The organism is Streptomyces sp. CB09001 (genome assembly GCF_003369795.1).
GTDB lineage: Bacteria > Actinomycetota > Actinomycetes > Streptomycetales > Streptomycetaceae > Streptomyces.
Map to the genome: position 1 here is coordinate 7,468,806 of NZ_CP026730.1, position 57,671 is coordinate 7,526,476.

The following is a 57,671-nucleotide window of genomic DNA, read 5'->3' on the forward strand; positions in this document are numbered from 1 at the left end:
GGGAGGCGGTGGCGGCGACGGTGCGACCGAGTCGGCCACCCGCTCCTCCGCGAGCGGCGGGACGCAGATCACGATCAAGGACTTCAAGTTCCAGCCCGCCTCCCTGACCGTCTCTCCCGGAGCGAAGGTCACCGTCGTCAACAAGGACTCGACCACGCACACCGTGACGGCGTCCAAGGGCGGATCCTTCGACACCGGAGACATCGCCCCCGGCAAGAGCGCCACCTTCACGGCACCGTCCACGGCGGGCGACTTCCCCTACACCTGCACGATCCACCCGTTCATGAAGGGCACGCTCACCGTCGAGTGAGCCCGGCCGGCGGCCCGGCCGGCCGCGAGAACGGAGACCTGCCATGTCATCACAGCCCACCGCTCCACCCCCGCGCCGAGGCGGCGCCGGCCAGGTCGTACGGGGTGCCGTGCGGGTGCTCGCCGCGGCCGGTCTCGCCGTGGACGCGTACCTGCACGCGCACCTCGCCGACCGCTACGACGCCATCGCGTCGAGTGTCGGCCAGGGCACCCTCTTCCGCCTCGAGGCGGCCCTCGCGGCACTGGCCGCCCTGCTCGTCCTCCTCTGGCGCCGCTTCCCCGGAGACCTCTTCGCCGCGTCGGTGGCGGTCGGCGGACTCGCCCTGCTGCTCGTGTACCGCTACGTGGACGTCGGCGAACTGGGGCCGATCCCGGACATGTACGAGCCGATCTGGTACGGCCAGAAGGAGGCCACCGCAGTCGCCCAGGCCGTCGCCGCGCTCGCCACGCTGTACCTGCTGCTCGTCCGCCCCCGAAGCGGTCGCGGCAACTGAGCCCGCGGGCACACCGCCGGACACCCGCCCGCGGGGGGTGTTGAGGACGAGCTTTCGGGCCGGACCGGAAGTCGGCTGCCCGTGCGCGGGAACCCTGTGCCCGTTGACGTGCTCGTACGCGTTGCCGCTCGGGCGGGCATCGGCCCCGGCCGTCCGGCGGGACGACCGGGGGCGCCGCGGCCTCGCCGGTCAGGCGTAGTGCCGGTACACCGCCCGTGCCACGCAGGCCGGCTTCTCGCTGCCCTCGACCTCCACGGTGAAGGTCAGCGCCATCTGCACCCCGTTGCCCTTGACCGCGTCGACCGAGTCGACCGCGCCGTGCAGGCGGATCTTCGCGCCGACCGGCACGGGGCTCGGGAAGCGCACCTTCTCCAGGCCGTAGTTGACGCTCATGGAGATGCCGGAGATCTCCAGCAGGTCGCCGAACATCGGGATGATCAGGGACAGGGTGAGGTAGCCGTGGGCGATGGGGCCGCCGAAGGGGCCGTGCTGGGCCTTCTCCGGGTCGGTGTGGATCCACTGGTGGTCGTCGGTGGCGTCGGCGAAGGTGTTCACGCGATCCTGCGTGATCTCGAGCCAGTCGGTACGGCCGAGGTCGCGGCCGGCGAGGGAGACGATGCCTTCGAGGCCCTGGGCGGTGGTGGTCACGGGGTGCTGCCTTTCCACGGGGTCGGGTTGGTGGGTTCGGGGGAGGGGGCCGGACGGGCCTCGCGCACTGCCGATTTGATGATCTTGCCGGAGGCCGTCCGGGGCAGTTCCGCGGCGAAGGCGACGGTCTTCGGGATCTTGTACTTGGCGAGCCGGCCCCGCAGATGCGCGAGGATCCCGGGCCCGTCGGCGAGGCGGCCGGCCGCCAGGACGACGACGGCGTGACCGACCTCGCCCCAGACCTCGTCCGGCACGCCGACGACGGCGCACTCGCGCACCGCCGGGTGACCCATCAGGGCGTCCTCCACTTCGGCCGGGTACACGTTCTCCCCGCCGGAGACGAACATGTCCTTGACCCGGTCGACGATGTAGGCGTAGCCGTCCTCGTCCGTGCGGGCGACGTCGCCCGTGCGCAGCCATCCGTCGTCGGTGAAGGCCGCGGCGGTGTCCTCGGGGCGGCCCCAGTAGCCGGACATCACGTGGGGTCCCTGGACGAGGACCTCGCCGCGCTGCCCGGGCTCTGCGGAACTGCCGTCGGCGAGGGCGACCCGGGTGTCGGTGAAGAAGTGCGGGACGCCCGCCGAACCCGCCTTGGCCGAAGTCTGTTCCCGGTCCAGGAAGAGCACGCCGGGGGATGCCTCGGTCATGCCGTATCCCTGGCTGAAGGCCAGGCCGCGGGCGAGGTACCGCTCGATGGTGCGTGCCGGGACGGGTGACCCGCCGCAGGTCACGGTGCGCAGGCTGGACAGGTCGGTCGTCCGCCAGCGCGGATGGGCGGCCATCGCGTCGTACATCGTCGGCACACCGAACATGTACGTCACGCGCCTGCGCTCGACGACCTCCAGCACCGTCCCCGGGTCGAAGGCCTCCAGCAGCACGACCCGGCCCCCCTTGAGCAGGGTCGGCAGGCAGGTCATGTTGAGCCCGGCGGTGTGGAACAGCGGGGCGACGACCAGGGTGACCTCGTCACCGGTCAGGTCGGTGTCGACGAGGACGTTGACGCTGTTCCAGGTGATGTTGGCGTGCGAGAGCACCGCGCCCTTGGGGCGGCCCGTCGTCCCGGAGGTGTACATGATGAGGCAGGGATCGTCCGGGGCGACCGGCTCGTCCAGTGGACCGGCGTCACTGCCCGCCAGCAGGTCCTCGTAGCCGCGGGCCTCACCGTCCGGCGTGCCGAGGGTGATGCGGTGCCGGACTCCGCCGTCCGCGGCGGCCGCGGCGGCCGTCCCGGCCTGCGCGGCGCCGTGGACCAGCACCGTACTGCCCGAGTCCCGGAGGCTGTATGCCAACTCGGGTGCTGTCAGGCGGGTGTTGAGCGGCACGAACACGGCACCGAGGGCACCCGCCGCGAACAGGGTCTCCAGGAAGGCCGGGTGGTTGGGGCCCAGGTGGGCGACCCGGTCGCCGCGGGCGACGCCGAGGGCGCGCAGCCCGTGCGCCAGACGCAGGACCCGTTCGTGCAGCAGGCGGTAGGTGATCTCGGCGTCCCGGTGGACCAGGGCCGTGCGCCCGGGGGTCTTGCGTGCCCGGCGGGCGGGCCAGGAGCCGATGCCTTGGTTCAACACGGCGTCCTCCCTCAGTCCTTGACCAGGCCGAGCAGGCGGGCGGCGTTGTCCTTGAGGATCCTGGGCCGGACCTCGGGTTTGATGTCGAGCCTCTCGAAGTCGGCCAGCCAGCGGTCCGGGGTGATGACCGGGTAGTCGGAGCCGAACAGCACCTTGTCCTTGAGCAGCGTGTTGGCGTACCGCACCAGCTGCGGAGGGAAGTACTTCGGGGACCAGCCCGACAGGTCGATGTGGACGTAGGGCTTGTGCGTGGCGACGGCGAGGGCCTCGTCCTGCCAGGGGAAGGACGGGTGCGCCAGGATGATCCGCAGTTCGGGGAAGTCCACGGCCACGTCGTCGACGAGCATGGGGTTGGAGTACTTCAGCCGGATGCCGCCGCCCCCGGGCACTCCGGCGCCGATCCCGGTCTGCCCGGTGTGGAACAGTGCGGGCACACCGAGTTCCTCGATGACCTCGTAGAGCGGGTAGGCCATCCGGTCGTTCGGGGCGAACGCCTGGATGCTGGGGTGGAACTTGAAGCCGCGTACCCCGTACTCCTCGACCAGGCGGCGTGCCTCGCGTACGCCCGCGCGGCCCTTGTGCGGGTCGACACTGGCGAACGGGACGAGCACGTCGGCGTGGGCGGCGCAGTTCTCGGCGACCTCCCCGTTGGCGATGCGCGGATGGCCGGTGGCGTGTTCGGCGTCCACGGTGAACACCACGGCGGCCATGTGCCGTTCCCGGTAGTACGCGGCCATCTCGTCGATGGACGGCTGCCGGTGGCCGTGCGCCTTGAAGTACTCCTCGGAGGCCCCGAAGAGCTCGGGACTCAGGGCGCCGTGACCGGTGCGGGAGATCTCCGCGTGGGTGTGGACGTCGATGGCGGTCAGGGCGTCGACATCGATGACCGGATCGCTCATGTCAGGCCTCCGGTGCCTTGGGAGCGGGGATGCCGAACGTCTCGGGGGCGGCGCCGACGCCGTCGTGCCAGCGCTCGCCGATCGCGTCGGCGCTCCAGCCGCCGTCGGCGAAGGCGACCGCCGCCTCCTTGGGGTGGGCCCACAGGGCCAGCCGGTCGCCGCCGATGCCGATGGCCTGCCCGGTGACGTCCTTGGCGGTGTCCGAGGCGAGGAAGGTGATCAGACCGGCCACGTCCTCGACGGTGCCCAGTCCCTCGTCCTTGCGCAGCCAGTCCGGCAGGGGCGCGCCGGTGCGCTCGGCCTCCTCGATGACCGGGGCGAAGGCCGGGATGGTCTTGGTCATCTCGGTGGCGGCGACGGGGACGACCGCGTTGACGGTGATGCCCGCCCGGGCCAGCTCGAGTGCCCAGGTCCGGGCCATCGCCACGATGCCGGCCTTGGCGGCGGCGTAGTTGGTCTGGCCGAAGTTGCCGCGCTGGCCGGCGGGGGAGGAGATCAGGATCAGCCGTCCGCCCTCACCCTGCTCGCGCATCCGCACCGCCGCGGCCCGGGCGCAGGTGAAGGTGCCGCGCAGGTGGACCTTGACCACGGAGTCGAAGTCGTCGTCCGTCATCTTCCACAGCACCCGGTCGCGGAGGATGCCGGCGTTGGTGACGAGGACGTCCAGCCGGCCGAACTCGCGCACCGCCGCCTCGGTGAGCTGTTCGGCGGCCTCGCCGTCGCCCACGGCGGCCACGACGCCGGTGGCCCTGCCGCCGGCCGCGGTGATGGCGCCGACCGCCTCGTCGACCACCTCGGCGTCGACGTCGTTGACCACGACGGCGGCGCCCGCGGCGGCCAGGGCCCGGGCGTAGGCGAGTCCCAGTCCGCGTCCGCTCCCGGTGACGACGGCGACCTTGCCCTGCAGATCCATGACAGTGCCTCTTCCTGATGGCGGTGGGATTCCTGTGGAGCGGTGCGGCAGACCGGCCCGGCACCCACGATTGATCGACAGGAATCCTGTCGGTTGGCTTCAGTGTTCTCTTTTAACAGGAATCCTGTCAATGGCTTAGGGTGGTCCACCGTGAGACACGGATCGGCAGTCGGTGGAGGCACAGGATGACGCGCACGCGAACGCCGGACCGGCCCGCGGAGGAGGCCGGATCCGAGACCGGAGCGGGGCCGTCGCTGCTCTACCTGCTCAAGCGGACCGAGCTCGTGGTCCGCGCGCGCCTGGAGGACGTGCTCAAGCCCGCCGGTGTCACCGCGCTGCAGTACACGGCGCTGACCGTGCTGGAACGCCACGACGGCATCTCCGCCGCGCAGTTGGCCCGCGACTCGTTCGTGACGGCGCAGTCCATGGCGGACATGGTGCGCGCGCTGGAGAACCGGGGTCTGGTGCGACGCGAGCCGAACCCGTCGAACCGGCGGGAGAAGGTGATCCTGCTCGCGGACGCCGGACGACGGCTGCTCGCGGACTACGCCGAACCGGCCCGGCTCCTGGAGCGGCGCATGGTGGCGGAGCTCGGCCCCGCCGACGTCCAGCGCTTCCGTGACGCCCTGAAGAGCGCGCACCGCGCGCTGTCCTGACCGAGCCGGGTGACTCGCGGCGCGGGTGACGTGTGGCCGGGCCCGGGTCCGGCTGCCCGGTTCAGGACTTCGAGTGCGTCACCTCGTCCAGCCGCCGGGCCGCCGCCGCCTGCTCGAACGGGGTGTCCCCGTGCGCCCTGCGGTCGCCCAGTGAGGCGTACAGGTCGGCTATGGCCGCGGAGTCGTGATGGGAGACCAGTTCTGCCAGAGCGGGTGAGACCGTGCCGAGGATCTGCCGGAACCGCAGCTCGGCCAGGGGGCCCAGGCGGTCGTAGATCTCCAGGAAGACCTGCTGGGCACGCGGCCGGTCCCAGTCGGACGGCAGCAGCTCGGCCGGCAGGTCCGGGTCGGTCTCGGGGAACCGCCGCCAGGCCACCCGGAGTTCGGTGCGGGTGCGCAGTGCCTCGGCCGGACTGATCAGGCCCGCCGCGAGGCTTTGCAGCACCGGCTCGTAGCGTTCGGTGAAGGCGCGGTACTCCTTGCTCAGCGACGTCAGGTCGAACGCCGAGACCGGGTCGCCCCGGCGAGTGCCGGGCACCGCCGCGCAGCGCAGTACGGTCGCCGTCTCGATGCCGAGTTCCCGCAGCAGTGCCTGCGCGTCGGCGCCGAGGTCGTGGGGTGACACCCATACGCCGTCGTACAGCGCGGCGAACCGCAGCAGCCGCAGCCGGGAGCGGAGCGCGGTGCGAAGACCGCGGGCCTGCTCGGGGACGGAAAACGCGACGACCGTCCACTGTCCGTCCCACTCGGGCGCGGTCGTGCCGAAGGTCAGCATCCGGTGCGTGCGTTCGACGATCACCTCGGAGGTGCGCGCCGGGATCCCGTACGCCGTGGTGCGTCCGCTGCGGGAGGTGTCCAGGAGCCCGCGGGTCGCCAGCCGGCGCATCGCGGCTCTGGCGCCGTCGGACGTCACGTCGAAGTCGGCGAGCAGTCTCACCAGGGCTGTGGCGGGGATGTGTTCGTCGCGCCAGTACCAGAAGTCGCCCAGCAGGGACGTCAGCAGGAGCTGGGGCTCCGCCCCGTTCTGAGCCCGGGGCAGCTCGGCCTTCGGCAGGTCCTTCCCCATGGCACCTCGGTTCCCTCAGGGGTCTTCGCGTCGCGTCGAAGTATCGCACGACTCTTGTCATAGGCGACACCTCGTGCGACGCTCGGCATCGATACCGACAATGACGCGGATCTCCTCCCATGCAAGGGAACACCTTCATGCGTAACTTTCGAGGCCACCGTCGGTGGCGAACATGTTGCACCCTCACGACCGCGCTCGTCTCCGCCGTGGCACTCGCCGGCTGCGCCGCGGACGAGGAGGACGGCGTCTCCAAGCCCTCCATTCCCGAGGTGACCGCGCTCCACGACGCACTGCCGCAGTCGGTCAGGGACTCGGGTGTCCTGCGGTTCGCGGGTGACTCGCACCCGCCCTTCCGCTCGGTGGGCGCCGACGGCTCCGTGACGGGCATCGACCAGGACCTGCAGGAAGCACTCGGGCAGGTACTCGGAGTACGCACCGAGATCAAGATCGTGAACAACCTCCCCGCCGCGCTCCAGGGCATGCTCAGCGGACGCTACAACGGCTTCAACGGGCCCGTGCAGGCCACCGTCGAACGCGAGCGCCAGTTCGACACCATCACCTGGATGACCAGCCGCACCTCCTACGTCGTGCCCAGGACCGGCAAGACCCGGATCTCCTCCGCCGCCGACCTGTGCGGAAAGCAGGTCGCCGTGGTGAAGTCGAGCGTCGTCGAGAGTCAGCTGGCCAAGCTGTCCGCGTACTGCACCGACCAGGGCAAGCAGGCCACCAGGTCGATCGGACTCGACGACACCAACGCCACCCTCCTCGCCGCCCAGTCCGGCCGCGCCGACGCCGCCGGGATGACCCAGGCCGCCGCCATCGACGTCACCGGGTCCCAGTCGGAGAAGTACGACTACGTCACCCAGACCGAGGAGCAGGGCGCCACCACCGACAACCTCGCCCTCCTCGTGCCCAAGGAGAGCAAGCTCGGCCCGGTGATCCAGAAGGCCTTCCAGAAGCTCGTCGACGACGGTGAGTACCGACGCGTCATGGAGCACTGGGGACTGAAGGACGTGATGGTCGACAAACCCGTCCTCAACATCGCCAGCAAAGAGAGCTGAACCGTGGCCGGACCCATCCCACTGACGGAGAGCAGGATCCCCACCGACCCGAAGACCGACGACGTCGCCCTGTCCAGGCGGCGCGTGCGGCCCTGGCGGGTGGTGGCCGGCGCGGTACTCGCGCTCGTCGCCGTGCTCCTCGTCCACTTCCTGGTGACCAATCCGCGCCTGGAGTGGGGCGTCGTCGCGGAGTACCTCTTCGAACCCTCGGTGCTCTCCGGGCTCGGCACCACGGTGTGGCTCGCCGTCGCGGCCACCGTCGTCGGCGCCGTCGTCGGCGCGGTGCTCGCCGCGGCGCAGATGTCCCAGTTTCCGCCGGTCCGTTGGGCGGCCACGCTCTACATCGGCGTGTTCCGCGGCATCCCGCCCCTGGTGCAGCTCATCTTCTGGTTCAACCTCGCCTACCTCCTGCCGCGCATCTCCCTCGGCATCCCCTTCGGCCCGGAGTTCGCCTCCTGGGACGCCAACGAGGTGATCACGCCGGTCACGGCCGCCGTCATCGGCCTGTCGCTGGTCGAGTCCGCGTACATGGCGGAGATCATCCGCGGTGGACTGCTGGGCGTGGAGCAGGGACAGCGCGACGCGGCCCGGGCGATGGGCTTCACCCCTGTCCAGACCTTCTTCCGGGTGGTGATCCCGCAGGCGATGCGCGTGATCATCCCGCCGGCCGGCAGCCAGTTCATCAGCGTGCTCAAGGGGACGGCGCTGGTCTCGGTGATCGCCATGTCCGACCTGCTGCACTCGGTCCAGGTCGTCTACAACCGCACCTACGAGATCGTCCCCATGCTCATCGTGGCCTGTCTCTGGTACCTCGCCGTGGTCACCCTGTTCACCGTCGGACAGCGCTGGCTGGAACGGCACTTCTCCAGGGGCCACACCGCCGGCGGCCCGACCCGCCGCCCGAAGAAGACCACAGACGGAGCGTCCGCATGACCACTGGACCCGCCCTGCGCGTGCGGGGCATACGCAAGAACTTCGGCGACCACGCCGCCCTCGACGGAGTCGACCTCGACGTCGCCGACGGAGAGGTCGTCACGATCATCGGGCCCTCCGGCTCCGGCAAGTCCACCCTCATCCGGTGCGTGCACCAGCTGGAGACCATCGACTCCGGCGCGATCTACCTGGACGGCGAACTGCTCGGCCACGAACACCACCGCGGCGCCCTGCGCCCCCTCAACGCCCGCCGGGTCGCCGCCCAGCGCGGCCGGATGAGCATGGTCTTCCAGCAGTTCCACCTCATCCCGCACTTCACCGTGCTCCGCAACATCACCGAGGCCCCGGTCCGCGTCCACGGCAGGTCCCGCGAGGAGGCCGAGGCCGAGGGACGCGATCTGCTCGCACGCGTCGGGCTCGCCGACCGCGCCGCCCACTACCCGCGTCAGCTCTCCGGAGGCCAGCAGCAGCGGGTGGCGATCGCGCGGGCCGTCGCGGCCCGGCCGCGCGTGATGCTCTTCGACGAACCCACCAGCGCCCTCGATCCCGAACTCGTCGACGAAGTACTCGCCGTCATGCGGAAGCTGGCCACCGAGGGCATGACGATGGTCGTGGTGACCCACGAGATCGCCTTCGCCCGCGAGGTCGCCGACCGCTGCGTCTTCATGGAGGCGGGCCGCATCGTCGAGAGCGGAACGCCCGACGAGATGCTCACCAACCCCCGTACCGCGCGCCTGCGTTCGTTCCTCGCCCGGCACCGCGACAGCAACGACTCACCTCAGGAGCCCGTCTCGTGATCACCGTCGCCTCGGTCGGGGACCTCATCCTCGACGAGCCCGATCCCGCCTCGTTCCTGGCCCCCTCGGCACCCCTGCTGAGCGCCGCGGACGTCACCGTCGGGCACGTCGAGGTCCCGCACTCGACCACCACCGTCCAGCAGAGCACCGACGTCCCCGCGCCCCCGGCCGACCCCGCCGCCCTCACGGCGCTCGCCCAGGCCGGCTTCGACATCGTCACGCTCGCCGGGAACCACATCTACGACGCGGGCGACACCGGGGTCGCCGACACCGTCGCGCACGCCCGTCGGGCCGGCCTGGCCACCGTCGGCGCCGGAGCCAACCTCGACGAGGCGAGCACCCCCGCCCTGGTCGAGCGCGGCGGGCTGCGGATCGGTGTCCTCTCCTACAACTGCGTGGGCCCGCGCGAGTCCTGGGCCACTTCGCGCAAGGCGGGGTGCGCCTACGTCCACGTCCTCACCCACTACGAACTCGACCACGCCAGCCCCGGCGGCCCGCCGAAGACCTACACCTTCGCCGACCCGGACAGCCTGACCCGCCTCCAGACCGACGTGGCGGCCCTGCGCGAGCGTGCCGACGTCGTCCTCGTCGGTCTCCACAAGGGCGTCGGCCACACCCCCGCCGCCGTCGCCATGTACGAGTCACCGGTGGCCCGCGCCGCCATCGACGCCGGCGCCGACGCCGTCTTCGGCCACCACGCCCACATCATGCGCGGCATCGAGACCTACCGGGGCCGCCCGATCTTCCACGGCCTCGGCAACTTCGTCACGGTCACCCGTGCGCTGACACCGGACGCGAGCAGCCGCTCCAGCGCGGAACTGACCGCATGGGCCCGCCGCCGCAAGGAGCTGTACGGCTTCGCGCCGGATCCCGACATGCCCGCCTACCCCTTCCACCCGGAGAGCCGCAACACCGCGATCGCCGTGTGCCGTTTCGACGGCGAGGGACTCGTCGAGGCGGGCTTCGAACCCTGCCGGATCGACGACCGGGGGCGCCCGGTGCCCTGCGGCGACACCGACGAGGGCCGACGGGTCACCGACTACATCGAGCACATCACCCGCGCCGCGGGCCTGAACGGCCGGTTCGTCCGCGAGGACGGCCGCGTCACGATCGAGCTGAACACCGAGAGGGCATCATGAGCGACCAGCCACTGGCCGGACGGACCGTCATCGACCTGACCACCGCGCTGGCCGGCCCCTACGCCACCCTGCTCCTGGCCGGGCTCGGAGCCACCGTCATCAAGGTCGAGAACCCGGCCACCGGCGGTGACTCCTCGCGCAACAACGCCCCCTACGTCGGCGGCGACGGCCTCTCCGTGTCCCGGCGGAGCCCCGACGACATGTCGGTCTCGATGCTCGCCCGCGGCCGCAACAAGCTCAGCGTCACCCTCAACCTCAAGGACGCGCGCTCCCGGCGGGTGTTCGAGGACCTCGTACGCGACGCCGACATCCTCGTGGAGAACTACAGTCCCGGCGTCACCGGCCGCCTCGGCATCGACTACGCCGCCGTCCACGAGCTCAACCCGCGGCTCGTCTACACGTCCATCACCGGCTTCGGCAGCCAGGGCGGCCCCGGCTCCGGCAAGGCGATGGACTCCATCATCCAGGCGCTGTCCGGCGTCATGCTCACCGCGGGCGAACCGGAGGAGGGACCGGTGCGCTTCGGACTGCCCGTCGGCGACATGCTCGCCCCGCTGTTCGCGGTCATCGGCACCCTGTCGGCGCTCATGCAGGCCGACCAGAGCGGCGAGGGACAGCACGTCGACGTCTCCATGCTCGGGGCACTCACCTCTCTGGTGGCGTGCGAGCCCTTCGACGCCTTCGCGGCGGTCGGCATGCCGCAGCGCACCGGCGCGATGGTCCCGCGCCTCGCCCCCTTCGGCATCCTGCCCACCGCCGACGGCCACATAGCCCTGTCCGCGCCCACCGACGCCTTCGCCCACGGTGCCCTGCGCGCCGTCGGCCGGCCCGACCTGATCGACGACGCCCGCTTCCACAGCCGCGACCAGCGGGTCCGCCACGCCGACGAGATCCACGCCCTGATCCGGGAGTGGAGCAGCGCCCGCCCCACGGCCGAGGCGCTCGACGCGTTCACCGAGCACGGCGTGCCGGCCGCCGAGGTGCGCGACCCCAGGGACGCCGTACGGGACCCGCTCGTGCGGCAGCGCGAGGAGGTCGTCCCCGTCACCCACCCGACGCACGGCCCCGTCGAAGGCCTGGCCACCACCGGCGTCCCCATCAGGTTCTCCGCCGCCCGCGCCGGCTTCGACCGGCCCGCGCCGGCGCTCGGCGAGCACAACGACACGGTGTACCGCGAGCGGCTCGGCTACAGCCCCGAGGAACTCGCCGAGCTGGCCGCCGAGTCGGTGATCTGATCCCGCCGCACCCGGGTCGCCGCTCCACCGCACACCCGCACCACCTGGAGGAACTCCCCATGTCCGCTGCCCTCGCGCGGCTCACCTCCCACGGCACCGACCGCCGCGCGGCCGCCGACGAGTTCAGAGCACGCCACCACGGCGGGGTGATCGGCTACGTCGGCGCCGACGTCCCCGTCGAGTACATCACCGCCGCCGGACTGCTGCCCCTGCGCCTGTCCGGGAGCCCCGGCACCCCGAGCACGGCCGGCGACCGCTACCTCGGCACCGGCCTGGACCCGGCGGCCCGCTCCGTCCTCACCCGCCTGCTCGCAGGCGACTTCGGCCCGCTGGACGGCATCGTCGTCTCCCACGACTGCGAGGCGTCCCTGCGGTTGTTCTACGCACTGCGCGAGCTGCGCCGGGTGGACCCCGCCCTGGCCCTGCCGCCGGTGCACCTGGTCGACGTACTGCACCTGCCGCACCGCACGACCACGCGCTACGTGCGCGCCAAGCTCGCCCAGTTGCGCGCCACCGTCGAGACCTGGGCCGGCCGGCCGATCGACGACCGTGCACTCGCCGACGCCATCACCGCCCACGACCGGCTCCGGGAGCTGCTCACCCGGGTCGCCGCCCTGCGCCGGTCGCGGCCGCCCCGCCTCACCGGTACTCAGACGCTCACCGTCGTGGCCGCGACCACCGCACTGCCCGTCGGGCGTGCCACCGCACTCCTCGAAGAACTGCTCACCGAGGCGGACCACCTGCCCGAGCACGAAGGACTCAGAGTGTTCCTCACCGGAAGCCCGCACGACACGGGACACGTCTACACCGCCCTGGAGGACGGCGGCCTGTTCGTCGTCGGCGAGGACCACGACTGGGGGGACCTGCTCTTCCTGCGCCGGACCGCCGCCCCCACCGAGGCCGCGCTCGCCGAGCGCTACCAGTACAACGGGCCCGCGGCCCCCCGCGCCTCGATCCGCGCCCGCGCCGGACACACCCGGCGTGCCGCGCGGGAGTGCGGTGCGCAGGCACTCGTCTGCTACGCCCGGGTGCGCGACGACGCCCCGGGCTGGGACTACCCGGCCCAGCGGGAGGCGACCGGACTGCCGGCCGTGCTGCTGAACCGGCAGCCGTACGGCGCGCTCGGCGCCGAGGCGGCCGAGGAGCTGGCGGGGCTGAGGAGGACGATGCGACCGACCGGGTCGCGTGCCCGGGCGGAGGTCGCCCGATGAGCGCCGCCCGACTGGCCTCCGCGTCGGCGGCGACCGCCCACCAGCGGCAGTGGTTCGCCGACCTCGGGAAGGAAGTCGCGGACGGCGGGCACCTCGCGCTGGTCAACGCCGACGCCCCCCAGGAGATCTTCCGCGCCATGGGCATCCCGTACGTCGTCAACCAGTGGTGGTCCTCGATCGTCACGGCCAAACGACGCGCCCAGGACTACCTCGGTCTCCTGCGCGAGCGGGGCTACCCCGACGACAGCGAGCAGTACAGCTCCATCCCCCTGGCCTCGGCCTTCGACCCGGACCCGGCGAACGCGCCCTGGGGCGGACTGCCCCGGCCCTCCATCGTCCTCGCGGAGACAACGGGCGACGCCTCCCGGAAGATCTTCGACATCTGGGACACCCAGCCCGGCGTCTCCTTCTACCCTCTGGAGAGCGCCGCCGAGAACGACGTCCCCACCCGCTGGTGGGAACTGATGCCACGGGACTGGGAGCGGGCCGTCGGCAGCGACCGCCTGGACCTCATGACCGGCGAACTCGAAGGCCTCATCAGGTTCCTGGAGCAGACCACCGGCCGAGTCTTCTCCGAGACCCGCTTCGCCGAGGTCATGACCCTCGTCAACGAGCAGCAGGAGTGGAACCGCCGCACCCGCGACCTGATCGCCCGGGCACGTCCCTGCCCGCTGCCCGTCAACGACAGCATCCCCAGCGTGATGATCCCGCAGTGGCACCGCGGCACCACCTGGGCGCGCGACGCCGCCCGCGCCTTCCACGACGAGGTCGCCGAGCGCGTGTCCACCGGCATGTCCGTCGGCCCGGAGGAACGGGCCAGGCTCATGTGGATCGGCCGCGGGCTCTGGTTCGACCTCGACTTCTACCGGCGCTTCGAGGAGAGCCACGGCGCGGTGTTCGTCTGGTCCATGTACCTCGCGATCGCCGCCGACGGCTACCTGCGCTACGGCGGCGACCCGCTGCGCGCCCTCGCCGCCCGCTTCGCAGCCTTCTCCGACCAGCTCTACACGCCGCCCTGGTCGGCCGAGTGGTACGTGAAGGAGGCCCGCCTCCACGGCGTCGACGGCGTGGTGCACCTGGTCTCCGAGGACGCCCGGGGCAGCTACTTCACCACCCGTGCCCTCGAGGCCGCCGGCATCCCGGTGCTCGAACTGCACGCCGACAACGTGGACGCCCGCGGCGCCGACGGCGACGCGCTCACCCGCACCGTCGGCGACTGGCTCGACGGGCACGTCCTCGCCGCTGACTGAACCGGCGCCGGCCCTGCGGAGGGTGCTCTCCGGGGCGCCGGCCGCCCGGTTCGTCGGTTCGCTCACCAACACGATCGTCGGCATCGCGCTGCCGACGATCGCCGGGGAGCTGGGCACCTCGGAGCGCGTGGCCGAACTGTCCGCCCAGGTCGCGGACTCCGTTCGGGCCTCCTGCACGGCGGGTCTCGCGCCCGTCCTCCTCGTGGCCGCACCGCTCGCGGCGGCCGCCCTCGCCGCCGTACTCCTGGTCCGCGAGACGCCGCTCGACGCGCGCGGGTAGTCTTCCGGACCCCAAGGGCGCCGCAGGACGAGCGTCCGGCGGGGCCCTTGGGGCCGGGGTCGGCCGGTCAGCCGACGTAGGGGCGGTTGAAGACGGGCGGTCGGTAGTGCACGTAGCGGCCCGGCGTCTCCCCGGCCCGGCGGGCCAACCGGTTCAGGCCGTCCGGGGTGGCCGAGCCGGACCAGTGCCCGGTCCTCAGTCGCTCCGTCATCGCCGTGATCGCCGCGACCTGCTCGCCGGGCGTGAAACCGCAGTGCCCGACGGACCGCACGTAGCTCTGCCGCAGCAGCGCCGCCTTCCCGGCCGCGCGCGCCGCCTCTCCGTACGACTGCTGCTGGGCGACGGTGGAGATCTGGTCGCCGATCGGATTGACCGTGAGCACCGGGACCGCCAGGTCACCGTCGAAGACGATGCCCTTCTCCAGGTACGCCACCGCCGCCGGGTCGGCCCCGATCCTCGGCGCACGGGACAGGATCCCAAGGTCGGCGTGGAGGGCCAGGCCGGCACGGGCATACAGCTCCCGGACCGTGCGCCGCTGCTCCGGGCTCGCCGACGCGAACTGACGGGCGTAGTCGATGCCGGTGTTCCACGAGGGGTTGCCGCCCGCCAGCGTCTCGATGGCCCGCCGGCTGCTCATCGCCTGGCCGATGTACGGCTGCGCGCCGCCGGCGAGCGCCAGGTACATGCCCTCCTGCACGGCGTCCGCGTCGCCGGGATCGGGCATCGGCGTGGCCGCCCCGCCCGCGTCCAGGCCCCAGCCCGGCAACTGCCCGATCGCCGCGGCCAGCGCGATCCGGGCACGGCCCGCAGGGGTCTCCTGGGCCGAGGCCAGCGCCGACCTCCAGGCCGCGGTGGCCCGTCCGGTGTCCGCGGGAATCTCCGTGACCGGCAGCGTACTGCCCGCGAAGAGCAGGTTCTTCAGCGTGAAGACGGTGTCCAGCTTCTGGTTCCACTGCCCTACGGCGCCGCCGAGACCACCGCAGAAGGGGACGGCGGCGTCGAAGACGCCGGGGTGGACCTGCGCGACGCCCGCCGACACGAATCCGCCCATCGAGCGGCCGGAGGCGACGGCCCACCGGGGACGGCCGACGGCCTCCTCGAACCGCCCGAGGGCGGAGGCCTGGTTGTCGATGGCCTCGGCGATGCGCCAGCCGGTGACGTCGCGGGTGGTGCCGCCCACGGCGTAACCCCGCCCGGTGAGTTCCGCCGTCAGCGCCTCCTCGGCGGGGCGGCTCGCGAAGTCGAGGTCGACGATCACCACGCCGTTCCAGCGGTCGGGGACCACGAACCGGTACGGCGTGCCGTCGGCCAGCTCCCCTCCCGTACAGGTCACGTCGGCGGGGCTCCCTCCGGGACACGGCCCGGTGCCGCGCGGCGCGGCAGCCGCCGTCGGGGCGGCGAGCGCCGCCACTCCGACGGCAGCCAGGCACACGGCGACGGCGTCGCGCAGCCTTCGCGCTCCCTTCGTCCTTCTCCTCGTCACGACGCTCACCACGCGATCGGAAGGGTGATCGACGATGCGCGGGACGGCTCGCGGTGCACGGTGTACACGGGGGCCGGGCTCAGCTCGGTGCGGTCACTCTCGCGCACGTCGGCTCCGGTGACGGTCACCCGCAGCCGGTGCCCGGCGGGCACCACCGCGGAAAGGGGGAGCATGTCGAAGTCGACGCGTTCCGCGCGGCCCTCGGGCATGGGGTCGGCATCGTCGGCGTTGCCGCGGTGCCAGGGTGTGCCGAGCACGTCGTAGGGCGCCCGCTGCGTGCCGCGCAGCGCGAGGCGGAGCCGACCGTCGGTGAGGATGCGTACCGTGCCGTCCGGGGCGACGTCGGAGAGGTAGGCGAAGACGTTGCCGTCGGGCGCGGTGGAGGACAGGCGCAGCGAGACTTCGGGGTGGCCGGTGAGTTCGGTGTCGTCCCGCAGCGGAGCCGTGGTGTAGGTCAGCCCCTTCTCGTCCTGGGGGCAGGTCTGCGCGAGCCCCACCGGCTCCGGGCAGCTCACCGAGTAGTCGACCCGGTAGGCGTCACCGGCGCCGTGGCCGCGTGGCCGTGAGCGGTCCAGTGTGCCGTCGTTGACCGAGTCGACGGTGCCGCTGCCGCCGCCGCCCAGGTAGTAGCGAGTCTGGCGGGCAGGCGGGTTCGGCGGCCACTGCCGGGCGTCGCGCCACCGTCCCGTGCCGTCGGACGAACCGGTGTAGTAGTGCAGCGGCGGCTCCTGCATGATGCCGTTGTCGACGCCCTTGAGCCAGTAGTCGAAGAACCGGTGCCGCTCGGCGACGATGTCGAAGCCCTCGTTGCCGCAGTGCGGCCACGGGCCGACGAGAACCTTGTGCGGGTTCGACAAGGTCGCCGCGCTGACCAGACTCTCCTTGCGGAAGTCGTCCTCCCAGCCGTCGAAGCTGTAGACGGGGACGCCGGAGCGCTCGATCGCGTCCCGGTAGGTGGCGACGCTGTACTCGAGCCACGGCCGCGTGCCGACCGAGGCGACCTCGCTGTCCCGGTAGGGGGCCGCCCGCCACATGTCCTTCAGGGAAGTGTTCGCCCGGTGCTCCTCCACCGCCCGACGAAGCAGCGCGCCGTCCCCGTCCGCGTCGACCGGCAGGTTGCGCAGGTCTTCCGCAGGCGTGCGGTTGGGCCCCACACCCCAGTTGGCCCTGATCCCGCCCCGCTGGAAGGCGTCGTACTTGTGGAAGGAGTAGTTGCCCGCGAAGACGGCCTTGAGGTGGGGTGCGCCCACGGTCGCCGCCTGCATCGCCGCGTCGCCCGTGTTGGAGCAGCCGAACACGCCCACCTGGCCGTCGCTCCAGGGCTGTGCGGCCAGCCATTCGGTGACGTCGTAGGCGTCGGACGCCTCCGTGCGGGAGTGATAGCCCGTCATGGTGCCGAAGGAGGCGCCGTTGCCCCGGCGGTCGACGAACGCCACCGTGTAGCCGTACTTGGTGAGTTCGGCCATGCCGCTGGTGACCCCGCGCAGGTCGACCGAGCCGTCCTCGGCGCGCGAGGCCCTGCTCAACTGGTGCTCCCACAGCACCGGGAAGGGACGCTCGACCGCCTTGCCGTTCACGGCAGGACGGTAGAGGTCGACGGCGAGCCGGGTGCCGTCCCGAGTGGGCAGGTACCGCGAGGTGCGCACCCACTCGTCGTAGAGCACGGGGGCGTAGCCGGCGTACTCACCTGGCCGGGACACCCGTTCGGGTGGGCCCGCCACAGCTGGTGCTCCGGCGGCGGCGGTGACCAAGAGCGCCGTGAGCGCGGTCGTCAACCGTTTCAGTCTCACTGTCCGACCTCTCTGTCCAGGTTCCTGAGAACCGGTGCGGGTCTCTGGCGTGGAACACGCGGAACAGGGTGGTCGTCTTCAAAGTCGTCCGTCAATGAGACTGTCGCCTAATTTTCTCGGCGGGGCGGTCGAATCGAGCCTCGCCCCTTCTGGCGATTCCAGCGTTGTTCAGGAAGTTTGATCTGTTTTGATCGACATTTCGACATCCTGACGGTCGTCTTTCTGTCTCCTGTGTGGCGATGGCTGGGCAGGAGAGGGCTCGACGGTGCGGACTGATGGTTGAAGATGAATGTCGTTTTCTATTAACGTCTGGGCATCGCGTGTCGGCCGCGCCCGCGGCTGCAGGGGAGGGGCCCTCATGACCTTGGCAGGCCAGGCGTTCGGATCCGGGAGAGTCGGCGCCGAGCGGGACCGGTGTGTCGGGGCGGGGCAGTGTGTCCTCGCCGCGCCGGGTGTCTTCGACCAGGACGAGGAGGACGGGCTCGTGCGCGTGCTCGCCGAGAGGCCCTCCGCTGCCGAGTCGGACGCCGTGCGTGCGGCCGTGCGGGCCTGCCCGTCCGGAGCGCTCACTCTTCGGTAGCCCCGCGCGGGCCGCCCGCCTTCCGGCCTCCTGCCTTCCGGCCTCCCGCCTCGTCCTCCCGCCTCACTTCACGCGCCGCAGGCGTCGCGCGGCGCCCGGTTCAGCTCAGCAGAACGTCAAGGAGAAGCATGTCCAGACAGATCGATCGCCGTGCCTTCCTCCGTCGCGGCGCGGCGGGCGCCGCGGCTCTCGCGGTGGGACCCGGCCTGTTGGCGGCGTGCTCCACCGACGAGCCCGGCTCCGCGGGAAAGCCCGGAACGGGGTCCTCGCCCCGATCCGGTGGCACGCTCCGCGCCGCCTTCGTCGGCGGCGGTGCCTCCGAGACCCTCGACTTCTTCAACGGCCCCTCCGCACTGGACCTCGTGCGGGCCCGGGCCTGGCACGGCACCCTGGGAAACCTCGATCCCACCGGTCCCGACGGGGTGCGTTACGGCGTGCTCAAGGGGATCGACATCGCCGACGACCTGTCGGCCTACACGCTGCACGTGCGGCCCGGCGTCCGCTTCACCGACGGCTCCCGGCTGACCTCCGCCGACATCCTGCACTCGCTCAGCGCCCTCGCGGCCCGGAGCAAACTGCCCGTCTACCGGCTCGCCGCCGCCAACTTCGACCTCGCGCGCGCCAAGGCTGACGGCGACCTGAAGGTCGTACTGCCCACCCTGCGGCCCATCGCCGACGGCCGGCTGATCCTCTGCCAGGGCAACTTCCTCGTCGTCAAGGACGGCACCAAGGACTTCCGCGAGTCCATGCCCAGCTGCGGCCCCTTCCGGCTGACCGAATTCACGGCCGGCCAGGGCTCGGCGTTCGAGCGCTACGACGACCACTACGGTCACGTCCCCCACCTCGACGGCCTGGAGCTGCGGTCCATCGCGGACTCCACGGCCAGGGCGGGGGCGCTCACCGGCGGCGCGGTCGACTTCGCCCACGACCTCTCGCCCGTCACCGCGCGCACCCTCGCGGACGACGCGAAGGTCGAACTGGCCCCCACGAAGAGCCCCTACCTGGTCGGTCTCTCCTTCCAGCTGAACATGAGCGCCGAGCCCTTCGACGACCCGCGGGTCAGGGAGGCGTTCAAACTCGCGGTCGACCGCGAGGCCATGGTGAAGACCGTCTTCTACGGCAACGCGGAGACCGGCAACGACCTGCCCTCCCTCGGCTTCCCCGACTACGCCGACGGCATCCCCCAGCGCGCCCACGATCCCGAGCGGGCCCGCGCCCTCCTCGAGGAGGCCGGTGCCGACGGGGTGAAGGTCGAACTGACCACCGGCCCCGAGACGCCGGGCATGGTGGAGATGGCCACCCTCTTCGTCGAGGACCTGAAGAAGATCGGCGTGCGGGCGTCCGTCCGTGAGCTGCCCCCGGGCCAGCTCTACGCCGACTTCCCCGCGTACTCGGCACTGCCGCTGGCCGGCTCGTACCAGATGCCCATTCCCGCCCTGTCCACCTACCAGATGAACACGGCGGGCGGATCGCCGTCCGCGTTCGGCTGGAAGAGGTCCGAGACCGACGCCCTCGTGGCCAAGGCGCGCGCCGAGCGCGACCCGGAGCGGGCGAGGGAACTGGGCACGCAGGCCCAGCGCACGCGTTGGGACGAGGGCAACCAGGTGGTGCCGGTCTTCAAGCCGAACCTGAACGCCCAGGCCAAGGGGGTCGACGGGATACCCGACGACCTCTTCGAACAGTTTCCCGGCTTCTCCCGGGCGTCGCTGGCGTGAACCTGCTCGCCTTCGCGGCCCGTCGCCTCGCGGGGGCCGCCGTCCTGCTCGTCCTGCTGTCGGCCGCGGTCTTCGCCGCCACGGCGGTCCTTCCCGGAGACGCCGTCAGCGCGGTCGCCGGCGTGGACGCCTCCGAGGCGCAACGCGCCGAGGTCCGGGCCGGACTCGGGCTGGACCGGCCCGCCGTCGCACGGTACGCCGACTGGGCGGCGGGCGCGGTCCGGGGGGACCTGGGCCGCGGCTTCGTGGGGGAGCGGCCGGTCGCCGACGTCCTTGCCACCCGCCTGCCCAACAGCCTGCTCCTCGCCGGACTGACCCTCGCGGTCACCGCGCCGCTCGCCACGCTGCTCGGCCTGTGGACGGGGCTGCGCGGCGGCGTCGCCGACCGGGTCGTCTCGACGTCCGCCCAGATCCTGGCCGCCATACCGGAGTTCGTCGTCGCCGCACTGCTCGTCGCCGTACTGGCGGTGTGGCTGGAGGTGCTGCCGCGTGTCTCGGTCATCCCCCTGGGAGGCACCCCGCTCGACGTCCCGCACGCGCTGGTGCTGCCCGTACTGACGCTCAGTGCGGTCGGCCTGGCGGTGGCCACCAGACTGCTGCGGGCCTCCGTCGCGGACACCGCGGCCACACCGTACTGCGAAGCCGCACGGCTCAACGGCGTGCGGGGCGTGCGACTCGCGGTACGCCACATCCTGCCCAACGCGGCCGGGCCGGCCGTGCAGGCGCTCACCCTCACCACGGGGGCCCTGGTCGGCTCCGCGGTGGTGGTGGAGAACGTCTTCGACTACCCGGGCATCGGCCGGGAGCTGCAACTGGCCGTCGCGGCACGGGACGTACCGATGGTGCAGGGCATCGCCACCGCCCTGGTCGCGGTGATGCTCGCGGTGCTGCTGCTGGGCGACGTCTGCGCACGTCTGCTGGGAGCACGGGAGGGGCACGGCCGATGACTACGGTGCTGACACCACCGCGGAGGCGGGCACGGACGACCCGCACCGTCGGGCGCCGGCGACCGCCGCTGCTCACCGGGGCCCTCACGCTGTTCGTACTCCTCCTCGCCCTCCTGGGGCCGCTGGTCGCGCCGCACAGCCCCACCGCGCAGCTCGCCGCGCCCTTCCAGCAGCCGGACGGGCAGTTCCTCCTCGGCACCGACGTGCTGGGCAGGGACGTGGCGAGCCGGGTCCTGGGCGGCGGCCGCACCATCGTTCTCACCGCGCTGGCGGGAACGGCCGCGGCCGGCGCCGTCGGAATCGCCGCCGGAGTCCTGGCGGCCATGGTCTCCCGTCGACTGGGCGACCTGACGGTCCGCTGTGTGGACGCCCTCGCCGTGCTCCCCGCCCTCCTGGTCGTCCTCGTGCTGGCCGCCGGTTTCCCCGGCAGCGACGCCGCCCTCGTCGCGGCCGTCGCCCTGGCCACCGCCCCCTTCTCCACCCGGGTGCTGCGAGCCGCTGCGGACACGGTGCTGCACAGCGGGTACGTCGAGGCGGCCCTGGCCCGGGGCGACTCCCGCAGGGCCGTGCTGCGCCACGACGTGCTGCCCAACATCGCCGGACCGGCCCTCATGGACACGGCGCTGCGCCTGGTCGCCTCCCTGCACCTCACCGCCACCGCGGGCTTCCTCGGCCTCGGACGGGGAGGAGCGGCACCCGACTGGGGACGCATGGTGAGCGAGAACGCCCCCGGCGCGACACTGGCCGCCGCGCCCTTCCTCGCGCCCGCCCTGCTGCTCGTACTGCTGTCCGTCTGCGTCGGTCTGCTGGCCGGACGACTGGCGGACACGGTGGGGAAGGGAGCCGCATGACCGGGAACGTGACCGCCCGACCGTCGGGGGCGGACCCGCTCGTCGAGATCAGCGGGCTGACCCTCGGCCCGGCGCAGGGCGGCGCGCCCGTCCTCCACGACGCCTGCCTGACCATGCCGCGCGGACAGGTGCTGGGAGTGGTCGGCAGGTCCGGATCGGGCAAGAGCAGCCTGGCGTACAGCCTGCTCGGGCATGTCCGCCCCGGTCTGGAGGTGCGCTCCGGAACCGTCCGGGTGGCGGACCTCGACCCGTTCGACCGCGCGGACGCCCGTCGACTGCGTGGACGGGTCGTGTCGTTCCTGGGGCAGGACCCCGCCTCCTCGCTCAACCCCGCCCTCCGGATCGGCACGCAGATCGCCGACGCGGTCCGACTGCGCTCGCCCGCGAGGCGTGCGCACGAGGTCCGTGCGCAGGTCGAGGAACTGCTGCTGTCCGTGCGGCTGCCGGCCGACCGGGCCTTCCGGCGACGGCTGCCGCGTCAGGTGTCGGGAGGACAGGCGCAACGGGTCGCCCTCGCCCTCGCCCTGGCGGGTGCGCCCGCCCTCCTGGTCCTCGACGAGCCCACCAGCGGTCTGGACACGGTGCTGGCGGACCGGATGCGCGGCCTGCTGGCCGAGGTTCTGTCCGACGGGGAGCGCGCCGCGTTGCTGGTCAGCCACGACCCGGCGTGGATCGCGTCCGTGGCGCACGAAGTCGTCCGCCTGGAAGGAGGCCGGATCGCCGGTGCCGGGAAGCCCGACGCGCCGGTGCCCGCCCCGCGGTCGTCCGCGAGCTCCGCGAACGGCGGCGGCCCCGGCCCGAGCGGTGTGCCGCGTACCGGCTCCGGCGGTGTGCCGCATACCGGCTCCCGCGGTGTGCCGCGTACCGGCTCCGGCGGAGCGCTGTCCGTGCGCGGGCTGGACGCGGCCCACGGGCGTGTGCCCGTGCTGCACGACATCTCCCTCACCGTCCCGGCAGGTTCCTGCACCGCCGTCGTGGGTCCCTCGGGTTCCGGCAAGACCACCCTCGCCCGGTGCCTCGCGGGGCTGCACCGGCCCGCGCGGGGGAGCGTCGAGTGGCGGGAGGACGGTGCGGAGGGCGGGCACGGCGCCCCGGTGCTGCTCGTCGCGCAGGATGCGCGCGGCGCCCTCAACCCACGGGAGTCCGTGCGCGCCGCGCTCATGCGACCCCTCGGGCGGCACCATTCCGCCGCCGACGCCGCCCGCGAAGCCGCACGCCTGCTCGGCCTGGTCTCACTGGACGCCGACGTGCTGGCCCGCCGGCCGGGGGAGCTGTCGGGAGGCCAGCGCCAACGTGTCACGCTGGCCAGGACGTTGGCCGCGCAGCCACGTGTCCTGGTCTGTGACGAGATCACCTCCGCGCTGGACCGGGAGACGGCGAGCGGGGTCCTGGCCCTGCTGGACTCGCTGCGCCGGACGCTGGGGGTGACGGTCGTGATGGTGACGCACGACCTGACGGCCGCCGCCCACCACGCGGAGCGGGTCGTGGTCCTGGACGCGGGCCGGGTGGCCGAGACCGGTCCCGTGGACCGGGTGCTCACCGCCCCCGAGCACCCCGTCACCAGGGCACTGCTCACCCATGCCGACGGTGCCGTCCTCGCCGTACCGGATCAGCGTCGGTGAAGGACGTCTTACGGCAGGCGGAAGGAGCGCCCCGGTCACCGGGGGCTCCTCCGCGCCGGGCCTCACGGCCGGGGCAACTGCCGCGCCAGTGCCGCCTTGTCGACCTTCCCGACCGCGGTGAGCGGAAGCCGGGGAACCCGCACCACCTCGTCCGGAGCCTTGTACCCGGCCAGCCCGCGCGCCCTCAGATGGGCGGCGAGCGCCCGGATGCCGGGAGTCGCGCCCGTACACACGACGAAGGCGACCGACCGTTCACCCCACCGCTCGTCCGGCACCCCGACCAGCGCCGCCGCCGTGATCGCGGGATGCGTCAGCAGCTGCTCCTCCACCTCCACCGCGGCGACCTTCTCGCCGCCACGGTTGATCTGGTCCTTGAGCCGCCCCACCACCACGAGGTGACCGGACGGCAGTCGCCGCACCACGTCTCCGGAGCGGTAGTAGCCGTCCGGCGTGAACGCGGTGCGGTTGTGCTCCTCGGCGCGGTAGTAGCCACGCAACGTGTACGGACCCCGGGTGAGCAGCTCACCCGCCGTACCGTCCGGCACGGGCCTGCCGTCGGCGTCCACCACGAGCACCTCGTCGTCCGGCGAGACCGGCCGGCCCTGGGTGGCGCAGACCAGGTCCTCGGGGTCGTCGAGGCGGGTGAGGTTGATCAGGCCCTCCGCCATGCCGAAGACCTGTTGCACGGTCACCCCGAGCGCCGGTCCGAGCTTGCGGGCGTGGTCCTCGGGCAGCCGCGCCCCGCCGACCTGCACCACCGAGAGGCTGCCGAGGTCCCAGGAGCCGGACGCGGCCTCGTCCGTCCAGTGGGGGACGAGCGGGGGCGTCAGCGAGGTCAGGGTCACGCCCTCCCGCTCGACGAGGGCGAACGCCGTCTGCGGGCTGGGGTCGGGCGCGACGACGACGGTTCCCCCGGCCATGAGGGTGCCCAGCACACCGGGGCAGGCGAAGGCGAAGTTGAACCCGAGGGGCAGCACCGCGAGGTACACGGTGCGGGCGTCGAGTGCGCAGACCTCCGCGCAGGCGCGCGCGTTGTAGGAGTAGTCGTCGTGGGTGCGCGGGATGAGTTTGGGAAGTCCCGTGGTGCCGCCGGACAGCAGCAGGAGGGCGACATCGGCGGCGTCGGCAGCGTCCTCGCCGGATGCGGCACCGGATGCGGCACCGAATGCGACACCGGACGCGGCACCGGACCCGGGGCCCGACGCGGACGGTGTGTCCGTCCGCAGCGCCTCGAAGGGGACGAAGCCTTCCTCGGTCCCGGGATCGCCGACCACCACGACGTGCCGCAGCGAGCCGCCCGGCCCCTGCTCCGCCCGTACCTCGCGCATCAGTTCGCGGTGGTCGAACCGGGCGTGCCGGTCGGGCACCACGCAGGCCACGGCGCCCGCCACGCGCACCAGGTGGCCGATCTCCAGGCGCCGGTGGCCCGGCATGGCGTGCACCGGAACGGCACCGACGCGCTGCAGCCCGAACCACACGAGCACGAACTCCGCGCAATTGGGGAGCTGGACCACCACGCGGTCGCCCCGCCCGATTCCGAGTCCTCCCAGTCCGCGGGCGACACGGTCGGCCTCGGCGTCCAGCTCCGCGTAGGTCCACCGCCGGTCGCCGTCAACCAGGGCGACATGCCCCGCATGGACCGCCGCAGTCTCCCGCAGCCGGGCGGCGAAGGTCACCCCCTGCCAGTGCCCGGCGGCGCGGTAGTGCGCCGATTCGGCCTCGGACCAGGTCCGTTGAGTCTCGCTCACGGGCTACGCCTCTCATCTTTTGCCGGGCCTCCGGCTCTGGCGCCGAGTCCCGTCATGTGATTACGATGTGAACTATAGAAATGATAATCATTTCTATCTAGCACCGTCCGACCGGAAGGCAGCACCAGTGAGCGATGAAGCAGTCGTCCAGGCGCGGACAGCGGAAGGAGACGTCGGCAGCCGCGACCGCCACGCCCCCGCCGCGGTGCGGGAAGCCGTGGCAGGCGCGCTGGAGATCGCACCGGAGGAGTTGGAGGACGACCGTGACCTCTTCGAACTCGGCCTCGACTCACTGGTCTTGATGTCCCTGGTCGGTACCTGGCGGCGCGAGGGCAGCACGGTCACGTTCCAGGACCTCACGAGCAGGCCGACCCTGCGGGACTGGACGACCCTGCTCGCGCGGGCCGGGAACGACGACACGGTCACCACCGCCCCGCCCGGGCCGCCCGCGCCGGTGACCGGTGCGGATCGGGACTCGGACTCCTTCCCGCTGGCCACGATGCAGCACGCCTACTGGATCGGACGCCAGGACGGACAGCCCCTCGGCGGCGTCGCCGCGCACTTCTACGTCGAACTCGACGGCCACGGCGTCGATCCGGTCCGGCTGGGCACCGCCCTGCGGGCGCTCGTGCTGCGGCACGGCATGCTGAGGGCCGTCTTCGACGAGGACGGCCGTCAGCGCTTCGGTGCCGCCGGGGTGCCGCTCACCGTCCACGACCTGCGCGAACTCGCTCCCGTCGAGGCCGAGTCCGAGCTGGAACGGCTGCGCGAGCGCAACACCCACGCCCGCCCGGACATCGGCGCCGGTGACGTCTTCCGCGCGGCCCTGTGCCTGCTCCCCGACGGCAGGACCCGCCTCCAGATCGACCTGGACATGATGGCCGGTGACGCGCTGAGCCTGCGGGTCCTCCTGTCCGACCTGCGCCGCTTCTACGAGTGTCCCGACGAACCGCCGCGCGAACTCGGGCTCGACTACCGGCGCTACCTCGCGGAGCACGACGCCCGGCGACGGACCGAGCGGGAGCGGGACGCCGCCTGGTGGCGCGGGCGCCTGCCGGATCTGCCGCGGGCTCCGCGGCTGCCGACGACCGTCGACCCGCTGACCCCGGTCACCGCGGACGACGGCACGCTGACCCACTCCCGGCGCCTGCACCACTGGCTCGGCCCCGCAGACAAGGCCGCCCTCCTCGGCGCCGCCCGTCGGCACGCCGTCACCCCCGCCGCCGCGCTCGCCACCGCCTTCGCCGAGGTGATCGCCGCCTGGAGCGACAGCCGGCGCTTCCTCCTCAACCTGCCGCTGTTCGACCGGGAGATGTTCGCACCCGAAGTCGCCAACCTCGTCGGCGACTTCAGCAGCTCGGTGCTGCTCGACGCGGACCTGAGCGCGCCCCTTCCCTTCTCCCGGCAGGCCCGCGGCCTCCAGGAGCGGCTGCAGGCCGGAATCTCCCACGGCGCGTACGGCGGTGTCGAGGTGCTGCGCGACCTCGCCCGCGCCGAGGGAGCACCCGTACTGGCCCCCGTCGTGTACACGAGCGCCATCGGACTGGGGGAGATCTTCGAGCAGGACGTCCAGAAGTCCTTCGGCCACCCCTCCTGGATCATCTCGCAGGGCCCGCAGGTGTATCTGGACGCCCAGGTCACCGAACTCGACGGCGGTCTCCTCCTCAACTGGGACGTGCGGGACGGTGTGTTCGAGGCCGGCGTGCCCGACGCCGCGTTCGACGCCTACCGCCGCCTCGTCACCCGCCTGGTGACCGACCCCGACGCCTGGGACCGGCCCGTGGACGGTCTGCTCGCCCCCGACGTCCTGCCCCGGCGAGCGGTGGCGGCCCTGCCCGCCGCGCCCGTCGCGGACCGCGCCCTGCACACCCGCTTCTTCCGGCTGGCCGAGACCGAGCCGGGCCGCCCCGCGGTGGTCCGCACGACCGGCGACACCCTCACCTACGGCGAACTCGCCCACGCCGCACGGCGGATCGCCACGCTGCTGCACGACCACGGAGTGCGGGAGGGCGACACCGTCGCCGTCACCCTGCCCAAGGGCGACGACCAGATCACCGCGGTCCTCGGCGTGCTGGCCGCGGGCGCGGCCTACGCCCCCGTCGGCGTGGAACAGCCCGCCGTGCGCCGGCGACGCATCCACGCGGTGGCCGGCGTCTCCGCGGTACTCACCGACCGGGACCACGCCCACCTGTGCGAGGACGTCTCCCCGGCTCCGGTGGTGCTCGTGGAGGACGCCCCGGGGCTCCGGCCCGCGCCGGTCGTCCGGCCGGACCCCGGCCTGGCCGCCTACGTGCTGTTCACGTCCGGCTCGACGGGACTGCCCAAGGGCGTCGAGGTGTCGCACCGGGCGGTCGTCAACACCGTCGAGGCGATGGAGGCGCAGCTCGGGCTCGGCCCGGCGGACCGTACGCTCGCCATCTCCGCGCTGGACTTCGACCTCGCCACCTGGGACGTCTTCACCCCGCTGTCCCTCGGCGGCCAGGTGGTGACCGTAGGACAGGAACACCGCCGCGACGCCCACCACTGGGCGCGGCTGGTGCGCACCCACGGGGTGACGCTGGTCCAGTGCGTGCCCGCCCTGCTGGACCTGCTGATGGCCGCGGGGGAGGACGAGGGCCTCGGGGACTCCCTGCGCATGGTGCTGCTCGGCGGCGACTGGATCGGGCTCGACCAGCCCCGCAGACTCCGCGCGCTCGTCCCCGGCTGCCGTTTCGTGGCGCTCGGCGGCATGACGGAGGCCGCCGTCCACTCCACGGTGTTCGAGGTGGCGGAGACCGACCCCGCCTGGAAGTCCGTCCCCTACGGCGTTCCGCTGCGCAACATGCGGGCCCGTGTCGTGGACGGACGGGGACGCGACTGCCCCGATCTCGTCCCGGGCGAGCTGTGGATCGGCGGGCCCGGCGTGGCCAACGGCTACCGCGCGGACCCCGAACGCACGGCGGAACGCTTCGTCGACCACGGCGGCGAACGCTGGTACCGCAGCGGCGACCTGGCCCGCTACCGGCCCGACGGCGTCCTGGAGTTCCTCGGCCGCGCCGACCACCAGGTGAAGATCGGCGGTCACCGCATCGAACTGGGGGAGGTCGAGTCCGCGCTGGAGGACGACCCCGCCGTCCTGCACGCGGTCGCGACCGTCCTCGATACCCCCGTACGCCACCTCGCCGCGGCCGTGTCCGCACCCGCCGGGGCACCGGACCCGGACGAGATCCGCCTGCGGGCGGCGGAACGCCTCCCCGCCCACATGGTCCCCGAGCGCGTCCTCGTCCTGCCCGACCTGCCGCTGACCGCCAACGGCAAGCTCGACCGGACGGCCGTCCGGCAGGCGCTGACCGAGACCGCCGGCCGGCCCGGACCCGCCACGTCGGCACCAGCCGGCCCGGTGGAGACCGCCGTCGCGGCCGAATGGGCCGACCTGCTCGGTGTGGCCGAAGTGGGGCGCGAGAGCGGCTTCTTCCTGCTGGGCGGCGACTCACTCGTCGCGACGCGCCTGATCGGCCGGCTGCGCACCGCGGGCTTCCCGGGCGCCCGCGTGGCCGACCTCTTCGCCCGCCCCGTACTCCGGCACTTCTGCGAAACGCTGCGCCCCGCCACGACCACCGACGAGGCGCCTGCCGCGGGCACCTCTCCCGTCCTCGTGCCCGATTCGGACCACGCGCACGAGCCGTTCCCGCTGACCGACGTCCAGGCCGCCTACCACACCGGCCGCGACCCCCGGTTCACCCTCGGCGGCGTAGGCACCTGGCACTACACGGAGTTCGACGGCACCGACGTCGACCTGGACCGGCTGGAGCGCGCCTGGAACACCCTCGTCGGACGGCACGGCATGCTGCGCGCGGTCGTCGAGGAGGGACACCAACGCGTGCTGCCCGACGTACCGCCGGTGCGCATACCCGTGCACGACGCCCGAGCCGGTGGCGCCGCCGAAGCCCTGGCCGGCCTGCGTGCGCGCCTGTCCCAGCAGGTCCGCGACCCCGCCCGCTGGCCGCTGTTCGCCGTCGAGGCGGTGCGCCACCGGGCGGACGAAGACGCCGACGAGAAGGGCGGCGGGACACGGACCCGGATCGGCATCGGCCTGGACTACCTCGTGCTCGACGCGCTCTCCATCACCACGCTCTACGCCGAACTGAACGCGCTCTACGCCGACCCGGACCACGAACTGCCACCCGTGGACGTGTCGTTCCGCGACTACCTGACCCGCCTCCCGGCCGACCCCGAGTCGACCGCGCGGGCCCGCGCCCACTGGCGGGCCCGCCTGCCGGAGCTGCCGCCGCCGCCCGCCCTGCCCTTCGACCAGGATCCGGCGACGCTCGACGCACCCGTCTTCACCCGGCGCCGGCTCAGCCTGCCCGCCGGGGACTGGGCGGCCGTCAAACGGGACGCCGCCCGGCACGGCCTGACCCCGTCCACCGTCCTGCTCGCCCTGTACGCGGAGGTCCTGGCGGCCTGGAGCGGGACCGACGCCGTGACCGTCACGCTCACCCTCTTCAACCGGCGTGACGTCCACCCCCACATCCACCGGGTACTGGGCGACTTCACCTCCCTGTCCCTCGCCGGCTACCGGCGCGAGGGCGCCGACTGGCCCGCGGCGGCCGCCGAGCTGCAACGCCGTCAGGCCGAGGACCTCGACCACGCCGACGTGCCGATCGACTGGCTGCTGCGGGAGTTCGGCCGGCGCACGGGCACGGTGGACGCCGCCGCGCCCGTGGTGTTCACCAGCGCCATCGGCGTCGGGGACGCGACGCTGGCCGGAACGGGCACGGGACTCCCCCCGAAGGTCTGGGGCATCTCCCAGTCCCCGCAGGTCTGCCTGGACAACCAGGTCACCGAGGAGTCCGGGTCCCTGGTCGTCACCTGGGACGCCGTCGAGGAACCGTTCGCCGAGGGCGTGCTGGACGCGATGTTCTCCGCGTACGAACGGCTGCTGCGGCACCTCGTGGACGGTGACTGGGAGGCACCGCTCCCCGACCTGGTGCCCGCCTCCCAGTACCAACGGCGGGACGCCGCGGCACGGGAGGCCGCCCTGGAACCGGTGACGCCGCGCCCGCTGCACCAGATGTTCTTCACCCACGCGGCGGCCACCCCCGACCGCACCGCCCTCGTCACGACGGCGGGGGAGGAGGTGACCTACGGAACCCTCGCCGCACAGGCGCTGCGCACCGCCGCCGCGCTCGGCGACGCGGGGGTGCGGCCGGGCGACCTGGTCGCGGTCACCCTGCCCAAGGGCCCGGAACAGGTCGCGGCGGTCCTCGGCACCCTCGCGGCCGGCGCCGCCTACGTCCCCCTGAGCCTCCAGCAGCCCGCCGCACGGCTGGAGCGGGTGCGTGCCACGGCCGGTTTCGACGTCGTCCTGGGCGGCTGGCCCGCCACGGACGGCACCGGCCCCCGCACCCTGTCCCCGGCCGACACGCAGGGCGGCGAGCCGCTGTCCACGCCGGTCGGAACGGCTCCCGACGCGCTCGCCTACGTGATCTTCACGTCGGGCTCCACCGGCGAGCCCAAGGGCGTCGAGATCACCCACGCCGCCGCCTGGAACACCATCGCGGACATCAACGCCCGCCACGGCATCCGGGGCGACGACCGCGTCTTCGCCCTGTCGGCACTGGACTTCGACCTGTCCGTGTACGACGTCTTCGGCCTGCTCGCCGCGGGCGGCTCCCTCCTGCTGCCCACCGAGGACCAGCGCCGTGAACCGGCCCGCTGGCCGGACCTGCTGGACCGGTACGGCGTGACCGTCTGGAACACCGTCCCCGCCCTGCTCGACCTGCTGCTCGACGCGGACGGACGGGACGGACGGGACGGGCAGGACGGACGGGACGGACAGGGCGGACGGGAAGGCCGCCGGATCGCGGGGCTGCGGACCGCGCTGGTCTCCGGCGACTGGATCGGCCTCGACCTGCCCGCCCGGCTGCGCGCCCGGACCGCGCGGCCCTGCGCGTTCGTCGCCATGGGCGGAGCCACGGAGGCCGCCATCTGGTCCAACACCCTCACCGTCACGGAACCAGACCCCCGGTGGGTGTCCATCCCCTACGGCCGCCCCCTGACCGGGCAGCACTACCGCGTGGTCGGCCGGGACGGCCGCGACCGTCCCGACTGGGCGCCCGGTGAACTGTGGATCGGCGGCGCTGGACTGGCCCGCGGTTACCTGGCCGACCCGGCCCGCACCGCCGAAAAGTTCGTCGAACGGGACGGGCGGCGCTGGTACCGGACGGGGGACCTGGGCCGGTTCCGGAGCGACGGACTGCTGGAGTTCCTCGGCCGGCTCGACAGCCAGCTGAAGATCGCCGGTCACCGCATCGAGGCGGGCGAGGTCGAGGCCGCGCTGGAGGCGCACCCGGCCGTCGCGCGCGCCGCCGTCCTGGCCGTGGGGGAGCGCACCGCCAGGCGCCTGGTGGCGTTCGCCGTACCGCACGAACCGCCGCCCGCCGAGGACACCGAGCCGGTCGAGAACCCCGAACTCACCGAGGGCCTCCTCGGCCTGCTGGCCGACCGGGTGCCGGGCTACGCCGTCCCGTCCCGCGTCCTGTTCCTGCCCGCCCTGCCCCTCACCGCGAACGGCAAGGTCGACCGGGCCGCCCTGACCGGCCTGGTGGGACCAGAGGCGGTCTCCGCCGCCGAGCCGCCACGGGGCGAGACCGAGACGGCCCTCACCGCACTCTGGCACGCATGCCTGCCGCACGGGTCGCCGGACCGCAACGCCAACTTCTTCACCGTCGGCGGCGACAGCCTCACCGCGCTGCGCCTGCTCACGGCGATCGAGCGCCGCTTCGGAGCCGCCGTGCCCGCCCGCCGCTTCTTCGCCGCGCCGACCATCGCCGCCCTCGCCGCGGACATCACCCGAACACTCGCGGCCCACGGGACCGCCTACGAGACCGGAGAGCTGTGAACATCGCTGAACTGCTGGCCCGATACGCGGACGAAGACGTGGTGCTGTGGGCCCAGGACGGACAACTGCGGTTCCGGGCCCCGCAGGGCCGGCTCACCGAGACGCACCGAGCCGAACTGCGCACCCACAAGGAAGCCATCCTGCACCACCTCGAGGCCGGGGAGCCCGCGCTGCGCGCCGACCCCGACCACCGCCACGAACCGTTCCCGCTGACGGACATCCAGGCCGCCTACCTCATCGGCCGCACCGACGCCTACGCCTACGGGGGCGTCGGCTGCCACGCCTACGTGGAGCTGGCATACCCCGACCTCGACGTCGACCGCGTCACCTCCGTGTGGCGGCAACTGGTCCAGCGGCACGACATGCTCCGGGCCGTCATCCACCAGGACGGCCACCAGCGGGTCCTGCCCGAGGTGCCCGAGCTCTCCGTCGGAGCCGACGACCTGACCGCCCTCCCTGCCGCCACCGCCGAGGAACGGCTGCGGCGCACCCGGGCGCGACTGTCCGCCCGCGAGGCGCCGACCGGCCAGTGGCCCCTCTTCGACGTGCACGTGACCCGGACCGGCCGGCGGGCCGTACTGCACCTGTCCTTCGACATGCTCGTCGTCGACCACGCGAGCCTGCGGATCCTGCTCGCGGAGTTCCGGCGGAGCTACGGCGGCACCGCCCTCGCCGACGCGCCGCGGATCACCTTCCGCGACTACGTCCTGGCCCGCCGCGCCCTCGCCGACACCGACGGCCACGCCCGCGACCGCGCCTACTGGACCGAACGGCTCGACACCCTGCCGCCCGCCCCCGAACTGCCCCTCGCCGAAGCCTGGCAGGCCGCGGTAAGCGACCCGGGAGAAGCGGGCCGCGGGCCGGCCTCCGGCGGCGAGGCGGTGGCGTTCCGCCGACTGGAGGTCCTGCTGCCCGCTGCCGAGCGGGACCGGCTCACCGGGCGTGCCGCGCGGCGCGGGCTGACCGTGTCGACGGCCCTGCTCACCGCCTACGCCGAGACGGTCGGCGCCTGGTCGCGGACCAGCCGCTTCACGCTCAACGTGCCCACCGTCGACCGGCCCGCCCTGCACGAGGACATCGACCGCCTCGTCGGTGACTTCACCTCGCTCGAACTCCTCGCCGTCGACCTCGACACCCCGGCCACCTTCGCCGAACGGGCCGGCGCCGTGGGCGAACAGCTCCTCGAAGACCTGGCACACCCGCTGTTCACCGGCTCGGAGGTGCTCGCCGAACTCTCCCGCAGGGCCGGCGGACCGGTCCTCATGCCGGTCGTCTTCACCAGCGCCCTCGGCGCGGGCGCCACCTCCGAGGGCGTGCCCCCCGAGGTGGAGTACGCCGTGACCCGGACACCGCAGGTGTGGCTCGACTGCCAGGTCATGCACCGCGGAGACACCCTCAGCCTGTCCTGGGACATCCGGGAGGACGCGCTCGCCCACGGGACGGCCGACGCCATGTTCGAGGCGTACACGGCACTCGTGCGGTCGCTGTCCGCCGAGGGCGAGGCAGGTGAGGACGCCTGGGACGCGCCCGTCCGCATCCCACTGCCCGCGGCGCAGGCGGAGCGCCGGAGCGCGGTCAACGCGACCGAGGGGCCGCTGCCGGACGTCCTCCTCCACGAACCCGTACTCGAGCGGGCACGGACCACACCGGACGCGATCGCGGTCCGCACCCCCGAACTGGCCCTCTCCTACCGGCAGCTCGTCGCCCGAGCCACAGGACTCGCGCAGCAGCTGACGGCCTCCGGACTGCGCCCCGGGGAACCGGTCGCCATCTGGATGGACAAGGGCTGGGAACAGGTCGTCGCCGTCTTCGGCATCCTCATGGCGGGCGGCGCCTACCTGCCCGTCGACACGGCCCAGCCGGCGGCCCGCCGGGACACGATCATCGCGGACGCGGGCGTCCGCACCGTCCTCACCCAGTCCTGGCTCGCCGAACTCGAGGACCTCCCGTCGACGGTGTCGTCCGTCGCCGTGGACCTCGTCGGGGAGGCCATCGCGGACCGCACGCCCGTCGCCGCCCGCCGGGCACCGGACGACCTCGCCTACGTCATCTACACCTCGGGCTCCACCGGCACACCCAAGGGCGTGATGATCAGCCACCGGGCCGCCCTCAACACCGTCGACGACATCAACCGCCGCTTCGCCGTCGACGAGCGCGACCGCGTCCTCGGCATCGCCGGACTCGGCTTCGACCTGTCCGTCTACGACCTGTTCGGACCGCTCGCCGTGGGCGCCACCCTCGTCCTGCCCCGGGCCGACCGGCGCGGCGACCCCTCCCACTGGGCCGAACTCGTCCGCGACTTCGGCGTCACGGTGTGGAACTCCGTGCCGGGCCAGCTCCACATGCTGTGCGACTGGCTCCGCTCCGAGCCGCCCACCGCCGACGGCTCACTGCGCCTCGCGCTGATATCCGGCGACTGGATACCGGTCTCGCTGCCCGACCAGGCCCGTGAACTCCTGCCCGGACTGGAGATCGTCTCCCTCGGCGGAGCCACCGAGGGCTCCATCTGGTCCATCGCCCACCCGATCGGCGAGGTCGACACCGCCCGCCCCAGCATCCCGTACGGCAAGCCCCTGACCAACCAGACGTTCGCCGTGCTCGACCGGCACCTGCGGCCACGGCCCGAATGGGTTCCGGGCGAGCTGTACATCGGCGGTGCCGGTGTCGCCCTCGGCTACCTCGGCGACGGCGAGCGCACGGCACAGCGGTTCCGCACCGACTCCGCCACCGGAGAGCGGCTCTACCGCACGGGCGACCTCGGCCGCTACCTGCCCGACGGGACCATCGAGTTCCTGGGCCGGGAGGACGCCCAGATCAAGATCCGCGGCTACCGGGTCGAACTCGCCGAAGTGGAGGCCGCCGTACAGACCCACCCCGCGGTCGCGGCGGGCGCGGTCGTCGTCGACGACTCGGCGGCGGGCGGGCGACGCCTGGCCGCGTTCGTCGAGACGGCCCGCAAGGACCGCGGCGGGCCCGCCGTGACGAGCCGCGAACAGGCGCGCACGGCAGCCGCCGACGCCGTCCGCGAAGCCGCCGCGGACGTCGACGCCGCACGGCTCACCGACTTCCTGGCCGCCCTCGACGACGTGGCCGTCGCCGAGATGACCCGGGTCCTCGCCGCGTCCGGGGTGTTCGACGGGACGGCGGCACGCACGGCCGACGAGGTGGGCACGGCACTGCGGGCCACACCACGCCACCGGCACATCGTGCGCCGCTGGCTGCGCGCCCTCGCCGCCCGGGACCGGCTCACCCACCGGGACGCCGACGCGACCTACACCGGCCTGCTCCCCGTCCCCGCGCCCGAGGCCGAACGCCGGTGGCGGCGGGCCGCCGACCTGGAGCACGAGATCGGGTGGAGCACCGAACTGCTCACCGTCATGCGCACCTGCGCCGAACGGCTGCCCGAACTGGTCTCCGGGGACGTCGGCATCCGGGACCTGCTCTTCCCGGGCGCCGCGACGGAGGCCGCGGACGCCGCCTACCGGGACAACCTCGCCATCCGGCACCTCAACCGGGCGGTGGTCGCCGCGCTGCGCGAGATCGCCGCGGGCCACACCGGCGAGGAGCGGCTGCGGGTGCTGGAGGTCGGCGGCGGCGTCGGCGGCACCACCGGCGAGCTGGTGCCCGTCCTCGCCGAGTACGGCGTCGACTACCTGTTCACCGATCCCTCGGCGTTCTTCCTCAACGAAGCCCGCGAGCGCTTCGCCGACCACGCCTGGGTCCGCTACCAGCGCTTCGACGTCGACGAGGACCCGCGCGCCCAGCACCTGCTGCCCAACACCTTCGACGTCGTGGTCTGCGCCAACACGCTGCACGCCGCCGCCGACGCGGACGCCGCCGTGGGCAGGCTGCGGGAACTGCTCGTACCCGGCGGACAGCTGGTGTTCGTGGAGAACACCCGTGACGAGAACCTCCCGCTGCTGGTCTCCATGGAGTTCCTGGAGGTCGCCGGCCGGGCGTGGACCGACGTGCGGGAGCACACCGGACAGTCCTTCCTCACCCACACCCAGTGGCGTGACCTCCTCGACGGGCACGCGGCGTCCGAGGTCACCTCGCTGCCCGACGCCCAGGACGCCCTGGCGCTCACCGGGCAGGAGGTCCTCATCGCCACGATGAAGGACGACCGGCACCACGTTCCGGTGGGAGAGCTGGCCCGTACGGCGGCCACCCGGCTCCCGGAGTACATGCTCCCCGCGGTGTGGCAGGTCGTCGACACCCTGCCCCGCACGGCGAACGGCAAGACCGACCGCACGCGCCTGCGGTCCTGGCTGCCCCGGGAGAGCGCACCGGTCGTCGTGGACGAGCAGCCTAGGGACGAGCTGGAGAACAGCCTGGCCGACCTGTGGACGGAGCTCCTCGCGGTCGAACACGTCACCCGCAACGACGACTTCTTCGACCTCGGCGGCGACTCGCTCCTGGTGGCCCGGATGGTGGGCCGGCTGCGGGAACGGGTACCGCAGGCGGCGGACCTGGAGTGGGAGGTCGTCCTGCGCCACATGCTGCGCCGCCCCACGGTCGCGGGTCTCGCCGGTTTCCTGCGCGGCCTGGCCGGTCCCGAGGACGCGCCCGCCTCCGGCGCTGTGCGCACCGACCCGGTGATCCACCTGCACGGCTCCCGCTCCGAGGACGAGCCGACGACCGTGCTGGTGCACGCGGGAACCGCGACGATCATGCCGTACCGGGCGCTGATCACCGAGATCAGGCGCCGCTCGCCGGGCCTCGCCGAGGTCGTCGGGGTGGAGGTTCCGGACCTCGGCGGATTCCTCGCCGCACCGCCGGACGGACTCATCGAGCGGATGGCGGCCGACTACGCGCGGGCGCTGACGGCGGACGGCCGCAGCCGCTTCCACGTCGTCGGCTACTGCCTGGGCGGTCTGATCGCCACCGAAGTGGCCCGCAACCTGGCCGAGTCGGGAGCGGCGGTGGAGAGCCTCACCGTCATCAGCAGCCACAGCCCCCGCTTCCGCCTGGACGACGAACTCCTCGCCGAGTACTCCTTCGCCGTCATGATGGGCATCGACCCGGCCGACCTCGGGTTCCCGGACGACCAGTACCGGGTGGCCGCCGCGGCCGACGCCGTCCTGGCCGCCAGTCCCGGCATCCTGCGTGACGGCGGACTCACCGCCCCGGGCGAGGAGTTCGAGGACGTCGCGAGCTGCTTCCGACGCCTCGCCGACGTCCCCCGCGCCACCCGTATCGCCCGGATGTGCGAGGCGGTGCCCGCGTCCGCCGGCACCTACGAACCCGACCACATGACAAGGCTCTTCCTCGCCTTCCGCCAGAGCGTCTTCGCCATCACCCGCTACCAGGCGGAGCCCTACGCGGGTGACATCACCTTCCTGCGCCACGACGGCGCCTACCCCTTCCCCGGCAGCAAGGACGCCGTCACCGCCTACTGGGAGGAACTGACCCTGGGAGACCTGGACATCGTCGACATCGGCGGAGACCACTACAGCTGCCTGTCCGTCGAACACGCCCCCGGGATCCTCAAGACCCTCGGCGAGCTGACCCAGGGGGCGATCACCCGATGACCAAGCCCCTGATCGGAGTCCTGGGCGCCTCCGGGGCGGTGGGCCGCGCCGCCGTACGCGAACTGCGCGCCCTCGGCCACCGCGGCCTCCGCCTGGGCGGCCGGACCGCCTCGACCCTGCGCGCGGTCGCCGACGAGGAGCCCGCGGGCCACGACGAGACCGTGTGGGCGGACGCCGACGCACCGGACGGCCTGCGCGCCTTCACCGAGGGCTGCGACATCGTCCTCAACTGCGTCGGGCCCACCTACCGGCTGCGCGCCACGGTGGCCTCCGCCGCACTCGCGGCCGCGGCCCACTGCGTCGACGTGGCCGGGGACGACCCGGCCGCCGAAGACCTCCGCGAGGCCGGTGACCCGGCCCGCGACGGCCGCACGGTCGTCCTGTCCGCCGGAGCCCTGCCCGGCCTGTCCGGCCTCCTGCCCCGCTGGCTGGCCGGGCAGGGCCTGGACGCCGCCTCCGCGCTGACCGCGCACTGCGGCGGCCTGGAGACCTGCTCGCCGACGGTGGCGCACGACCTCATGCTCTCCCTCACCTCCGGAGGCGCGGACGGCGCGGCCTACGGCGAGCCCCTCGCCGCCGTCCGCGGCGGCCGGCGCGTCCCACGCGCCCTGCGCACGGCCGAGGACACCCAACACCGGTCCTTCCCCGGCCAGGTGGCCCTCCAGCCCTACCTCAGCCAGGAAAGCGAACGTCTCGCCACCGTCCTCGGGCTCGACCGGCTCGACTGGTACAACGTCCACCCCGGTCCCGCCGTACGCGCGCTGCTCAACGTGCTGCCGGGCCGCCTCGCCGCCGGGGACGACCCGGCGGAGCTGGCCGGCCGGCTGATCCTCGCCGCCGACCTCGACCTGGCCGGACGCAAACCCTGGTACGTGATGGACTTCGAGCTGTCCGGCACCGCGTCCGGGCGGCCGGCCACCGCCGGCCTGACCCTGCGCGCGGCCAGCAGCTACCGGCTCACCGCGGCCGTGGGCGCGCTCGCGGTGGACGCGGTGCTGCGGGCCGGGGTACCGGCCGGGGTGCACTTCGCCTGCGACGTACTCGACCCCGACACCGTGGTGCGGTACTTGCGCGCCCAGAAGGTCGCCGACCTCCGGCCCACCGGAGCGGCGGCCGGTGCCGACCAGGTGGAAGAGGGCGTGCTGTGAACACATCGACGCCCTTCAGAGTGCTGGTCTGCGGCACCAACTTCGGCCGCTTCTACGCCGAGGCGGCACACCGGCGCCCCGGATACGCGCCGGCCGGGATCCTGAGCCGGGGCTCGGCCGCCTCGCGGGCCTGCGCGGAGCGACTCGGCGTCCCCCACTACACGGACGTCGACGACCTCCCGGCCGGCATCGACGCCGCGTGCGTGGCGGTGAGCTCCGCCATCTCGGGCGGCCAGGGCACCGAGCTGGCCCGGGCGCTCATGGACCGCGGCATCCACGTCCTTCAGGAACACCCCCTCCACCTCACCGAGTTGACGGCCAACCTCACCCACGCACGCCGCCGCGGAGTGCAGTACCGGCTCAACACCCACTACCCGCACGTCGCCCCGGTCCGCGGCTTCATCGACGCGGCCCGCAGGCTCGTCGCACAACAGCGACCGCTCTTCGTGGACGCCGCCACCCCGGTCCACCTGATGCACCCCCTGGTGGACATCCTCGGCCGGGCGATGGGCACCCTGCGGCCCTGGCGCTTCGCGGACCCGGCGCCGCTGCCCGCCGACATCGGCCCGCAGCCGTTCCGTTCCCTGCACGGCATGCTGGCCGGCGTACCCCTCACCCTGCGCGTGCACCACCAGCTCGACCCGTCCGACCGGGACAACCACGCCCTGCACTGGCACCGGATATCGATCGGGACCGAAGGCGGAGTGCTCACTCTGGCCGACACCCACGGCCCCGTGCTGTGGAGCCCCAGGCTGCACGTCGGACGCGACGCCGACCGGCGCTTCGTCCTCGACGGGCCCGGCACCGGGCGCCTGGGCCTGGGCAGCACGGCCGTCGTCGGGACCACGGGCACCTTCCGTACCGTCTTCTCCGACCTGTGGCCGGAAGCGGTCGGCCATGCTCTCGACGGGCTCCGCACAGCCGTCGAGCAGGGCGCCGACGCCCTGCGCACGGGCCAGTACGACCTGGCAGTGTGCCGCATCTGGACCGACCTCGCCGCACGGCTGGGGCCACCCGACATCGTCCGCCCGGCCACCCCGCGGCCCCTCGCGGTCAGCGACGTCTTCCCCGCCCCGGAGCAGCCTCGCGCCGACGCGCCTGGCGCCGACGCGCCTCGCACCCGCGCCCCTTCGAGTGCCTCGCCCTACACCCCGTCGGCCGAGTTCTTCGACCTCGTCGCGGCCGAGCACACCGCGACCGCGAGCGCACCCGCCATCGCAGCGCTCCTCACCGACGCCGACCTGAGCAGCGGCCCGGTGGTCGACATCGGCGCCGGCACCGGCCTGGTGACCGAGGCCGTGGCCCGGGCCCGGCCGGACGCCGAGATCCTCGCCTGCGAACCGGCGGCCGGCATGCGCGCGGTGCTCACCAGCCGGGTCTTCAGCGACCCGGACCTGCGCTCCCGCGTCACCGTCACCGACGACGCCGCTCCCGACCTGGACCTCCCGGACCGGGTGAGCGTCGTACTGCTGTGCGGTGTCCTCGGCCACCTCGACGCCGACGGGCGAGCCCGGCTCTGGCGACGACTGAACCGGCGGCTGGCGCCGGGCGGACTGGTGGTCGTCGAACTCATGCAGTTCGAGGAGCCGTTGACCCTCCCCGAGACCAGGCTCGCCACCGCCACCGCCGGACGGCAGCGCTACGAGTGGTCGTTCGGCGGAGCGCCGGACGAGACCGAGGACGGCGTGATGCGCCTGCACTCCACCTGGCGCGTCTACCGCGACGACGCCACCGAGGCCGAGCGCGAGGTGCACGACTCCTACCGGTGGACGCCCTTCGGGCTGAAGGACGTGGTCGCCGAGTCCGGGATGACCGCACGCGCCCTGCCCACCCGTCCCGGAGCACCCCCGCTGGCCGTACTCACCCGGGCACCGGACGCCCCGAACACCCCTGCCCCTGTTTCCGCCTCCACCCACGGCTGAGGACCACGATGACACCCCCCGAATCCCCGACGGCCTCCCACACCCCCGGCGCCACCCCGCCCCGCGACTTCCCGATCCGTCGCGGCTGCCCCTTCGCCGCGCCCGCCGAGTACGCCGCGCTGCGCACCGACGACCCGGTCGCCCGCGTCACCCTGCCGACCCGGCGGGAAGCCTGGGTCGTGACCCGCTACGACGACGTCCGGGAACTGCTCTCCGACCCGCGCGCCAGCGCCGACATCCGCCGCCCGGGCTTCCCCGCTCTCGGGGAGGGCGAGCAGGAGGCCGGGGCCAGGTTCCGCCCCTTCATCCGCACCGACGCCCCCGAGCACACCCGCTACCGGCGCATGCTGCTGCCCGCGTTCACCGTGCGCCGGGTCCGCGCCATGCGGCCCGCCGTACAGGCACGGGTCGACGAGATCCTGGACGGCATGCTGGACGCCGGCGGTCCGGTGGACCTCGTGAGCGCGTACGCCAACGCCGTCTCCACGTCGGTGATCTGCGAACTGCTCGGCATCCCGCGGCACGACCTGGAGTTCTTCCGGGACGTCACCAGGATCTCCGGCTCCCGCAACAGCACCGCGGAGCAGGTCTCCGAAGCCCTCGGCGGCCTCTTCGGCCTGCTCGCCGGGCTGGTCGCCGAGCGCCGGGAGGAACCCCGCGACGACCTGATATCGAAGCTCGTCACCGACCACCTGGTCCCCGGCAACGTGACGACGGAGCAGCTGCTGTCCACCCTCGGCATCACCATCAACGCCGGCCGCGAGACCACCACCAGCATGATCGCCCTGAGCACCCTGCTCCTCCTGGACCGGCCGGAGCTGCTGGCGGAACTGCGCCAGGACCCCGCCCTGATGCCCGCGGCCGTCGACGAACTCCTGCGCGTCCTGTCCGTCGCCGACTCCATTCCACTGCGTGTCGCCGCCGAGGACATCGAGCTGTCCGGCCGCACCGTCCCCGCCGACGACGGCGTCATCGCGCTCCTCGCCGGGGCCAACCACGACCCCGAGCAGTTCGACGACCCCGAGCGGGTCGACTTCCGCCGCACGGACAACCACCACGTGGCCTTCGGCTACGGCGTGCACCAGTGCGTCGGTCAGCACCTGGCGAGGCTGGAGCTGGAGGTCGCCCTGGAAACGCTCGTCCACCGCGTCCCCACGCTGCGCCTCGCGGGGGACCGGGACCAGGTCGTCGTCAAGCACGACTCGGCCACCCTCGGCCTCGAAGAACTGATGGTGACCTGGTGACCGCCGCCTTCCCGTCGAACTCCTCCGCCCGCGCCGGACGTGCCGACAGCCCGTGGATCAGACGGTGGAACGAGGGTTCCGCCTCCCGGCTCACGCTGATCTGCCTGCCGCACGCCGGGGGCAGCGCGGGCTTCTACCGGCCCTGGGCGGCGCTGATGCCCCCCGAGGTCGAACTCGTCGCCCTCCAGTACCCGGGCCGCGAGGACCGCTTCGACGACCCGGAAAGCACGAGTATGGGCGAGCTGGTGACCGCGGTGGCGGACGCCGTACTGCCGCTGCTCGACCGGCCCTACGCCCTCTTCGGACACAGCATGGGCTCCGCCGTGGCCTGGGAACTGGCCCACGAACTGGACCGCCGCGAAGCCCCCGGCCCGCGCCGGCTCTTCGCCTCCGGCCGGGCCGCCCCCGGTACGGCGGTGACCGGGCAACTGCACCGCCAGGACGACGACGTCCTGTGCGCGGAACTGGCCCGGCTCGGCGGCACCAGCCGTGAGGTCCTCGACGACCCGGGGCTGCGCTCCCTCGTCCTCACCGCCGTCCGCCACGACTACCGGATCATCGAAACCCACCGGCCCGAGGGGCGGCCGCCGCTGTCCTGCCCGATCCACGTGCTGACCGGCCACACCGGCCCGGAACTCGGCGAGCAGCGCAGCCGCGACCGGGCCGGCGGCTGGGCGGACCTCACCACCGCCCGCACCGAGGTCCTGGTCTTCCCCGGCGACCACTTCTACCTCACGCCGCGACGCCGTGAGGTGGCCGCCACCGTGCTGCGCAGGATGGACCCGTCGCTGACCACGGACGCCCGGCGCACCTGGCCGAGCACCCCGTGAGGAGACTGTCGTGATCGACTACTACTCGACCTCGGCCGAGTTCTACGAGCTGGTCGCCACCCGGCACACCGCCAGCAGCGGCCCGCCGCTGACCCGCGTCCTGACGGGCCTGGACGTTTCGCACGGCCCGGTACTGGAGATCGGCGCGGGCACCGGACGCGTGACCGAGGTCATCGCCGCGGCGCTCCCCGAGGCGGAGATTTTCGCCGCCGAACCGTCGGCCACCATGCGGGCCATGCTCACCTCCCGGGTCGCCCGCGACCCGGACCTGCGGCGCCGGGTGACGGTGGTCGACGGCGCCGCCCAGGACCTCGTCCTGCCCGAACGGCTCTCCGCCGTCGTCGTCTTCGGCGTGGCCGGTCATCTCACCGTCCCCGAACGCGTGGCGCTGTGGAAGCGGCTCGCGGCCCGCCTGCCGGACGGTGCGCCCGTCGTCGTGGAACTCATGGGGGTCTCCTCACCCCGCCACATCCCCCCGGTGATGTCCCTGAGGGAGACCATCGGCCGCCAGACCTACGAGTGGTGGATCGGCGGCGAACCCACCGAGGGCGACGCCATGCGCTTCACCACGACCTGGAAGGTCCTGCGCGACGGCCGCACCGTGCGCGAGGTCGCCGACAGCTACGACTGGCACACCTTCGACGTCGCCCGCCTGGCCCGCGAGGCGGGCATGACCAGCCGCCGCATCACCGAGGCGGGCGGCCGGCCCATCCCCGAAATCGGAGTACTCGTCAAGTGAAGTCACAACCGCCCGAGACCGGCCCGGGCCCGGTGTCCCGGACCCCGGCAGCCCCCGGCGCGGGCGCCGGGGCACCCCCGCGCCCGCCGCATCCCTTGCGCGAGCTGACCGGACCCGTCCGGGGCCGGCTGTCCGTCGCCGTCGGCCTCCAGTCCGTCGCGGCCCTCGCCGGAGTGGTGCCGTTCATCGCCGTCTCCGAGATCGCCGACCGGCTCACGGCGGGGACCCCAGACGACGGTGACACCCTGTGGCCGCTGGTCGCGCTGGCCTGCGCGGCGGGCCTCCTCGCCCTGGCGTGCGGCACCGCGGCCGGTGCCCTCGCCCACATCGCCGACAACGACCTCCAACTCGCCCTCCGCCGCCGACTCGCCCGGCACATCGGGCGGCTGCCGCTCGGCCGGCTCACCGAGCGGGGCACCGGCCAGGTCAAACAGGCGGTGCAGGACGACGTGAGCGCGCTGCACACGCTGTTCGCCCACACCCTGCTCGACGTCGTCGCCGTGCTCACCGCACCGGTCCTCGCACTGGCCTACCTGTTCACCGTCGACTGGCGCCTCGCCCTGGTCAGTGTCGTCCCCCTGCTGCTCGGCGTGTTCCTGTTTAGCCGGGCCATGGCGGGCGCGGCGGCACAGATGGCCGAGTTCGGTGCCGCGCTGGGGCGGATCTCCGCCGCCGCCGTGGAGTTCGCCTCCGGCATCGCCGTCTTCAAGAGCTTCGGGCGCGGCCGCAAGGCCCACGAGCGTTTCGTCGACGCCACCGAGGGCTTCGCCGACTTCTTCTCCCGCTGGGTCCGTACCACCCTGGTCAGTTCCACCGCCGCCGTGCTGGTGGTCACCCCGGCCGTGGTCCTGCTGCTCCTGACGGTGCTGGGCGCCGTGTTCGTCACCCAGGACCGGCTGACCGGCGCCGAACTCGTCCCCTTCCTCCTGCTGGGCCCCGCCGTCGCCGCTCCCATGGGCGTCGTCGGCCCGCGCATCCAGCAGATCCGGGCCGGCCAGGCCGCCGCCGTCCGCATCACGGAGCTGCTGCACGCCCCGACCCTCCCCGAGCCCGCCGGCCCGGTCCTGCCCGACGGCCACCACGTCTGCCTGCGCGGCGTGTCCTTCACCTACGACGGGCAGACCGACGTCCTGCGCGACATCGACCTCGACCTCGCGCCCGGCACGGTCACCGCGCTGGTCGGACCCTCCGGCTCGGGCAAGTCCACCCTGGCCTCGCTGCTGCCCCGCTTCCACGACGTCACCGCCGGCAGGGTGACCCTCGGTGGCGCCGACCTCCGCGACATCCCCGCGGCCGAGCTGTACCGGCGGGTCGGATTCGTCCTTCAGGACGTACGGCTGCTGCGGGCGAGCGTCGCCGACAACATCCGTCTGGGCCGCCCCGAAGCCACCGACGAGGAAGTCGAGCAGTGCGCCCGTGCCGCCCGCATCCACGACCGCGTCACGGCACTGCCCGATGGCTACGCGACCGAACTCGGCACGACCGTCACACTCTCCGGCGGCGAGGCACAACGCCTCTCCATCGCGAGAGCCCTGCTCGCCGACGCCCCCGTCCTCGTACTCGACGAGGCGACCGCGTACGCCGACCCGCACTCCGAGGCACTGATCCAGGACGCGCTGTCCGCGCTCGCGGCCGGCCGCACCCTGCTCGTCATCGCCCATCGGCTGCCGACCGTCCGCCACGCCGACCGGATCGTGGTGCTGGAGGACGGACGCGTCACCGAACAGGGCCGCCACGACGACCTCGTCGCCGCCGGGGGCCGTTACGCCACCCTCTGGGACGCCCAGAGCAGCAGCACGGACGACATCCGAGAAGGAAGTGCACGATGATCCGTCAGCTCTACCGGGTCCTCGGGCCGGAAGGCTCCCGCCCGCTCAACCGGCTGCTCGTCCTCCAGTGCGGCGCGGCGGTCCTCCAGGGTGTGGCCTTCGCCCTCCTGGTGCCCGTCCTGCGAGCCCTGCTCGGCCCCGAACCCGACGACGTGTGGCCCTGGCTGACGGCATTCGTGGCCTGCGTGCTCGCGCACGCCGTGCTCCAGGGCGCGGCCGTCGGCGGCGGGTTCACCGTCGGTTCCCAGCTCTCCCGGGTGCTGCACCGCCGTATGGCCGACCAGGCCCTGCGCCTGCCGCTCGGCTGGTTCAGCGCCGGCCGCACGGCCGAGTTCAGCAGGCTCGCCGGACAGAACGTCATCCAGGTCATGAGCACCCCCGCCCACCTGCTGCGCCCGTTCATCGGCTCCCTGCTCACCCCGGCGACGCTGGTGGCCGCGACGTTCTTCTTCGACGTCCGCACCGCCCTGGTGCTGCTGGTCTGCGCGCCCGTGCTGTTCGCCGTCCAGGCGGCGAGCGGCGCCGTGATGCGCCGGCTCGACCTGGGCCGCGACGCCGCGATCGGCGAGTCCGCCGACCGGGTCCTGGAGTACACGCGCAACCAGCCGGTCCTGCGGGCGTTCGGCCGGACCGCCGAGGGATACGGTGCGCTGGACGACGCCCTGGTGGCCGAGGCGCGCGCCGACCGGCGGCTCATCGCGCGGGGGCTGCCCGGACTGGTCTCGTTCTCCTTCGCCACCCGGCTCGTGTTCGCCCTGCTGCTCGCCCTCGGGGTGTCCTGGCAGCTCGACGGATCGCTGTCCGTACCCACCCTGCTGGCGCTCCTCGTGCTGCTGGTCCGCCTGATCGACAGCGTGTCGTCCGCCGCCGAGGCCGGCGCCGGGATGCGCATCGCCCGCAACACCCTGGAACGCCTCGGCGCGGTCCTCGACGAACCGCCGTTCCCCCAGCCCGCCGAGCCGCGGACACCGCGCGACGCGAGCGTGGAGTTCGACAGGGTCGGCTTCCGCTACGACGGCGGCGGCGACCCGGTGGCCGGGACGGCCGCACGCCCGGTCCTGAACGACGTGACCTTCCGCCTGCCCGAGCGCAGCATGACAGCGCTGGTCGGGCCCTCCGGCGCGGGCAAGACCACGGTCGCCCATCTGCTCGCCCGCTTCCGGGACACGACCGGGGGCACCGTCCGCATCGGCGGCGTCGACGTCCGCGAGATCGGCGCAGACGACCTCGCGGCCCACGTGTCCCTCGTCTTCCAGGACGTCTACCTCTTCGACGGCACGATCGAGGAGAACGTCCGCATCGCCGCCCCCGGCGCGGACCCCGGCGAACTGGCCGAGGCCGCGGCCCTGTCCGGGCTCGACCGTGTGATCGAGGAGCTGCCCGAGGGGTGGGCGACGAAGGTGGGCGAGGGCGGCGCGCGACTGTCCGGCGGACAGCGGCAACGGGTGTCCATCGCCCGCGCACTCCTCAAGGACGCCCCGATCCTCGTCCTCGACGAGGCCACCGCCGCCCTCGACCAGGAGAACGAGGCACTGTTCGTCCGGGCCGTGCGGGCCCTGGCGGCCCGCAAGACCCTCCTGGTCATCGCGCACCGGCTGAGCACCGTCGTGAGCGCCGATCAGATCCTGCTCCTGGACGACGGCGAGATCACCGAACGGGGCACGCACGACGACCTGGTGGCGGCGGGAGGAACGTACGCCTCCTTCTGGGAGCGGCGGTCGCAGGCCCACGGCTGGCGCCTGGAGGCGGCCCCGTCATGACCCCTCGCCCGACACCCGACACCACCCCGGCCCAGCGGCAGAGAGAAGGCACGACACGATGACCACCGGATCCCGGAACACCTGGGAGGCATGGGCGAGCTCCGTCCCACCGCTCGCGCGCGCGAGCACCCGGGAGCCCTGCCGCGACCCGGCCGCCACCGCCACCCGCCTCGCACGGGCGGGCCTCGCGGACCAGTTCGTGGTGTACGAGTCGGAGGGCGGGATCTGGCACTTCGCGGCGGGCTCCGACGTGAGCGTCACCGCGAACGCCACCGGCATCACCGCGCGGGCCGCCGGGCGTACCTGGACCTCGCGCACGGAGCAGCGGCCACTGACGGCGTTCGCCGCCGCCCTGTCCGCCTTGTCGCCCGTATCCGCGCGGCCCGACGAGAGTGGCGAAGGGCGCCGCTTCTACGGCTGGGCGGCCTTCGAACTCGCCCACCTCCTGCACGCGGACCCCGCGACGGCCGGAGACCGGCCCCTGCTGCACGCCCTGATCCCGTCCGTCGAAGTGACCCTCACCGGCGACTCGACGGTGGTCCGCGCGGTGGACGAGGCATGGGTGCGCAAGGTCGCCGACCTGCTCGCGGAGCCTGCGGCCGAGCAGACCTCGCACGACGAACCGGCGCGGCACCGGACCGAGGAGGTCATCGCCGTCGGCACCGCCGCCTACGGCCGAGCGGTCTCCCGTACGGTCCGGGACATCCGTGCCGGGTTGCTGGAGAAGGCCGTGGTCTCCCGACAGGTGCCGCTGCCCGCCGAGCCCCGCCCGGACTTCGCCGCGACCTATCTCGCGGGCCGCCGGGCCAACACACCGGCCCGTTCCTACCTGCTGGACCTCGGCGGCTACCGGGCCGCCGGATTCAGCCCCGAGACCGTTCTCGAGGTCGGGGACGACGGTCGGGTCAGCACCCAGCCGCTCGCGGGCACCCGCGCGCTGGGGGCCGATCCGGCGGAGAACGAGCGCCGGCGCGCGGAACTGCTCAGCGACCCCAAGGAGATACACGAACACGCCGTGTCCGTACGTCTCGCCTGGGACGAGATGGCGGCCGTGTGCCGCCCCGGCTCGGTCGTGGTCGAGGAGTACATGTCGGTCCGCCCACGAGGATCGGTGCAGCACCTGGCCTCAAGGGTGACGGGCCGGCTCCGGCCGGACGCCGGACCCTGGGACGCCTTCGCCTCCCTGTTCCCTGCGATCACCGCCACCGGAGTCTCCAAACGCGCCGCGCTCCAGGCCCTGGCCCGCCACGAGGAGGGGCCACGCGGCCTGTACGGCGGGGCGGTCTTCCGGGGGAGCACCAGCGGCGCCCTTGACGCCGCCCTCGTCCTGCGCACCCTCATCGGCGCGGGCGACGAGGCGTGGCTGCGAGCCGGCGCCGGGGTCACCGCTCAGTCGAGCCCCGAGCGGGAGACCGAGGAGACCTGCGAGAAACTCCGCAGCGTCGCCCCGTACCTGAGGTTCTCCCGCACTTGACCGGAACCGTGCCTTTCAATAGTCATGCGGCACATTGACCCCACACCGCCGTCGGGGTTGCATGGACGAGGCCCTCCGGTGGGGAACGGGGGCGAAGGACCACGTCCTGACCGAGGGGGAAAAAGATGAGGCGAAACACCGGTCGGAGCGCCGTCGGACGGGTGCGCGCCGCCTTGGGCGCCACGGCCCTGATCTGCGCGGTCACGACCGCGTTACCCGGAGCCGCCTCCGCCGCGCCCGTGCCCCTGGCGGGCGTCGCGGACAGCAGCGGATCCGAAGTCGAGCGGATCAGTGTCGCGGCCGACGGCACCCAGGGCGACGGTGACTCCACAGGCGGCACGATCACGACCGACGGCCGGAGCATCGCCTTCTCGTCGGCGGCAAAGAACCTCACCCCCGTCGCCCCGGGGACGGGGGACAGGGTGTTCGTCCGTGACCGGCGGATGAACCAGACCACGCTGATGAGCACCGTCACCTCTGTCATCCAGCATCCTGTGATCAGCGGTGACGGGCAATACGTTGCCCTGTGGGGGCTGTTGTTCAGAGACACCAAGACCTTCCTGTCCCAGGTGGGCTCGGCGAGCACGATCGGCATCAACTGCTCGGGCCTCAGCTGCAGTCGGCCGTCACTGAGTACGGACGGCCGCTACGTCGCCCAGGTCGCCACCTTCGGCCGACCGCCGTCCCGGCAACGCATCGAGGTACGGGACTGGCACGCCGGCACGGTGGAGACCGTCGCCGAGTTCGAGCACACCGTCTCGGCCCGGCCGTCCGTCAGCGGTGACGGCCGCTTCGTCGCCTACCAGGACGGCCGGGCGGAGGACGTCTTCGTGTGGGACCGGACCGACGACACGTCCTCCGGCCCGATCGAGGGTCCGTCCAAGGCGGCGACGCTCGTGCAGATCAGCAAGGACGGCAGCAAGGTCGTCTACCTCTCGGGCTCCGACACCTACGTCCACGACGAGCGGTCGGGCACCGGCCAACTGGTGCCGGACGCAAGCGGGCTGGCCATCGATCCCACCGGCCGCCACCTGCTGTACGCCCCGCACGACACGAGCGGACCGTCGCTCGTGCTGCGCGACCTGGAGACGGGTTACGAGGAGGTGGTGTCGAACCGGGCCGCCTCGGCCGGGACCGACTCGGTCAGCGCCGGTGGGCGCGACGTGGTCTTCCATTCCGCGGCCGACGACATCGTGCCCGGCGACACCAACGGCAGGTCGGACGTCTTCGTCCGCCGCTTCTACTGATCGGACCGACGCCTACGCAACGGACGAGTCATCGAGACAAGGGGGGACATGGCGGTGCTCACGGGCGGCCAACGAGCCGGAGAAGCCGGCGATGGCCGTCGCGATGACCTCGCTGGGACGCCTCGGCCGGCCCGATGATCTCGCGGACGTGGTCGCGTTCCTCGCGGGGCCGGACGGGCGGTGGCCGACGGGCCAGAACATCCGTGCCAACGGAGGTGTCCTCTGAGGGGTGCGGCAGAAGGTCGTGATCAGGCGGCCCGAAGCGGCCGCCCGGCCTGTGGCTCGGCTCAGCGGCGGGAGGCGCTCTGTTGGCGAACCGCCGAGATCAGTCCGCCGGGCCGCTCCTCGCCGGGCGGCGGCGCGGTGCTGAGCGGACGGCCGTATGCGGCGGCGCGCTCGCGCAGGGTGTGGCTCTCGGCCTCCCAGCCGTGCCCGGCCAGCCAGCCCACCGGGTCGTCGGGCATCTCCGAGATCCACATGGACGCCGCCGATCCCGGCGCCGCGTCCGCGCCGAAGCGCTCGACCACGCCGCGCGAGCCCAACGTCAGCCCCATCCGGCTTCCTGCCGCCGACCGCGTGCCGACGCGGGCGAGCAGCAGCTCCACCGCGTCCTCGGGCAGATAGATCAGCAGTCCCTCGGCGATCCACGCGGTCGGCACGGCCGAGTCGTGACCTGCGGCCGCCAGCGCGCCCGGCCAGTCCTCACGCAGATCCACGGCGACGGTGATCCGCTCGCAGCGTGCGACGGCGCGCTCCTGGCGAAGTACCGAGGCCTTGAAATCCAGTGGGGCGGCGGTGTCGACCTCGAACAGCCGGGTGCCCTCGGGCCAGTCCATCCGGAAGGCCCGGCTGTCCATGCCGGCGCCGAGCAGCACGACCTGTCGGATTCCGGACGCGGAGGCCTGCCGCAACAGGTCGTCGAGGAACTTCGTCCTGATGACGATGGAGTGCGACACGGCCAGCCGCCGGCGTCGCGCGGCCTCGTCGTCGGACACCGACGGGGAAGAGGGCCACAGGCCGCCTGCGGCGGCGAAGGCACGCGCCAGCGGGTCGCGGAACAGTGGGCTCTCCCGCTCGGTCTCCAGCGCCCGAACCCTGGCCACCCCCACCGCCGTGGCCCACACTCCCGACGGCCGCACCCGCTCCCGCTCATCAGCCATCGTGCCAGCCTAGAGGAACGGATTCCCAGAGACCCGAAGAGGAGAGCCGGGCTCATGCCTGCACAGCCGTCATCACGCGGGGCCGGTGACGGCTGGTGAGGCGTTGTGCGGGGATCGAGCACCTGTGCGCCCCGCAGGCTCTCTCCCCGACGTGGCGCGGTGCGGCGCACGGTCGGATGCATGGGGCATACAGGTGAAGCGTGTGCGGGACGCGGGGACGGCACGGACTGCCCGAACGGGGAGGACGCCGTCGTGGACGGGCCGCGGTGCGAGGAGTGCCGGCACCACTGGGAGCTGGACCAGACCGAGCCCGACCGGCGTGCGGCCCCGGACGACGGGACGACCCGGCCGCTGGGGGAGCCGGGGGAGGCCGGGAGCGAAGCCGCGTAGGTTTCGGGCTCGGTCAGGGGCGGAGCAGGTCGGTTGAGACGGTCCACAGGCGCTTGGCGGCGGCGGGGTCCAGTGCCCATTCCTTGACGCCGTGCGGGTGCTGCGCGAGGTCGGCGTCGTTCGGCACGGTGTAGGCCTCCTGCCCGTCGTCGAGATAGTGGCCCCCGGAGTGGGCGAACTCGGGGGCGACGGCCGCGACGACACTGGTGGCGGCTCCCTGCTCGACCGTTTTGTAGGTGAAGACTCCGGCAGCCTCGGCCGCGTCGAGCGAAGCCTTCTGTTCCGGTGTGAAGTTCCGCTGCAGACCCGTCGCGACACCGCCGGGATTGACCGCGTTCGCGACGATGCCGTCGGACGCCCACCGGCGGGTCGCCTCGACGGCGAAGAGGGAGTTCGCCGTCTTCGACTGTGCGTAGGCGGTCTGCGGGTCGTGGCCGCGGTGTTCGAAGTGGAGGTCGTCGAAGTCGACGCCGGACCGCATGTGCGCCGTCGAACTGACCGAGACGATCCGTGCTCCGTCGCGTTCGGCCGCGCCGCGGGCCAGGGACCGGTGCAGCCCGGTGGCCAGGGCGAAGTGGCCGAGATGGTTCGTCGCGAAGTGCAGTTCCCAGCCCTCGGGCGTCCGTTCGAGCCCGCCGGTGACCACGCCGGCGTTGTTGACGAGCAGGTGGAGCGGGCCGTCCCAGGCGTCGACGAACCGTGTGACACCGGACCGGTCGGCGAGGTCGAGTCGGACGACGCGGGGCGGGGCCGCGCCGGTCGACCTGCCGATCGCCTCGGCGGCGGAGACACCCGCAGCCGTGTTCCGCACGGCGAGCGTCACGTCCGCCCCGGCAGCGGTCAGCGCACGAGCCGTCTCGATGCCGAGCCCGGAGGACGCTCCCGTCACGATCGCACGGACACCGGTGAGGTCGACGTCCTCCAGCACCTCGGCCGCGGTGCTGGAGGAGGTGAACGGGGTGGAGACGAGCCGGCGAGTATCCATGACTCGACTATACGAACTAGACATGATTTGTATAGCGCGACCGACGCTCGTATGCTCACCGCATGAGCAGTCGCGACGCCGACCAATCGCCCTCGACGGGTACGGATGCCGACCGTCGGACCATGGTTCTGGAGTCCGCCATGGCCACGTTCGCGCGTTTCGGTTACCGGAAGACTTCGATGGAGGAGGTGGCGCGGGCGGCGCGGATCTCCCGGCCGGGCCTCTACTTCCTCTTCTCCTCGAAGGAGACCCTCTTCCGTGCCGCGGTCACCCAGGCCCTGCACCGCGACATCACCGCGGTCGAACAGGCCCTTGCCGACGGTGACCGCCCCCTTCCGGAGCGCCTCGTCGAGGCGTTCGACCACTGGGCGGGCCGCTACGTCGGCCCACTGGCGCGCGATGCCGCGACGGTGATCGAGGACAACCCCGGCATCCTCGGAGAGGTCGTCGAGGTCATGCCGCGACGCTTCGAGGAGTTGATCACAGACGCGATCACCGTCGCCACGGGACGAGAGAAGGCCGTCCAGATCGCGCAGACGATGATCAGTGCGTCGACGGGACTCAAGCACCAGGTCGGATCAAGGGAGTCGTACCTGCAACGCCTGGCGGTGGCCACCGGTCTCCTGGTGGGCTGAAGCGCTCCGGTGGCCACGTGCGTTCTTCGTCGATCCCCCGCGCGACGCGGTCAGGCGCGGTCGTGGAGGGTGACGTGGTAGCCATCGGGGTCGGCGAAGGTGAACGTCCGGCCGAAGGGCCCGTCGACCGGCGCGGAGACGATGGTGCGACCGTCGGCGACGAGGGCATCGTGGACGGCCTGGACGTCGGTGGCGTGGAGCCAGATCGCGGCACCGATGCCGGGCTGGGCGACGGACGCGAGATCGGTGCCGGGAACGACGTCGCGGAGTGCGAAGGCGATCGGCTTCGTCTCGAAGACGACGGCGTGCGGAGGTCCGGCCTGAGACCGGACGAGTCCGAGGTGCCGCTCGTAGAACGCCTGCGAGGCGTCGAGGTCGCGTACCTGGAGTGAGATGAAGTCGGGACCGGTGGCGGGCATGACGATACTCCTTCTCTTCATGTCAGATTCCTGACACAGGTCATCGTATGTCAGAATGCTGACATGAGTCAAAAGGGTGCAGGCGTCGACCTGGACAAATCACTGGGCTACCTGCTCAAGGAAGCTTCGAGCGCCCTGCGCGCAGCCATGGAGGAGGTGTTGCGGCCACTCGGTATGAGCGTGACGCACTACTCATGCCTCGAACTGCTGGCTCAACGACCGGGCTTGTCGAACTCCGAGCTCGCGCGGGGCGCGTTCGTGACCCGACAGACGATGAACGTGCTGCTCCAGGCCCTGGAACGAGACGGCTACGTGACCAGGCCCGAGGCGGCGCCCGTCGGGAAGGCTCTTCCCGCGCGGCTCACGCCTCGCGGACGACGGAGCCTGGAGAAGGCGACCGTGGCGGTCCGTTCCGTCGAGCTCAGAATGCTGACCGGCATGTCCGAGGACGAGCAGTCGGGCGCGTTCAGGATCCTGCAGAGCATGATTCATTCCCTGCGCGACGGGAAGTGAAGGGCGGGGCGCATCCGTTCGCCCCTCCGCCATGTATCCGTCGTCTGCGGGCTGCCCGGGCGATGCGCGCCCTCCGCCTCCGCTCTCGATCATGTGGCGTCGTCCCAGTGACTGGTGCGGTCGCGAACCGTACGCCGGACTCGCGTCGGCATCACCCGCTCCCCGACGAAGGAGACAGCTCGTGCACGCGTTCACAAGACGCCGTTCCGGTTTCGTCGCCGCGACGGCGACCCTGGTGTTCACCGCCGCTGTCGCGGCCGTACCCTCGGCGGACGCCTCGGCGCTCGCCGCACCCCCGGAGGTCGTTCCCCGCGCCGAGACCGCCGCCCTGTTCGACGACGACGAGGGCGGCAACGCGAACGCCGACGACCCGGCGATCTGGCGCAACGCCGCCGACCCGGACGCCAGCCTCGTCATCGCCACGGCGAAGGAGGGCGGCCTGCGGGTCTACGATCTCGACGCCCGGCAGGTGCAGTCGGTCCCCGCGCCCGAGGCGCCCGGAGCGGAGGACGCTCCGGGCCGCTTCAACAACGTCGACCTGGTGCACGGGACGACCGTGGGGTCCGGCGCCACGGACCTGGCGGTCGTCAGCGACCGCGGCAGCGACAAGCTGCGCGTCTACCGCGTCGACGGCGACCGGCCGGACGCCCCGCTCACCGATGTCACCGACGCCTCCGCGCCGTGGATCTTCTCCGGCTCCCAGGTGGAGGTCAACGAGGAGAAAACCGCCTACGGCCTCGCCACGTACACCGACTTCGCGACCGGCAGGTCCTACGCGCTCGTCAGCCAGAACGCGACCACCCGCATCGCGCTGCTGGAGCTGACCCCGACACGCGACGGCAAGGTCACCTACCGGAAGATCCGCACCCTGGACCTGCCCGCCGCCTTCACGATGCCCGACGGCACGAAGTGGTCCCCGTGCGGGGAACCCGGCGAAGGCCCGCAGGTCGAGGGCATGGTCGTCGACCCCGAGACGGGCATGCTCTTCGCCGGGCAGGAGGATGTGGGCATCTGGCGCCTGCGGGCCGACCTCGGGGGCGGTCCGGTCCTGCAGGACAAGGTCCGGGAGTACGGCGTGCCGGCCACGTACGACGAGGCCTCGGACGAGTGCGTGGCCGGTGACGACCCCGGTTTCGGCGGTGTGCGGGTGTCGGCGGACGTCGAGGGACTGACCCTGCTCCAGCAGGACGACGGAGACGGCTACCTGCTCACCTCCAGTCAGGGCGACGACACCTTCGCCGCCTACGACCGCGAACGGTCCGACGACTACGAGTACGAGGGCGGCTTCCGGGTGGGTGCCGCGTCCGAGGCGCTGGACGGATCCGAGGAGTGCGACGGCGCGGACGTACTCGCCGAGCCGCTCGGCAGCAGGTACCCCGACGGCCTGCTCGTCGTCCAGGACGGTCACATGGCTCCGGAGGACGGCGACCGGGAAGCCACCGGCTTCAAGTTCGTCGACCTCGCCGACGTCCTGAAGGCGCTCGACGACTGACAGCCGCCGCCGTGGAAGGTGCCGAGTGCCGGCCACGGCCGGCGCGGTCTGTCCGTCGCCCAGGTCAAGCGACGAGCAGGCGGAGGCCGAGATCTGCCGCGTGCGAACGCTCACACGGGCCAACTCGGCCACGCGTCCCACGGTCCAGTGATCCTTCACGGCACCGACTATGCGGCCTGACGCCACGTGAGGGTCCAGACCTTCTCACACAGTGCGATCACGAGACTCATCCTCGCCCGCCCGAGGACCGTCGCAGCCGTCGGACGCGGCTTCAACACCTGAGGTCCCTACCCCGGCCACGTCGACCCGGGCGGGCAGCCGTCCCGGCCCAACGCGGCGTCCCCATCCTGCCGTGCAACAAGATCCCGATCGGCCAAGATCCCGATCAGCAAGGAGCACACCAGGTCCGTGGCAGACGGAACCGCCGGACGAGGACGAGCCGGGCGGCCACGGTCCGGGTCCACCCGACGAACGTGTTCGTTACGATCGCGACATGGCAGCGAGAAGAGACCCGATCAGCCGCCGGGACCGCCCGGCGAAGCCCGCACTGTCCCGGCGGTGGATCGTCGACACCGCGGTGGCGCTCATGCGTGCGGAGGGGCTGGAGAAGGTCACCATGCGCCGCCTGGCACAGGAGCTGGACACCGGCCCCGCCTCCCTCTACGTGTACGTGGCGAACACCGCCGAACTGCACGCGGCCGTGCTGGACGCCCTGCTGGGTGAGGTCGACCTCACCGGCGCGGGCGCCGAAGAGGGCTGGCGCGAGCAGCTCCGGGCCGTGCTGATGTCGTACACCCTCGTACTGTTCGCACACCCTCAGCTCGCCCGCTCGGCCCTGGTCGCCCGCCCCAGCGGGGAGAACTACCTGCGCCTCGTGGAACGGATCCTCGAGTTGCTCGCCCGCAGTGGAGCTCCCGGCTCTCAGGTCGCCTGGGGCGTGGACAAGCTCTTGCAGGACGCCACCGCGACCGCCGCCGAGCACGCGACCCAGGCACACGAGCCGACGTCCCACGAGGACTGGAGCGCCACCGTCCGCGCCCTGCGCGGGGCGGACGAGGCCACCCATCCCGCGATCGCCTCCCACGTGTCCCTCCTCGTCGGCGGCTCCGCCCGCGACCGGATGCGCTGGTCGTTCGACGTCCTCGTCAACGGGATCACCCGCACGCCCGTCCCTGGTCCGGCCCGGGGCACGGCCGACTGAGGGGCCGGGCCGGCTGCCGAGCCCGTCACTGCCCAGCCCTCCGGTGAGCGCGCAACGAAGCGAACTTGTTCGCTACGAACATGTTCGTTACGCTGAAGTTGTCCGACCCGCGCACCCCTGGAGGCCACCATGAACACCCGGCACCACCCCATCGCGATCATCGGCGGCGGCCTGGGCGGCCTCACCGCGGCCCGCGTCCTGCATGTGAACGGCATCGAATCCGCGGTCTTCGACCTGGACGCGGGCCCCGAGGCCCGCACACAGGGCGGCATGCTCGACATCCACGAGGAGAACGGCCAGAAGGCGATCCACGCCGCCGGCCTCCACGACGAGTTCCGCAAGATCATCCACGAGGGCGGCCAGGCGATGCGCCTGGCCGGTCCCGACGGCACCGTCCACGTCGCCACCGAGGACGTGGGTGACGGCGGCCGCCCCGAGGTCGACCGCGGCGACCTGCGTGGCCTGCTGCTCAACTCCCTCCCTGACGGCACGGTCCACTGGCGGCGCAGGGCCACCGGCGCCCGGCCGATGGACGACGGCCGGCACGAGGTCACCTTCGCCGACGGTTCGACCGTCACCACCGATCTCCTCATCGGCGCCGACGGCGCATGGTCCCGCATCCGGCCACTGCTCTCGGACGCCGAGCCCGCCTACACCGGCATCTCCTTCGTGGAGACCGACCTGCACGAGGCCGACACCCGCCACCCGGGCAGCGCGGCCGTCGTCGGCGGTGGCTTCTTCATCTGCCTCGGCGACCGGCGCGGCTTCCTCGCCCACCGCGAGACCGACGGCAGCCTCCACGTCTACACCGCGCTCAGGGCGGACGAGGACTGGATCGACACCATCGACTTCACCGACCACGGCGCAGCCAAGGCCGCGGTCCTCGCCCACTTCGACGGCTGGGACGAGGACCTGCGCGGCCTGGTCGCCCACGCGGAGGCCATCACCCCGCGCCGCATCCACGCCCTGCCCGTCGGGCATCGCTGGAAGCGGACCCCCGGCATCACCCTGCTCGGAGACGCGGCCCACCTGATGTCCCCCTTCGCCGGCGAGGGCGCCAACCTCGCCATGTACGAC

General features: G+C 72.9%; 44 protein-coding genes and 1 pseudogene (2 of these 45 cut by a window edge). 34 read left to right on the forward strand and 11 right to left on the reverse strand.

What is annotated here, in order from left to right; translation table 11 throughout:
- Nucleotides 1-310, forward strand: partial view of a cupredoxin family copper-binding protein gene (locus C4J65_RS34405; protein ID WP_115745977.1) — the 3' portion only. Its footprint begins 92 nt before the window's first position; the window shows 310 of its 402 coding nt (coding positions 93-402); its start codon lies beyond the left edge, outside the window; the stop codon is at nucleotides 308-310.
- A 43-nt stretch (nucleotides 311-353) separates the two neighbouring features.
- Nucleotides 354-803: a hypothetical protein gene (locus C4J65_RS34410; protein WP_115745978.1), complete on the forward strand. Its 450-nt coding sequence runs from the start codon at nucleotides 354-356 to the stop codon at nucleotides 801-803.
- Nucleotides 804-992: 189 nt separating this feature from the next.
- Here the strand turns inward: C4J65_RS34410 and C4J65_RS34415 are convergent, their stop codons facing one another.
- The 4 genes from C4J65_RS34415 to C4J65_RS34430 are packed head-to-tail and all read right to left on the reverse strand — an operon-like array spanning nucleotide 993 to nucleotide 4,828.
- Nucleotides 993-1,451 carry a MaoC family dehydratase gene (locus C4J65_RS34415; protein WP_115745979.1) on the reverse strand — a complete coding sequence of 153 codons (459 nt, stop codon included), beginning with the start codon at nucleotides 1,449-1,451 and terminating at the stop codon, nucleotides 993-995.
- Nucleotides 1,448-3,016, reverse strand: coding sequence for a long-chain fatty acid--CoA ligase (locus C4J65_RS34420; RefSeq protein ID WP_115745980.1), 1,569 nt, complete (start codon nucleotides 3,014-3,016; stop codon nucleotides 1,448-1,450). The genes C4J65_RS34415 and C4J65_RS34420 overlap by 4 nt, the downstream gene beginning before the upstream one ends.
- A gap of 11 nt (nucleotides 3,017-3,027) precedes the next feature.
- Nucleotides 3,028-3,900, reverse strand: coding sequence for an amidohydrolase family protein (locus C4J65_RS34425; RefSeq protein WP_275898189.1), 873 nt, complete (start codon nucleotides 3,898-3,900; stop codon nucleotides 3,028-3,030).
- A 16-nt stretch (nucleotides 3,901-3,916) separates the two neighbouring features.
- A complete protein-coding gene (locus tag C4J65_RS34430; protein ID WP_115745982.1) occupies nucleotides 3,917-4,828 on the reverse strand; it encodes an SDR family NAD(P)-dependent oxidoreductase in 912 nt (303 codons plus the stop codon).
- 185 nt (nucleotides 4,829-5,013) lie between these two features.
- Between C4J65_RS34430 and C4J65_RS34435 the strand changes: the two genes are divergently transcribed.
- Nucleotides 5,014-5,484 (forward strand): MarR family transcriptional regulator, encoded by a 471-nt coding sequence (locus C4J65_RS34435; protein ID WP_115745983.1) that lies wholly within the window; start codon nucleotides 5,014-5,016, stop codon nucleotides 5,482-5,484.
- 61 nt (nucleotides 5,485-5,545) lie between these two features.
- On the opposite strand, the gene C4J65_RS34440 is transcribed toward C4J65_RS34435, so the two are convergent.
- Nucleotides 5,546-6,550 carry a PaaX family transcriptional regulator C-terminal domain-containing protein gene (locus C4J65_RS34440; protein ID WP_115745984.1) on the reverse strand — a complete coding sequence of 335 codons (1,005 nt, stop codon included), beginning with the start codon at nucleotides 6,548-6,550 and terminating at the stop codon, nucleotides 5,546-5,548.
- Nucleotides 6,551-6,756: 206 nt separating this feature from the next.
- Between C4J65_RS34440 and C4J65_RS34445 the strand changes: the two genes are divergently transcribed.
- The 8 genes from C4J65_RS34445 to C4J65_RS34480 are packed head-to-tail and all read left to right on the forward strand — an operon-like array spanning nucleotide 6,757 to nucleotide 14,456.
- Nucleotides 6,757-7,611 carry a transporter substrate-binding domain-containing protein gene (locus C4J65_RS34445; RefSeq protein ID WP_205351113.1) on the forward strand — a complete coding sequence of 285 codons (855 nt, stop codon included), beginning with the start codon at nucleotides 6,757-6,759 and terminating at the stop codon, nucleotides 7,609-7,611.
- Nucleotides 7,612-7,614: 3 nt separating this feature from the next.
- Complete coding sequence (locus C4J65_RS34450) at nucleotides 7,615-8,544, forward strand: amino acid ABC transporter permease (RefSeq protein ID WP_205351114.1); 930 nt, start codon at nucleotides 7,615-7,617, stop codon at nucleotides 8,542-8,544.
- Nucleotides 8,541-9,341 carry an amino acid ABC transporter ATP-binding protein gene (locus C4J65_RS34455; RefSeq protein ID WP_115745985.1) on the forward strand — a complete coding sequence of 267 codons (801 nt, stop codon included), beginning with the start codon at nucleotides 8,541-8,543 and terminating at the stop codon, nucleotides 9,339-9,341. Before C4J65_RS34450 ends, C4J65_RS34455 begins: the two co-directional genes overlap by 4 nt.
- Nucleotides 9,338-10,480, forward strand: a complete 1,143-nt coding sequence (locus C4J65_RS34460; protein ID WP_115745986.1) for a CapA family protein — start codon at nucleotides 9,338-9,340, stop codon at nucleotides 10,478-10,480. The genes C4J65_RS34455 and C4J65_RS34460 overlap by 4 nt, the downstream gene beginning before the upstream one ends.
- On the forward strand, nucleotides 10,477-11,715 hold the full coding sequence (locus C4J65_RS34465) for a CoA transferase (RefSeq protein ID WP_115745987.1): 1,239 nt from the start codon (nucleotides 10,477-10,479) through the stop codon (nucleotides 11,713-11,715). Before C4J65_RS34460 ends, C4J65_RS34465 begins: the two co-directional genes overlap by 4 nt.
- Before the next feature lie 59 nt (nucleotides 11,716-11,774).
- Nucleotides 11,775-12,926 (forward strand): 2-hydroxyacyl-CoA dehydratase family protein, encoded by a 1,152-nt coding sequence (locus tag C4J65_RS34470; RefSeq protein WP_115745988.1) that lies wholly within the window; start codon nucleotides 11,775-11,777, stop codon nucleotides 12,924-12,926.
- On the forward strand, nucleotides 12,923-14,176 hold the full coding sequence (locus C4J65_RS34475; protein ID WP_115745989.1) for a 2-hydroxyacyl-CoA dehydratase family protein: 1,254 nt from the start codon (nucleotides 12,923-12,925) through the stop codon (nucleotides 14,174-14,176). Before C4J65_RS34470 ends, C4J65_RS34475 begins: the two co-directional genes overlap by 4 nt.
- Nucleotides 14,177-14,198: 22 nt before the next feature.
- Nucleotides 14,199-14,456 carry a hypothetical protein gene (locus C4J65_RS34480; protein WP_115745990.1) on the forward strand — a complete coding sequence of 86 codons (258 nt, stop codon included), beginning with the start codon at nucleotides 14,199-14,201 and terminating at the stop codon, nucleotides 14,454-14,456.
- A 67-nt stretch (nucleotides 14,457-14,523) separates the two neighbouring features.
- Here the strand turns inward: C4J65_RS34480 and C4J65_RS34485 are convergent, their stop codons facing one another.
- On the reverse strand, nucleotides 14,524-15,789 hold the full coding sequence (locus C4J65_RS34485) for a hypothetical protein (RefSeq protein WP_115745991.1): 1,266 nt from the start codon (nucleotides 15,787-15,789) through the stop codon (nucleotides 14,524-14,526).
- Nucleotides 15,790-15,944: 155 nt separating this feature from the next.
- Entirely contained in the window at nucleotides 15,945-17,714 is a 1,770-nt protein-coding gene (locus C4J65_RS34490; protein WP_162833493.1) for a CocE/NonD family hydrolase, read from the reverse strand.
- A 373-nt stretch (nucleotides 17,715-18,087) separates the two neighbouring features.
- On the opposite strand from C4J65_RS34490, the gene C4J65_RS34495 reads away from it, so the two are divergent.
- The 5 genes from C4J65_RS34495 (at nucleotide 18,088) to C4J65_RS34515 (ending at nucleotide 23,444) form a co-directional block, all read left to right on the forward strand.
- Nucleotides 18,088-18,309: a ferredoxin gene (locus C4J65_RS34495; RefSeq protein WP_003971465.1), complete on the forward strand. Its 222-nt coding sequence runs from the start codon at nucleotides 18,088-18,090 to the stop codon at nucleotides 18,307-18,309.
- A 128-nt stretch (nucleotides 18,310-18,437) separates the two neighbouring features.
- The gene (locus C4J65_RS34500) at nucleotides 18,438-20,024 is read left to right on the forward strand and encodes an ABC transporter substrate-binding protein (RefSeq protein ID WP_115745993.1); all 1,587 of its coding nucleotides are present in this window, start codon (nucleotides 18,438-18,440) and stop codon (nucleotides 20,022-20,024) included.
- On the forward strand, nucleotides 20,021-20,971 hold the full coding sequence (locus C4J65_RS34505) for an ABC transporter permease (protein WP_115745994.1): 951 nt from the start codon (nucleotides 20,021-20,023) through the stop codon (nucleotides 20,969-20,971). Before C4J65_RS34500 ends, C4J65_RS34505 begins: the two co-directional genes overlap by 4 nt.
- Nucleotides 20,968-21,822 (forward strand): ABC transporter permease subunit, encoded by an 855-nt coding sequence (locus tag C4J65_RS34510; protein ID WP_115745995.1) that lies wholly within the window; start codon nucleotides 20,968-20,970, stop codon nucleotides 21,820-21,822. Before C4J65_RS34505 ends, C4J65_RS34510 begins: the two co-directional genes overlap by 4 nt.
- A complete protein-coding gene (locus C4J65_RS34515) occupies nucleotides 21,819-23,444 on the forward strand; it encodes an ATP-binding cassette domain-containing protein (protein ID WP_115745996.1) in 1,626 nt (541 codons plus the stop codon). Before C4J65_RS34510 ends, C4J65_RS34515 begins: the two co-directional genes overlap by 4 nt.
- A gap of 62 nt (nucleotides 23,445-23,506) precedes the next feature.
- Here the strand turns inward: C4J65_RS34515 and C4J65_RS34520 are convergent, their stop codons facing one another.
- Nucleotides 23,507-25,192 (reverse strand): (2,3-dihydroxybenzoyl)adenylate synthase, encoded by a 1,686-nt coding sequence (locus tag C4J65_RS34520; protein ID WP_115745997.1) that lies wholly within the window; start codon nucleotides 25,190-25,192, stop codon nucleotides 23,507-23,509.
- A 127-nt stretch (nucleotides 25,193-25,319) separates the two neighbouring features.
- On the opposite strand from C4J65_RS34520, the gene C4J65_RS34525 reads away from it, so the two are divergent.
- The 12 genes and pseudogenes from C4J65_RS34525 to C4J65_RS34580 form a co-directional block, all read left to right on the forward strand.
- Nucleotides 25,320-32,075: a non-ribosomal peptide synthetase gene (locus C4J65_RS34525; protein ID WP_115745998.1), complete on the forward strand. Its 6,756-nt coding sequence runs from the start codon at nucleotides 25,320-25,322 to the stop codon at nucleotides 32,073-32,075.
- Entirely contained in the window at nucleotides 32,072-37,606 is a 5,535-nt protein-coding gene (locus C4J65_RS34530) for a non-ribosomal peptide synthetase (protein WP_115745999.1), read from the forward strand. The genes C4J65_RS34525 and C4J65_RS34530 overlap by 4 nt, the downstream gene beginning before the upstream one ends.
- The gene (locus C4J65_RS34535; protein WP_115746000.1) at nucleotides 37,603-38,754 is read left to right on the forward strand and encodes a saccharopine dehydrogenase NADP-binding domain-containing protein; all 1,152 of its coding nucleotides are present in this window, start codon (nucleotides 37,603-37,605) and stop codon (nucleotides 38,752-38,754) included. Before C4J65_RS34530 ends, C4J65_RS34535 begins: the two co-directional genes overlap by 4 nt.
- The gene (locus tag C4J65_RS34540; protein ID WP_115746001.1) at nucleotides 38,751-40,676 is read left to right on the forward strand and encodes a Gfo/Idh/MocA family oxidoreductase; all 1,926 of its coding nucleotides are present in this window, start codon (nucleotides 38,751-38,753) and stop codon (nucleotides 40,674-40,676) included. The genes C4J65_RS34535 and C4J65_RS34540 overlap by 4 nt, the downstream gene beginning before the upstream one ends.
- A gap of 8 nt (nucleotides 40,677-40,684) precedes the next feature.
- A complete protein-coding gene (locus C4J65_RS34545) occupies nucleotides 40,685-41,920 on the forward strand; it encodes a cytochrome P450 (protein WP_115746002.1) in 1,236 nt (411 codons plus the stop codon).
- Nucleotides 41,917-42,750, forward strand: coding sequence for an alpha/beta fold hydrolase (locus C4J65_RS34550; RefSeq protein ID WP_115746003.1), 834 nt, complete (start codon nucleotides 41,917-41,919; stop codon nucleotides 42,748-42,750). Before C4J65_RS34545 ends, C4J65_RS34550 begins: the two co-directional genes overlap by 4 nt.
- 10 nt (nucleotides 42,751-42,760) lie before the next feature.
- Complete coding sequence (locus C4J65_RS34555; RefSeq protein ID WP_115746004.1) at nucleotides 42,761-43,489, forward strand: class I SAM-dependent methyltransferase; 729 nt, start codon at nucleotides 42,761-42,763, stop codon at nucleotides 43,487-43,489.
- Nucleotides 43,486-45,318 (forward strand): ABC transporter ATP-binding protein, encoded by a 1,833-nt coding sequence (locus C4J65_RS34560; protein WP_115746005.1) that lies wholly within the window; start codon nucleotides 43,486-43,488, stop codon nucleotides 45,316-45,318. The genes C4J65_RS34555 and C4J65_RS34560 overlap by 4 nt, the downstream gene beginning before the upstream one ends.
- On the forward strand, nucleotides 45,315-47,078 hold the full coding sequence (locus C4J65_RS34565) for an ABC transporter ATP-binding protein (RefSeq protein ID WP_115746006.1): 1,764 nt from the start codon (nucleotides 45,315-45,317) through the stop codon (nucleotides 47,076-47,078). The genes C4J65_RS34560 and C4J65_RS34565 overlap by 4 nt, the downstream gene beginning before the upstream one ends.
- Before the next feature lie 58 nt (nucleotides 47,079-47,136).
- The gene (locus C4J65_RS34570; protein WP_115746007.1) at nucleotides 47,137-48,552 is read left to right on the forward strand and encodes a salicylate synthase; all 1,416 of its coding nucleotides are present in this window, start codon (nucleotides 47,137-47,139) and stop codon (nucleotides 48,550-48,552) included.
- 125 nt (nucleotides 48,553-48,677) lie between these two features.
- Nucleotides 48,678-49,799 (forward strand): hypothetical protein, encoded by a 1,122-nt coding sequence (locus tag C4J65_RS34575; protein WP_240330580.1) that lies wholly within the window; start codon nucleotides 48,678-48,680, stop codon nucleotides 49,797-49,799.
- 100 nt (nucleotides 49,800-49,899) lie between these two features.
- Nucleotides 49,900-50,025: pseudogene (locus C4J65_RS34580) on the forward strand (SDR family oxidoreductase); the annotation flags it as partial.
- A gap of 61 nt (nucleotides 50,026-50,086) precedes the next feature.
- Here the strand turns inward: C4J65_RS34580 and C4J65_RS34585 are convergent.
- Nucleotides 50,087-50,959: a class I SAM-dependent methyltransferase gene (locus tag C4J65_RS34585; protein ID WP_115746009.1), complete on the reverse strand. Its 873-nt coding sequence runs from the start codon at nucleotides 50,957-50,959 to the stop codon at nucleotides 50,087-50,089.
- A 252-nt stretch (nucleotides 50,960-51,211) separates the two neighbouring features.
- Here C4J65_RS34585 and C4J65_RS36935 point away from each other — a divergent pair, with 252 nt between their 5' ends.
- Nucleotides 51,212-51,349 carry a hypothetical protein gene (locus tag C4J65_RS36935; protein WP_240330581.1) on the forward strand — a complete coding sequence of 46 codons (138 nt, stop codon included), beginning with the start codon at nucleotides 51,212-51,214 and terminating at the stop codon, nucleotides 51,347-51,349.
- Nucleotides 51,350-51,362: 13 nt separating this feature from the next.
- Here the strand turns inward: C4J65_RS36935 and C4J65_RS34595 are convergent, their stop codons facing one another.
- Entirely contained in the window at nucleotides 51,363-52,334 is a 972-nt protein-coding gene (locus C4J65_RS34595) for an SDR family NAD(P)-dependent oxidoreductase (RefSeq protein ID WP_115746010.1), read from the reverse strand.
- Nucleotides 52,335-52,474: 140 nt separating this feature from the next.
- Here C4J65_RS34595 and C4J65_RS34600 point away from each other — a divergent pair, with 140 nt between their 5' ends.
- Nucleotides 52,475-52,969 (forward strand): TetR/AcrR family transcriptional regulator, encoded by a 495-nt coding sequence (locus C4J65_RS34600; RefSeq protein WP_240330668.1) that lies wholly within the window; start codon nucleotides 52,475-52,477, stop codon nucleotides 52,967-52,969.
- A 50-nt stretch (nucleotides 52,970-53,019) separates the two neighbouring features.
- On the opposite strand, the gene C4J65_RS34605 is transcribed toward C4J65_RS34600, so the two are convergent.
- The gene (locus C4J65_RS34605; RefSeq protein ID WP_115746012.1) at nucleotides 53,020-53,388 is read right to left on the reverse strand and encodes a VOC family protein; all 369 of its coding nucleotides are present in this window, start codon (nucleotides 53,386-53,388) and stop codon (nucleotides 53,020-53,022) included.
- 63 nt (nucleotides 53,389-53,451) lie between these two features.
- Between C4J65_RS34605 and C4J65_RS34610 the strand changes: the two genes are divergently transcribed.
- The 4 genes from C4J65_RS34610 to C4J65_RS34625 all read left to right on the forward strand — a co-directional run.
- On the forward strand, nucleotides 53,452-53,901 hold the full coding sequence (locus C4J65_RS34610; protein ID WP_115746013.1) for a MarR family transcriptional regulator: 450 nt from the start codon (nucleotides 53,452-53,454) through the stop codon (nucleotides 53,899-53,901).
- 181 nt (nucleotides 53,902-54,082) lie between these two features.
- A complete protein-coding gene (locus C4J65_RS34615) occupies nucleotides 54,083-55,393 on the forward strand; it encodes a phytase (protein WP_115746014.1) in 1,311 nt (436 codons plus the stop codon).
- Between the two features lie 493 nt (nucleotides 55,394-55,886).
- A complete protein-coding gene (locus tag C4J65_RS34620; protein WP_115746015.1) occupies nucleotides 55,887-56,594 on the forward strand; it encodes a TetR family transcriptional regulator in 708 nt (235 codons plus the stop codon).
- 129 nt (nucleotides 56,595-56,723) lie between these two features.
- Nucleotides 56,724-57,671 carry the 5' portion of an FAD-dependent monooxygenase gene (locus C4J65_RS34625; protein ID WP_115746016.1) on the forward strand. 195 nt of this gene lie beyond the right edge of the window, so the window shows 948 of its 1,143 coding nt (coding positions 1-948); it begins with the start codon at nucleotides 56,724-56,726; its stop codon lies beyond the right edge, outside the window.

Coding starts and splice junctions, on each gene's coding strand:
- C4J65_RS34410 (WP_115745978.1), top strand. CDS start 354: ATGTCATCACAGCCCACCGCTCCACCCCCGCGCCGAGGCGGCGCCGGC.
- C4J65_RS34430 (WP_115745982.1), bottom strand. CDS start 4,828: ATGGATCTGCAGGGCAAGGTCGCCGTCGTCACCGGGAGCGGACGCGGA.
- C4J65_RS34435 (WP_115745983.1), top strand. CDS start 5,014: ATGACGCGCACGCGAACGCCGGACCGGCCCGCGGAGGAGGCCGGATCC.
- C4J65_RS34440 (WP_115745984.1), bottom strand. CDS start 6,550: ATGGGGAAGGACCTGCCGAAGGCCGAGCTGCCCCGGGCTCAGAACGGG.
- C4J65_RS34455 (WP_115745985.1), top strand. CDS start 8,541: ATGACCACTGGACCCGCCCTGCGCGTGCGGGGCATACGCAAGAACTTC.
- C4J65_RS34465 (WP_115745987.1), top strand. CDS start 10,477: ATGAGCGACCAGCCACTGGCCGGACGGACCGTCATCGACCTGACCACC.
- C4J65_RS34470 (WP_115745988.1), top strand. CDS start 11,775: ATGTCCGCTGCCCTCGCGCGGCTCACCTCCCACGGCACCGACCGCCGC.
- C4J65_RS34475 (WP_115745989.1), top strand. CDS start 12,923: ATGAGCGCCGCCCGACTGGCCTCCGCGTCGGCGGCGACCGCCCACCAG.
- C4J65_RS34495 (WP_003971465.1), top strand. CDS start 18,088: ATGACCTTGGCAGGCCAGGCGTTCGGATCCGGGAGAGTCGGCGCCGAG.
- C4J65_RS34500 (WP_115745993.1), top strand. CDS start 18,438: ATGTCCAGACAGATCGATCGCCGTGCCTTCCTCCGTCGCGGCGCGGCG.
- C4J65_RS34510 (WP_115745995.1), top strand. CDS start 20,968: ATGACTACGGTGCTGACACCACCGCGGAGGCGGGCACGGACGACCCGC.
- C4J65_RS34515 (WP_115745996.1), top strand. CDS start 21,819: ATGACCGGGAACGTGACCGCCCGACCGTCGGGGGCGGACCCGCTCGTC.
- C4J65_RS34535 (WP_115746000.1), top strand. CDS start 37,603: ATGACCAAGCCCCTGATCGGAGTCCTGGGCGCCTCCGGGGCGGTGGGC.
- C4J65_RS34545 (WP_115746002.1), top strand. CDS start 40,685: ATGACACCCCCCGAATCCCCGACGGCCTCCCACACCCCCGGCGCCACC.
- C4J65_RS34565 (WP_115746006.1), top strand. CDS start 45,315: ATGATCCGTCAGCTCTACCGGGTCCTCGGGCCGGAAGGCTCCCGCCCG.
- C4J65_RS34570 (WP_115746007.1), top strand. CDS start 47,137: ATGACCACCGGATCCCGGAACACCTGGGAGGCATGGGCGAGCTCCGTC.
- C4J65_RS34575 (WP_240330580.1), top strand. CDS start 48,678: ATGAGGCGAAACACCGGTCGGAGCGCCGTCGGACGGGTGCGCGCCGCC.
- C4J65_RS34585 (WP_115746009.1), bottom strand. CDS start 50,959: ATGGCTGATGAGCGGGAGCGGGTGCGGCCGTCGGGAGTGTGGGCCACG.
- C4J65_RS34595 (WP_115746010.1), bottom strand. CDS start 52,334: ATGGATACTCGCCGGCTCGTCTCCACCCCGTTCACCTCCTCCAGCACC.
- C4J65_RS34600 (WP_240330668.1), top strand. CDS start 52,475: ATGGCCACGTTCGCGCGTTTCGGTTACCGGAAGACTTCGATGGAGGAG.
- C4J65_RS34605 (WP_115746012.1), bottom strand. CDS start 53,388: ATGCCCGCCACCGGTCCCGACTTCATCTCACTCCAGGTACGCGACCTC.
- C4J65_RS34610 (WP_115746013.1), top strand. CDS start 53,452: ATGAGTCAAAAGGGTGCAGGCGTCGACCTGGACAAATCACTGGGCTAC.
- C4J65_RS34620 (WP_115746015.1), top strand. CDS start 55,887: ATGGCAGCGAGAAGAGACCCGATCAGCCGCCGGGACCGCCCGGCGAAG.